General features: G+C 67.0%; 34 protein-coding genes and 2 tRNA genes (1 of these 36 running past the window's edge). 7 read left to right on the forward strand and 29 right to left on the reverse strand.

Annotation, left to right across the window (positions count from 1 at the left end; translation table 11 throughout):
- The 3 genes from pulA to FXO19_RS06045 form a co-directional block, all read left to right on the forward strand.
- Window positions 1–1,383, forward strand: the end of a protein-coding gene (pulA, locus tag FXO19_RS06035; protein WP_255516310.1) for a pullulanase-type alpha-1,6-glucosidase. Its footprint begins 1,389 nt before the window's first position; the window shows 1,383 of its 2,772 coding nt (coding positions 1,390–2,772); the start codon falls outside the window, past its left edge; it ends in the stop codon at window positions 1,381–1,383.
- 154 nt (window positions 1,384–1,537) lie between these two features.
- Entirely contained in the window at window positions 1,538–2,455 is a 918-nt protein-coding gene (locus tag FXO19_RS06040) for an alpha/beta hydrolase (RefSeq protein WP_187775648.1), read from the forward strand.
- A gap of 74 nt (window positions 2,456–2,529) precedes the next feature.
- Window positions 2,530–3,126 (forward strand): methyltransferase domain-containing protein, encoded by a 597-nt coding sequence (locus FXO19_RS06045; RefSeq protein ID WP_149194157.1) that lies wholly within the window; start codon window positions 2,530–2,532, stop codon window positions 3,124–3,126.
- Between the two features lie 385 nt (window positions 3,127–3,511).
- Here FXO19_RS06045 and FXO19_RS06050 read toward each other — a convergent pair whose 3' ends face one another.
- The 4 genes from FXO19_RS06050 to FXO19_RS06060 all read right to left on the reverse strand — a co-directional run bounded on the left by FXO19_RS06050 (window position 3,512) and on the right by FXO19_RS06060 (window position 8,188).
- Entirely contained in the window at window positions 3,512–4,147 is a 636-nt protein-coding gene (locus FXO19_RS06050; RefSeq protein ID WP_149194158.1) for a class I SAM-dependent methyltransferase, read from the reverse strand.
- Window positions 4,144–5,106 (reverse strand): oxygenase MpaB family protein, encoded by a 963-nt coding sequence (locus tag FXO19_RS06055; RefSeq protein ID WP_149194159.1) that lies wholly within the window; start codon window positions 5,104–5,106, stop codon window positions 4,144–4,146. Before FXO19_RS06055 ends, FXO19_RS06050 begins: the two co-directional genes overlap by 4 nt.
- A gap of 220 nt (window positions 5,107–5,326) precedes the next feature.
- Window positions 5,327–5,455 carry a hypothetical protein gene (locus tag FXO19_RS19530; RefSeq protein WP_255516311.1) on the reverse strand — a complete coding sequence of 43 codons (129 nt, stop codon included), beginning with the start codon at window positions 5,453–5,455 and terminating at the stop codon, window positions 5,327–5,329.
- Between the two features lie 123 nt (window positions 5,456–5,578).
- On the reverse strand, window positions 5,579–8,188 hold the full coding sequence (locus FXO19_RS06060) for an alpha-amylase family glycosyl hydrolase (protein WP_149194160.1): 2,610 nt from the start codon (window positions 8,186–8,188) through the stop codon (window positions 5,579–5,581).
- Between the two features lie 334 nt (window positions 8,189–8,522).
- On the opposite strand from FXO19_RS06060, the gene FXO19_RS06065 reads away from it, so the two are divergent.
- On the forward strand, window positions 8,523–11,234 hold the full coding sequence (locus tag FXO19_RS06065; protein WP_223115434.1) for a TonB-dependent receptor: 2,712 nt from the start codon (window positions 8,523–8,525) through the stop codon (window positions 11,232–11,234).
- A gap of 155 nt (window positions 11,235–11,389) precedes the next feature.
- Here FXO19_RS06065 and FXO19_RS06070 read toward each other — a convergent pair whose 3' ends face one another.
- The 11 genes from FXO19_RS06070 to uvrB form a co-directional block, all read right to left on the reverse strand.
- Complete coding sequence (locus FXO19_RS06070; protein ID WP_149194161.1) at window positions 11,390–12,394, reverse strand: transaldolase; 1,005 nt, start codon at window positions 12,392–12,394, stop codon at window positions 11,390–11,392.
- A gap of 276 nt (window positions 12,395–12,670) precedes the next feature.
- Window positions 12,671–13,876, reverse strand: a complete 1,206-nt coding sequence (locus tag FXO19_RS06075) for a CaiB/BaiF CoA transferase family protein (protein WP_149194162.1) — start codon at window positions 13,874–13,876, stop codon at window positions 12,671–12,673.
- Window positions 13,877–14,136: 260 nt separating this feature from the next.
- Window positions 14,137–16,029: a glycoside hydrolase family 127 protein gene (locus FXO19_RS06080; RefSeq protein ID WP_255516312.1), complete on the reverse strand. Its 1,893-nt coding sequence runs from the start codon at window positions 16,027–16,029 to the stop codon at window positions 14,137–14,139.
- Window positions 16,026–18,176, reverse strand: a complete 2,151-nt coding sequence (locus FXO19_RS06085) for an SUMF1/EgtB/PvdO family nonheme iron enzyme (RefSeq protein ID WP_149194163.1) — start codon at window positions 18,174–18,176, stop codon at window positions 16,026–16,028. The genes FXO19_RS06080 and FXO19_RS06085 overlap by 4 nt, the downstream gene beginning before the upstream one ends.
- A gap of 178 nt (window positions 18,177–18,354) precedes the next feature.
- Window positions 18,355–19,587: a serine hydrolase domain-containing protein gene (locus FXO19_RS06090; RefSeq protein WP_149194164.1), complete on the reverse strand. Its 1,233-nt coding sequence runs from the start codon at window positions 19,585–19,587 to the stop codon at window positions 18,355–18,357.
- Between the two features lie 346 nt (window positions 19,588–19,933).
- Window positions 19,934–22,096, reverse strand: a complete 2,163-nt coding sequence (locus tag FXO19_RS06095; RefSeq protein WP_149194165.1) for a TonB-dependent receptor — start codon at window positions 22,094–22,096, stop codon at window positions 19,934–19,936.
- A gap of 381 nt (window positions 22,097–22,477) precedes the next feature.
- Entirely contained in the window at window positions 22,478–23,350 is an 873-nt protein-coding gene (locus FXO19_RS06100) for a LysR family transcriptional regulator (protein WP_149194166.1), read from the reverse strand.
- A gap of 94 nt (window positions 23,351–23,444) precedes the next feature.
- Entirely contained in the window at window positions 23,445–25,832 is a 2,388-nt protein-coding gene (locus FXO19_RS06105; protein WP_255516313.1) for a sodium:solute symporter, read from the reverse strand.
- 106 nt (window positions 25,833–25,938) lie between these two features.
- Window positions 25,939–26,814: an HpcH/HpaI aldolase/citrate lyase family protein gene (locus tag FXO19_RS06110; RefSeq protein WP_149194168.1), complete on the reverse strand. Its 876-nt coding sequence runs from the start codon at window positions 26,812–26,814 to the stop codon at window positions 25,939–25,941.
- A 289-nt stretch (window positions 26,815–27,103) separates the two neighbouring features.
- Window positions 27,104–27,178, reverse strand: a tRNA-Val gene (locus FXO19_RS06115).
- A 225-nt stretch (window positions 27,179–27,403) separates the two neighbouring features.
- Window positions 27,404–29,437, reverse strand: coding sequence for an excinuclease ABC subunit UvrB (gene uvrB / locus FXO19_RS06120; RefSeq protein WP_149194169.1), 2,034 nt, complete (start codon window positions 29,435–29,437; stop codon window positions 27,404–27,406).
- A 281-nt stretch (window positions 29,438–29,718) separates the two neighbouring features.
- Between uvrB and FXO19_RS06125 the strand changes: the two genes are divergently transcribed.
- Window positions 29,719–30,240 (forward strand): GspH/FimT family pseudopilin, encoded by a 522-nt coding sequence (locus FXO19_RS06125; RefSeq protein WP_187775649.1) that lies wholly within the window; start codon window positions 29,719–29,721, stop codon window positions 30,238–30,240.
- A 135-nt stretch (window positions 30,241–30,375) separates the two neighbouring features.
- A tRNA-Asn gene (locus FXO19_RS06130) sits at window positions 30,376–30,452 on the forward strand.
- Window positions 30,453–30,508: 56 nt separating this feature from the next.
- Here the strand turns inward: FXO19_RS06130 and FXO19_RS06135 are convergent.
- From FXO19_RS06135 to grxD, 11 genes are all read right to left on the reverse strand, one after another.
- The gene (locus tag FXO19_RS06135; RefSeq protein ID WP_149194217.1) at window positions 30,509–30,964 is read right to left on the reverse strand and encodes a type IV pilin protein; all 456 of its coding nucleotides are present in this window, start codon (window positions 30,962–30,964) and stop codon (window positions 30,509–30,511) included.
- Between the two features lie 131 nt (window positions 30,965–31,095).
- Complete coding sequence (locus tag FXO19_RS06140; RefSeq protein WP_149194171.1) at window positions 31,096–35,034, reverse strand: pilus assembly protein; 3,939 nt, start codon at window positions 35,032–35,034, stop codon at window positions 31,096–31,098.
- Window positions 35,035–35,048: 14 nt separating this feature from the next.
- Window positions 35,049–35,585, reverse strand: a complete 537-nt coding sequence (locus FXO19_RS06145) for a pilus assembly PilX family protein (protein ID WP_149194172.1) — start codon at window positions 35,583–35,585, stop codon at window positions 35,049–35,051.
- 13 nt (window positions 35,586–35,598) lie between these two features.
- Window positions 35,599–36,726, reverse strand: a complete 1,128-nt coding sequence (locus FXO19_RS06150; RefSeq protein WP_149194173.1) for a PilW family protein — start codon at window positions 36,724–36,726, stop codon at window positions 35,599–35,601.
- Between the two features lie 26 nt (window positions 36,727–36,752).
- Complete coding sequence (gene pilV / locus FXO19_RS06155; protein ID WP_149194174.1) at window positions 36,753–37,247, reverse strand: type IV pilus modification protein PilV; 495 nt, start codon at window positions 37,245–37,247, stop codon at window positions 36,753–36,755.
- Complete coding sequence (locus FXO19_RS06160) at window positions 37,244–37,768, reverse strand: GspH/FimT family pseudopilin (RefSeq protein WP_149194175.1); 525 nt, start codon at window positions 37,766–37,768, stop codon at window positions 37,244–37,246. The genes pilV and FXO19_RS06160 overlap by 4 nt, the downstream gene beginning before the upstream one ends.
- A 249-nt stretch (window positions 37,769–38,017) precedes the next feature.
- Complete coding sequence (ppnN, locus tag FXO19_RS06165; RefSeq protein ID WP_149194176.1) at window positions 38,018–39,406, reverse strand: nucleotide 5'-monophosphate nucleosidase PpnN; 1,389 nt, start codon at window positions 39,404–39,406, stop codon at window positions 38,018–38,020.
- Window positions 39,407–39,512: 106 nt separating this feature from the next.
- A complete protein-coding gene (locus FXO19_RS06170; RefSeq protein ID WP_149194177.1) occupies window positions 39,513–42,779 on the reverse strand; it encodes a TonB-dependent receptor in 3,267 nt (1,088 codons plus the stop codon).
- A gap of 256 nt (window positions 42,780–43,035) precedes the next feature.
- Window positions 43,036–43,635, reverse strand: coding sequence for a MarC family protein (locus FXO19_RS06175; protein WP_149194178.1), 600 nt, complete (start codon window positions 43,633–43,635; stop codon window positions 43,036–43,038).
- Between the two features lie 33 nt (window positions 43,636–43,668).
- A complete protein-coding gene (locus FXO19_RS06180) occupies window positions 43,669–44,412 on the reverse strand; it encodes an SDR family NAD(P)-dependent oxidoreductase (protein ID WP_255516323.1) in 744 nt (247 codons plus the stop codon).
- Between the two features lie 5 nt (window positions 44,413–44,417).
- Complete coding sequence (gene grxD / locus FXO19_RS06185) at window positions 44,418–44,738, reverse strand: Grx4 family monothiol glutaredoxin (RefSeq protein ID WP_149194179.1); 321 nt, start codon at window positions 44,736–44,738, stop codon at window positions 44,418–44,420.
- 153 nt (window positions 44,739–44,891) lie between these two features.
- Between grxD and FXO19_RS06190 the strand changes: the two genes are divergently transcribed.
- Window positions 44,892–45,476 carry a Fe-Mn family superoxide dismutase gene (locus FXO19_RS06190; RefSeq protein ID WP_149194180.1) on the forward strand — a complete coding sequence of 195 codons (585 nt, stop codon included), beginning with the start codon at window positions 44,892–44,894 and terminating at the stop codon, window positions 45,474–45,476.
- Between the two features lie 195 nt (window positions 45,477–45,671).
- On the opposite strand, the gene FXO19_RS06195 is transcribed toward FXO19_RS06190, so the two are convergent.
- The 3 genes from FXO19_RS06195 to FXO19_RS06205 form a co-directional block, all read right to left on the reverse strand.
- Window positions 45,672–46,241 carry a toxin-activating lysine-acyltransferase gene (locus FXO19_RS06195; protein WP_149194181.1) on the reverse strand — a complete coding sequence of 190 codons (570 nt, stop codon included), beginning with the start codon at window positions 46,239–46,241 and terminating at the stop codon, window positions 45,672–45,674.
- Complete coding sequence (locus FXO19_RS06200) at window positions 46,238–47,041, reverse strand: hypothetical protein (protein WP_149194182.1); 804 nt, start codon at window positions 47,039–47,041, stop codon at window positions 46,238–46,240. The genes FXO19_RS06195 and FXO19_RS06200 overlap by 4 nt, the downstream gene beginning before the upstream one ends.
- A partial coding sequence (locus tag FXO19_RS06205) for a cadherin repeat domain-containing protein (protein ID WP_149194183.1) occupies window positions 47,017–48,517 on the reverse strand: 1,501 nt, incomplete at its 5' end. The genes FXO19_RS06205 and FXO19_RS06200, both read right to left, overlap by 25 nt.

Here is a 48,517-nt window from a genome sequence, read left to right on the forward strand (position 1 = left end):
GTGCTCGACCGCATCGTGCCCGGCTACTACCACCGCTACGATGCCGCCGGCCGGGTGGAGCGCTCGACCTGCTGTGACAACACCGCCACCGAACACCGGATGATGGCCAAGCTGATGATCGACTCGGCGGTGCTGTGGGCGCGGCACTACCGGATCGACTCGTTCCGCTTCGACCTGATGGGCCACCAGCCGCGCGCGGCGATGGAGCGGCTGCAGGCGGCCGTGGACGCCGCCGCCGGCCGCCGGATCCACCTGATCGGCGAGGGCTGGAACTTCGGCGAGGTCGCCGACGGCGCGCGCTTCGTGCAGGCCTCGCAGCAGTCGCTGGCCGGCAGCGGCATCGGCACCTTCAGCGACCGCACCCGCGACGCGGTGCGCGGCGGCGGACCCGCGGACCGCGGCCGGGCGTTGCTCACCGAGCAGGGCTGGATCAACGGCCTGGTGTACGACCGCAACCCGCACGCGCCGGAGCGGCCGCTCGAAGAGCTGAAACGCAGCGCCGACCTGGTCCGCGTCGGCCTGGCCGGCACGCTGCGCGACTACACGATGAGCGCGCACGACGGCACCCGGAAGACCTTGGCGGAAATCGACTACAAGGGCCAGCCCGCCGGCTACGCTGTGCAGCCGGACGAGGTGGTCAACTACGTCGAGAACCACGACAACCAGACCCTGTTCGACATCAACGTGTTCAAGCTGCCGCCGGACACCTCGCGCGAGGACCGCGCCCGGGTGCAGATGCTGGGCGCGGCGGTCACCGCCTTCAGCCAGGGCATCGCCTACTTCCACGCCGGCCTCGAGACGCTGCGCTCGAAGTCGCTGGACCGCAACAGCTACGATTCCGGCGACTGGTTCAACCGCCTCGACTGGACCTTGCGCGACAACCACTTCGGCAGCGGCCTGCCGCCGGCGCAGGACAACCGCGAGGACTGGCCGCTGATGCAGCCGCTGCTGTCGCACCCCGACATCGAGCCGGGCCCGGAGCAGATCCGCCTGGCGCGCGACATGTTCCTCGACCTGCTGCGCATCCGCGCCAGCACGCCGCTGTTCCGGCTGCGCAGCGCGGACGAGATCACGCGCCGACTGACCTTTCCGAACGGCGGTCCGGCGCAGAATCCGCGCGTGATCGCCGGCCGTCTCGACGGCGCGGGCCTCGCCGATGCCGGCTTCGCCGAGGTGCTGTACTTCATCAACGTCGATCCCGCGGCGCAGACGCTCGAACTGTCGGGGCTGCGCGGCAGGGACTGGACGTTGCATCCCGTGCATCGCGCGCCGGACGCCGCCGATCCACGCCCGGCCGCGCAGGCGCATTACGATCGCGCCAGCGGCCGGTTCACGCTGCCCGGCCGCACCGCGCTGGCCTATGTCATCGAACGTGCCCCGTAGAGGCGTGCCATGCGCGCGATGCCGGCGGCGTGTCCGGTCGCGGCCATCGGCGGTCCGGTCACGGGCCGGGTTGCGCGTCGGCGACCGGAATCCTGTGGCGGCGCGATGCCCGCGGCATCGCGCGCATGGCGCGCTCCTACAAAAGGCAACGCTCATGTTGCGCCTTGTCCTGGTCGCCGTTCTGCTCTCGGCCTGCACGCCACCGCCAAAAGCCGGCCCGCCACAGGCCGTCGCCGTCTCCACGCCGGATGTCAGCGGCCGCCTGCTGCGCCACACCGCATTCCCGTCGCGCCACGTCGCCGCGCGCAACGTCGACGTCTGGCTGCCACCCGGCTACGCGCGCGACCCGCAGCGGCGCTACCCGGTGCTGTACATGCACGACGACCAGAACCTGTTCGATCCGGCCACGGCCTATGGCGGCATCGACTGGGGCATCGACGAGACGATGACGCGGCTGATCGCCGACGGTGCGGTACGCGAGGCGATCGTGGTCGGCATCTGGAACACGCCGCAGCGCTTCGGCGAGTACATGCCGGAGAAGGCAGTGACCACCGACGCGGTGGCCACCGGCGTCGACGGCTTCGATCCGCTGCCGCGGACGCAGGTGGTCTCCGATGCCTACCTGCGCTTCCTGGTCGACGAGCTGAAGCCCACGATCGACGCCGCCTACCGCACGCTCCCCGCCCGCGACGACACGCTGGTCATGGGCTCGAGCATGGGCGGGCTGATCGCGCTGTACGCGATCGCCGAGTACCCGCAGGTGTTCGGCGCTGCCGCGGCCGTCTCCACGCACTGGCCAGCCGCCGACGGCGCGATGATCGACTGGCTGGCGCCGCGCCTGCCGGACCCGGCCACGCACCGGCTGTATTTCGACCACGGCACCGCCACGCTCGACGCCGGCTACGCGCCCTACCAACGGCGCATGGATGCGATCGTGCGCGCGGCCGGATACGTGAACGGCGAAAACTGGATCAGCCTCCGGTTCGAGGGCGCCGAGCACGCCGAAAGCGCCTGGCGCAAGCGGGTGCACCGGCCGCTGATCTTCCTGCTCGGGCCCGCCGGTAGGCCCTAGGCGGGTGATCCCGCGCCGGCGGCGCGACACCGCTATCATCGCGCTGGCCCGGATTGACCGCCGGATCGCCCGCGATGAAAGCCACCCTGCACGACGAACGCCTCGACCTGGTGACCGGCCTGCTGCTGCAGTCCGGCGCCGACAGCGTGCTCGACCTCGGCTGCGGCGCCGGCCGCCTGCTGGCCTGCCTGCTGCGGCATCCGCAGTTCGCGCGGGTGACGGGCATCGACGTCAGCGCCGATGCGCTGGCGGTGGCGAGGCACGAACTGCAACCGCGCGCCGGACAGTCGCGGTTGCAGCTGATGCACGCCAACTGCACGCGGCCGCTGGACGGGCTGCCCTTCCACGAGGCCGCGACGATGGTGGAAACCATCGAGCATTTCGATCCGGGCGTGCTCTCGGCCGCCGAGCGCACGCTGTTCACCTGCTACCGGCCGTACGTCGCGATCGCCACCACCCCCAATCGCGAATACAACCCGCTGCTGGGGCTGCCCGAGGGTCGCCTGCGCGATCCCGACCATCGCTTCGAGTGGGACCGCGCGCGCTTCCGCGCCTGGGCGGTCGGCGTGGCACGGCGCAACGGCTACGCGGTGCGCGTCGGCGGCATCGGCGAACCGGACGACGAGTTCGGCGCACCCGGGCAGTACGCCTATTTCAGCCGGGATCAGTGACCGCGCTTGGGCGCGCCTCGGCGTTCGGTGATCGGACGCGGGGAGCGAGGAACGGGTGAAGAGGGACCAGGAGCGAGTGGGTGCGCATGTCCTTGCGGGAGCTCCGTCTTCCTGTGCAAGCGATGATCTTCCACAACGCCGGCTTCCCGAACGCCGGCGCTGAACATCGATCCAGTCCAGGCTGTCTCGACATTCACTCCCTCCGCCGACCCCTGTAGGAGGGGCTTCAGCCCCGACCTGCCGAAGATCGCGGCGGGAAACAGGCAGCGCGACCGGCCCGAAGCTGAATGCTTGGGCATTTTTTCCGTGCTCCGCTCGTTTCCCGGGTCGGGGCTGAAGCCCCTCCTACAGGGACAGCGGGCGTGAAGGCGGATGTCGATACGGCCTAGGACTTGCGGAAGAGCGCGATGTGCGGCGCCGGGCATTCCAGTTGCCAGTGGTGGCGACGCGCAATCCACTGCAGCGTGCGCTGCTGGTAGAAACAGACGTGGGTCGGGTCTCGGGCATAGCCCCAGGCGGCGAAAGGCCGCTCCGGCAGTCGCCACTGCGTCATCAGGCCGAGCCAGCCACCCGGCCGCAACAGATCGTCGAGACGCGCGAACTCGGCCGCGGGATCGTGGAAATGTTCGGCGGTTTCGCTGCAGGCGATGAAGTCATAGCGACGCTGCAGCAGCCCGGCGTCCGCGGCATACAACGGGTCGTATGCCACCGTGGGAAAGCCACGTGAGGCCAGCATCGCCGGCAGCGCCGGGCCCGGGCCGGCGCCGTAGTCCAGCCCGTGCATGCCGGGCCGCAGCCGGGCTGCCAGCGGCTGTACGAGGCGATCGAGGAAGGTGCGATAGCCGGCGTCGTCCGGATCGTTGCGGTGCAGGTCGTAGAGCGCGCGCTCGGCTTCCGCCGACGGCCGGTCGCCGGGCAGCATGAAAGTCAGGCCGCAGTCGCCGCAGACGGCGTAGCGCCTTCCCTGCACCGGCGCTTCTGGCGCGCACGGTGCCGCGCCGCAGAGCGGACAGGCCGTCATCGGCGGGGGCTTGCCTGGACGACGGACGCTGCCGGCCGCGCCGGCCAGCGATGCAGGCGCGCGGGATCCACTCCCACGCGCCGGCAGGCACGCTGCGCCACGCCGTCATCGAGCGCCGCACGGAACAGCGGCCCGAGCCCGCGCAGGGTGCGTGCCGCCGCCGCGTCGCGCGCGCGGCGCAGCGCACCGCGCCCGAGCATCGCGTGCGCCCAGGCCGGCAACAGCGCGGCGCCGGCGCCCAGGAACAGTGCCCGCGACAGTCCCGCCGCCGGCACCGGCAGGCGGATCCGCGAGAGCACGTCGAGCACCTCGCGCGAACGTTGGTCGCAGGCCAGTTCGCCGTGCACCTGTGCGAAATAGGCGTGCACCGCGGCCTCGGACGCAGGCACCGCGCGCGCGCCCAACGCCTCGGCGACACGTCGTACCTCGGCGTAGTAGCGGTCGGCGGCGCCCGCGGGCAGCGTGTCCGGGCAATAGCGGCGGTAACCCTGCAGGAAGCCGTAGCTCTCGGTCACATGCACCCAAGTGAGCAGGTCGGGATCGTCGGCCGCGTAGCGGCGCCCGTCCGGCAATACGCCACGCACGCGCGCATGGATCGTGGCCACGCGCGCGATCAGGCGCTCGGCCTCGGTACGGCCGGCGTAGGTGGTGCCGGCGACGAAGGCAGTGGTGCGGCGCAGGCGCCCGACCAGGTCCTCGCGGAAGTTGGAATGATCCCAGACGCCGGCCAGCGCCCGCGGGTGCAGCGTCTGCAACATCAACGCGCACAAGCCGCCGGAGAGCATGCCGGGGAAATCGGCGTGGATGCGCCAGGTGACGCTGTCCGGGCCGAACAGGCCGGGATCGCCGGCGGGGTGGTCGTAGTCGATGCCGCTCTGCCCGCGCGGGAACGCGCTCAGCACCCAGTGGCGGATGCGGGCGGTGGCGGGCGCGGCCAGTGCGCGGAATCGGGCGTCCATGCCGTCATGCTAGTCGTATCGGCCGCAACCGGGCCTGACAGATGCGCCATGCACGTATCGACGCCACCGCAGGCTTGTCCTCCGTAGGAGCGCGCCATGCGCGCGATGCCGCGGGCATTTCGCCGCCCGCGGATTCCGGTGACCAGCGCGCCTGCCGGTCCGAATCGCGGCATCCACCGGATCCTGCCGGCACCCGCGGCATCGCGCGCGTGGCGCGCTCCTACGGAGGCAGGACAATCACCTCTGTGCCGTCCATGATCCGCGGATCGTCGGGGTCGCCGCCGCCGAAGCCGGCGAGCCGTGCCTCGGGCGCGAGCGGACGATAGTCACCCTCGTAGGAGCGCGCCATGCGCGCGATGCCGCGGGCATTTCATCGCCCGCGAATTCTGGTGACCGGCGCGCTTGCCGGTCCGGAATCGCGGCATCCACCGGATCCTGCCGGCACCCGCGGCATCGCGCGCATGGCGCGCTCCTACGGAGGCAGGATGATCACCTCGGTGTCGTCCATGATCCGCGGATCGTCGGGGTCGCCGCCGCCGAAGCCGGCGGGTCGTGCCTCGGGCGCCAGCGGACGATAGCCGCCGTCGTAGTCCCAGGTCGCGACGTAGAGCTTCGCCCCGGACAAGGAGGCCGGATCGCCGAGCGCGCCGGCCGGCAGGGTGAAGGTGACGGTGCGGTCTTCGCGGTCGACGGCGATGTCGGCGCCCGGTGTGACCGGCGTGCCCTCCTCCGCCGCATCGGCACCTTCCGCGGAGAACAGCACGTTCGACCAGCCGTGCGCGCGCAGCCGCCGATGCCAGCGCATGCCGTCGGGCAACCGTGCGTGCTGCTGCGGCATCGCCGCGGCACCGCCGTCGTGGCCGGGCAGCTGCAGGAACAGGGTGAAGGCGACATGGTCGAAGCCGTTGCCGGGATTCCAGGCATCACCGAGGCCACGCATCGTCAGTGCGACCCGCAGCGCGCCACCGGCGCCCCAGACGCGCACGCGCTCGATGTCCGCCGGCCGCAACTCGCGCCAGCCCGAACCGGATGGATACACGTAGCGGCCATCGGGGCCGGCGTCGTCGCCGCGCGCATCGGCCAGGTCGGCCAGCGCCTGCCAGTCGAGATCGGCGCGGAACGTCTGCGCGGTCGACACTGCACCGCTGGCGGGGTCGCGCACGACCAAGCGATGCGTCACCGCGGGATCGATCATGCCGCCGGTGGCCACGTTCGCGCGCCAGCCGCCGTCGGCGGCGACCGGCACCGTCACCGCGCGTGCGAGGTCGCCGTCGATCACCAGCTGCACCTGCTCCGCGCCCGGCGCCGTGCCCTGTACGGCGAAGTCGCCGCGCGCCGGCCTCGGCGGCAGCGGCCCCACGGCGGGCGCCATGGCCGGTTCCGGCGCGGCCACGGTTTCGGCGGTCACCCGCCACACCTGCCCGCTGCGCGGCGGCAACACCCGGGTGAGGTGGCCGTCGCGGCCGACCACCGCGTCGTCCGGGGTGCCGTCGAGCGCGAACAGTCCGCGCAGCACGGTGCCGGCGGGCAATCCGGTGTCCAGCGCATCGAGCAGCACCGGCGCATCGGCGGTGTTGAACACCACCAGCGCGCTTTCGCCGGCATGATCGGTGCGCCAGGCCACCGCACCGGCGCTTGCGGCGTTGTCGGCCAACACCGTCGGCGTACCGCGCGAGAACAACGGATGGTCGCGGCGCAAGGCGATCGCGCGCTGCAGATAGCGGTACAGCGGCGCCTCGCGATCGAACCGGTCGCGGCCGCCGCTGCCGTAGCCGTCGGCGAACATCGCCGCGCGCTGTCCGGTGAAACCCTGTTCGGTGCCGTAGTAGATCACCGGAATGCCGGGCAGGGTCAGCATCGCCAGCAGCGCCTGCCGCATCGCGGGCTCGCCGGCGCCGGCGAGAAAGCGGTCGACGTCGTGGTTGTCGATGAAGCTGGGCATCCGCCAGGGGTCGTCATGCAGCGCCATCATCGATTCGATGCGGTGGCGCAGCTCCGCCGTGGGCCGGCCGCGGGCGAAGACGTCGCCGAGGGTGCCGTAGAGCGGGAAATTGATCATCGACGGCAGCCCGCCGGGCACGCGCATGTAGGCGTCGAGCTTGCGCGCCTGGGTGTCGTCGAACGGCTTGTCGGCGCCGAAACCCTCTCCGAACGACAGGAAATCCTCGCGCCCGGTCGCGCGCGCTACGCGCACCACGCCGGGTGCTTCGGCGTCGTCGCCATGCAGGAAATCGGGGAAGAAATCCGCGGGCACGTGGAATGCGGTGTCGACGCGGAAGGCATCGACACCGACTTCGCGGATCCAATGCCCGTAGCTGTCGCGCAGCGCCGTGCGCACCCGCGGATTCTCAGTGTTCAGGTCGTCCAGCCCGGCCAGCGCGAATTCCAGCTCCTGGCGGCGATCGCCGAAGTCGGCGATGTCCGGCGTCCAGTGGTAGATCGCCTCGGCGTGCTGCGCCGGATCGCGCGGATCGTTGCGATCGAACGGCGGCTGCGTCGGCGCGGTGCGGCCGCGCGCATCGGCGATCAGCTCGAAGTGTCGGGCCGGGTCGCCCTCGTCCCAGCCTTCGCCGTAGGCGAAGAAGTTGGCGGTGTGGTTGACCACCACGTCCTGCACCAGGTACATCCCGGCGTCGTGCAGCGCGCGCGACAGCGCGCGGTACTCCTCCAGCGTGCCGAAGTGCGGATCGACCGCCTTGAAATCCTCGGCCCAGTACCCGTGATAGCCGCCGTAGCGGGTGGCTTCGTTCCACCACTGGTGCGCGACCGGCGGCGTGATCCAGACCGCGGTGGCACCCAGGTCGCGAATGTAGTCGAGCCGCCGCGCGATCCCGCGCAGGTCGCCGCCGCTGTAGCGGGCGCTGTCGGCAGGATCGTATTCACCGGCGCCCTGGTCGTTGTTGCCGGGATCGCCGTCGTCGAAGCGATCGATCATCACGAAGTAGATCACCTGGTCGCGCCAGTCGGGCGACGGCACGTGCAGCCCGGCGACCTCTTCGGCCGCGGCCGGGAAGGCCAGCACCAGCCCGAGCGCGGCCAGTGCGCAGCGGCGGGCGAATGTACGCCCATCGCGGCGCGTCACGGCGTCACTGCGTGCGGCTTGGGGACCGGGGTTTACGACGGAAGACGCTTGCATGGGTGCTCCTGGCGGGGCGGCGGACCCGGGCCGGCATCGGCTTGGCGGCGACACCGGTTACCGCGACGCGATCGCCGTACACGATGGAGGTTGCCGATCCTGCATCACCCTCCCCCGCGGAGGCGATGAATACGTATGCAGGGAAGCGTGCGCGATGAAACCCGGGTCTACCATGGCCGCGACACCGAAATACCCGCCTTTCCGCCGGACAGATCCGCAAGGACGCTACGGAAGGGACGGCATCACGAACCGCGATCCGCACCACCCTTAGGGAGGGGAGATGAAGCTCGAACGCAACCTGCTGAGCGTTGCACTGTCGTCGGCGATGCTGATGTTCGCCGTCAACGTGAACGCGCAAACCACCGGCGAAGACGACACCCCGGCCCAGACCGCCGCACAGGACCCCCGTGCCGGCGGCACGGAAGCCGTGGACCTCGACCGCGTCATGGTGACCGGCATCCGTCGCGGCATCGAGAATGCGATCGAGACCAAGCAGAGCTCGACCTCGATCGTCGAGTCGATCTCCGCCGAGGACATCGGCAAACTGCCCGACATCAGCATCGCCGAGTCGATCGCGCGCCTGCCGGGCCTGGCGGCGCAGCGCGTCGCCGGCCGCTCGTCAACGATCAGCATCCGCGGCCTGGCCGAGAACTTCGGCACCACGCTGCTCAACGGCCGTGAGCAGGTCAGCCTGGGCCACAACCGCGGCGTCGAGTTCGACCAGTACCCATCGGAGCTGATCAACGCCGTGGTCGTCTACAAGACGCCGGACGCCTCGCTGGTCGGCCAGGGCCTGTCGGGCACGGTCGACCTGCAGACGGTGCGGCCGCTGTCGTTCGGCGAGCGCGTGATCACCTTCAACGCCCGCGCCGAGGAGAACTCGCTGGGCGAACTGAATCCCGGCTACGACGACCGCGGCTACCGGATCAGCGGCTCCTACATCGACCAGTTCATGGACGGGCGACTCGGTGTCGCCGTGGGTTATGCGCGCATGGACTCGCCCGGCCAGGCCAATCGTTGGGAGTCCTGGGGCTATCCAACCGACACTGCCGGCAATTTCCTGCTTGGCGGCAGCAAGTCGCAGGCCTCCTCTGTCGAGAACGTCCGCGACGGCCTGATGGCGGTGGTGGAATTCAAGGCCAACGACCACTGGACTTCGATCCTCGACGCCTACTACTCCACCTTCGACAAGTCCGAGACCCTACGCTTCATGGAAACCGGCCTGGCCTGGGGCGCCGGCACCGCGCTGAGCAACGCGGTGGTCGAGGACGGCCAGGTGGTCAGCGGCACCTTCAGCGGCGTGCGCCCGGTGCTGCGCAACGACCGCAACACCCAGGAGGACGAGCTTCTGGCGGTGGGCTGGAACAACGCTTTCGAGTTCGGAGAGCGCTGGTCCGGCGTGGCCGACCTCAGCTACTCGAAGGCCGAGCGCAAGGAGATGCTGCTGGAGACCTACTCCGGGCTCGGCAGCGCCGGCAACACCCGCACCGACACCGTCGACTTCGTCATCGACCGCGCTTCCGGGCTGCCGACCTTCACCTATCGCGAGGACTACACCGACCCCTCGAACCTGGTGCTCACGGACCCGGGCGGGTGGGGCCAGGAAGGCTTCATCAAGTTTCCGGAGGTCGAGGACCGGCTGGCCTCGCTGCGCCTGGGCGCCGAACGCCGGTTCGACGACGGGATCTTCAGCAGCGTGGAGTTCGGCGCGAATCACGCCGACCGCGAGAAGACCCGTCGCAGCGGGATGGAGGCCTTCCTGCGCCTGCCCGGCGGCGAGGTACCGATCCCGACGGACGCGCTGACGGCGCCGGTCGACCTCGGCTTTACCGGCATCCCCGGCAGCATCGGCTACGACATCCACGCGGTGCTGCCGCTGTACGTGGTCGACGAGCACAGCCATCCCGACATCCGCAACAAGAACTGGACCGTGGAGGAGAAGATCTCCACCGCCTATGCGCAGTGGAACCTCAACACCGACGTCGGCGAGGTCGCCCTGCGCGGCAACATCGGCGTGCAGCTGGTGCACACGGACCAGAGCTCCACCGGCTTCGTGGTGCCGTTCGGCGACGCCGACGCGCCGATCCCGCTGAGCGGCGGCGCCACCTACAACGAGGTGCTGCCCAGCCTCAACCTCTCGTTCGGCTTCCCCTCCGACCAGATGCTGCGCTTCGCCATCGGCCGGCAGATGGCGCGCCCGCGCATGGACGACCTACGCGCCAACCGCAACATCAGCATCCGCATCGACCGCGATCCGAACGGCCAATGGACCGGCGACGGCGGCAATCCAGAACTCGAGCCCTGGCTCGCAACCGCCCTGGACGTCTCCTACGAGAAGTATTTCGGCGGCCGCGGCTACTTCTCGCTGGCGGCCTTCCACAAGGACCTGCACAGCTACATCTTCAAGCAGACCGTCAACGACTACGACTTCAGCGCGTTCGACCCGCGCGAGTTCGATCCGGTCTCCGATCTCGGCGAGTTCACCACGCCCGAGAACGGCCAGGGCGGCGAGCTGTACGGCTTCGAGGCCGCGGTGTCGGTCCCGCTCGACATGTTGTGGCAGCCGCTGGACGGCTTCGGCTTGATCGCCAGCTACTCCAAGACCAAGAGCTCGATCCTGCCGGACGGCCCGGACGGCCCGGACCGGCCGATCCCCGGCCTGTCCGAGCACGTCTCCAACGTCACCCTCTACTACGAGCGGCAGGGCTTCTCCACCCGAGTGAGCCGGCGCAGCCGTTCGCCGTTCATCGGCGACGTGGTCGGCTTCGGCGGCGATCTGGGAACCCGTTACATCGGCGACGAGGACATCGTCGACTTCCAGGTCGGCTATGCGTTCGCCGACGGCACCCGCCTGGCAGGCCTGTCGGTGCTGGTGCAGGTGAACAACGTCACCAACGAGGAGTACCGCGAGTTCTACTTTGACAATGGGCTGCCACAGACCTACAACGAGTATGGCCGCCAAGTGCTGCTGGGCCTGAACTACAAGTTCTGACTGGGGCCTACCGCTCGAACGCTATTCGACACGGATCGGCGCGGATAGCGCATCGAAGCGGAACGAAAAGGAGCAGCTGGGTATCTCTGTGGGAGCTATGGCAGCCGCGACTGACCGTTCGCCGAGTCGCGACTTCCGTCGCTCCCGCACGAGCGCTAGCCGGTCGCCAGCTTGCCCGCGATGCGCTCGCGCAGCGCGTGCAGGTCCGCGGCGAAGGTCGCCACGCCCTCGTCCAGCTTCTCGCGCGCCATCCGGTCCTGCGCCAGCGCGGCATCGAAGGCGGTGCGGTCGATCGCGGCTGTGGCTTTCGCCTCGACGGGGCCGGGCGAAAGCTGCCGCGGCACCTCGCCACCGGCGGCGTCCAGTTCCTCCAGCAGCGCCGGCGAGATCGTCAGCCGGTCGCAGCCGGCCAGCGCCTCGATCTGCGCGGTGGAGCGGAACGATGCGCCCATCACCACCGTCTCCAGGCCGCGTCGCTTGAATTCGCGGTAGACGTCGCGCACGAAGATCACGCCCGGGTCCTCGTCGATCGTGAACGCGCGCCCCGCGTGCGCCACGTGCCAGTCGAGGATGCGGCCGACGAACGGCGAGATCAGGAACGCGCCGGCCTCGGCGCAGGCCAGCGCCTGGACGCGGTTGAAGACCAGGGTGAGATTGCAGTCGATGCCTTCGCGCTGCAGCACCCGCGCGGCCTCGATGCCGGCCCAGGTGGCGGCGACCTTGATCAGCACGCGCTCCGGCTCGAGGCCGGCCTCGCGGTACAGGGCGATGAACCTGCGCGCCTTGGCCACGGTGGCCTCGGTATCCTGCGCGAGGTCGGCATCGACCTCGGTGGAGACACGGCCCGGCACCAGCCCGGCCAGGGCGGCGCCGACACCGACCGCCAAACGGTCCGCCGCTTCCTCGACGCGCGAGCCGATGTCGCCGGCCTGCGACGCTGCGCGCCGCAGCTCGCTCTCGATCAACTCGGCGTACACCGGCAGGTCAAGCGCCTTGAGCACCAGGCTGGGATTGGTGGTGCAGTCGACCGGACGCAAGCGCCGCACGACCTCGAAGTCGCCGGTATCGGCGACGATCACGCTGTGCCGGCGCAGCTGCGCCAGCCGCGATTGGTCCGTTGCCGGTGCCTGCGTGTCCCGCGCCGAGGGTGTCGTCGTCATCGTTCACTCCTGTACATGCCGGCGCACAGTTTAGAGCCTGCCGATGACAGGCCCTAACGCCGGTCGAACATCCACCCCTCCGCCTACCCCTGTAGGAGGGGCTTCAGCCCCGACCGCGCCAAGCAGGCGCATCGGTGGCGACCATGGTGAACGCGCCGCCGCGCGTTACGAAGGCAAACAATGGCAGAGAGCATCTGGCTGTTGGCCCCACGGGGGCGGGGCTGAAGCCCCTCCTACAAGGGCAAGGGGCCGTGGGGAGGCGAATGTCGCTACGCCCTAGCGCGACGCCTTGCCGCGGGCGGATGGCGCGGGTTCGCCCGCATCCGCCGCCGGAAGCTCGTCCGAGTGCTCGCCCAGCATCGGCGCCGCGAACGGCGCCGGCCCCGGCGTGCGGCCGAACTTGATCGGCCGGGTGACGCCACGGTAGCTGCCGAGCTTGGAATGCGCGATCGGCGCCACGATCTCCTCGGCCAGCACCTGCGGATGGTCGAACATCTCCTCGACCCGGCGCGCCGCCGCACACGGTACGGCATCGCCGAAGACCTCCTCCCATTCCAACGCAGTGCGCGCGGCCAGCGCCGCGTGCAGCTTCGGCACGATCTCGCCCGACAGCTGCGCGCGCTTGCGCACGGTGTCGTAGCGCGGATCGGCCGCCAGCGCATGCAGTCCGGTGCGCTCGCACAAGGCCTGCCAGAAGCGCGGCGTGTTGGCCGAGATGTAGAGATGCCCCTCGCGCGCAGGATGGATGCCGGTCACGCCGCCCGAGCGCATGTCGCGCCAGATGTCGAGCGCCTCGCCCTCGGCCCAGATCATCCGTGCCGACTGCATCGTCAGCGCGCTGCGCAGCAGCGAGACGCCGACGAACTGCCCCGCCCCGCTGCGCTCGCGCTCGTACAGCGCCGAGGCGACGCCGGCGGCGAGCAGCGCGGCGGCGTAGTAGTCCACCACCGAGCCGTACACCAGCTCCGGCGGTCCCGACGGCGGTCCCTGCAGCGTGCAGATGCCGGTCATGGTCTGCAGCACCTGGTCGTAGCCGGCCTTGTCCTTCATCGGCCCGGTCTCGCCGTAGCCGGTGACGGCGCAGTAGATCAGCCGCGGGTTGATCACGTTCAGGCGCTCGTGGTCGATGCCCAGCCGTTCCGGAACGCCGGGCCGGAAGTTGTGCACCAGCACGTCGGCATCGCGCACCAGCCGCAACAGCACCGCCAGCTGTTCCGGCCGCTTCAGGTCCAGCACCACGCCGCGCTTGCTGCGGTTCACGCCCAGGAACGCGCGGCTCTCGTCCCGCAGCGTGGACGGATAATTGCGCAGGTTGTCGCCGTCGGGCGGTTCGACCTTGATCACGTCCGCCCCCTGGTCGGCCAGCAGCGTGCAGCCGTAGGGACCGGCGATGTACGCGCTCAGGTCCAGCACCCGCACGCCGCTCAGCGGACCTGCGGGCCCGGTGCGTCGGGAGGAAGCGAATGGGGAACCAGTGGTCATCGAGAAAGCCGGTGTCGTGTCGTAGATGGCGTTTCGGCTCCTGAACCCAGGTTTGAATCGCTGCCGTCATCCCCGTGAAGGCGGGGATCCGTGGACGTCAAGCCGTCAAAAATCAAGTCCATGGGTTCCCGCCTGCGCGGGAATGACGAGCAAAAGCCGAGTTGTTCAGACCTCTTCAAGGTTGACCCCTCGCCGCCGCGGAAAACAGCGGTGCCGGATATGTTCTGCGAGCACAATTTCTTGGCAAAGTCGAAAAACGGCTACGCCGTTCGCAATTCCGGCGACAGCGACATCCAGGTCAGGCGCCAGCTGCCGTCACGCCGGTCGCCGACGGCGTAGTACGGCGAGAACAACAGCGGCGCCCTGCCCTCCGGCGACAGCCGGATCGCCGGTGCGGCGTCCGGCGCGGACGCCGGCAGCGTCTCCATCCATGCCTCCTCGGGCGTCGCGGGCAGCCGCAGCGTTTCCTCGATCTTGAAGCCGTCGATCAGGCCGGTCGCGTAGACCAGCGGTCCGCGGGTGAGCGCGCACCAGTCGAGACGCAGCACTTCCTGGCGCACCGGCGTGCCGTCTGGCGCACGCGACTCCTGCACGTTGCGGTGGGTCCTGCGGTGCAGCTGCGGCCGTAGCGGGAATGCCAGCGCGATCTCGTCGCCCTCGGCCCAGCGCCGGGTCAGCGCCAGGAATTCGCCGGCGACGGGCACGGACTGCGTTTGCGCCTCTCCGTTCACCGCCACCGAGATCTGTTGCGCCCAGGCCGGGATCCGCAGGCGGACGACGAACTCCGCCGGCTGCCGCGGCGAGACCCGGATCCGGATCCTGCCGTCGAAGGGATAGTCCGTGACCTGCTCGAAGCCCACTTCGCCGGCCCCCGCCACCGGCAACGTCGCCTGCGACGGCCCGTAAAGGTTCACCGAGATCCCGTCGTCCCACAGGCTCCAGGCCAGCGCCGGCAGTTCTTCCAGCGCCATTGCGCCGCTGGACTTGCAGCAGCGCCAGTAGGTCGTGTGCACGCGCCTGCCGTTCGCGAACACGTAGTAGCACCAGTCCTCGCCATCCGGCGCCTGTGCGCCGAGCAGGTCGTTGTAGGCGCTGCGCTCGATCTCCTCGACGAAACGCGCCTGGCCGGTGATCGCGAACAGCTCGCGGTTGAGCTGGATCCACGACAGCGTCGAGCAGGTCTCGACGTAACCGTATGGGCTGAACACGCCCGCCGGATTGAACACCTCGCGCGAGCGGTGCGCCACGCCGCCCCAGGGCCCGCCGCCCAGGGTGAGGTGATGGTTGCGGATGTTGTCCCACATCATTTCCACCGCGCGCAGGTAGCGCGGCTCGCCGGTGGCGCGGTGCAGCTTGGCCAGGCCGACCAGGTTCCACAGCAGTTGGTAGGCCTTGCCCGTCCCGATCTCGGAGGCATCGGCGCCGGCCAGCGCCCGCGTCAGCAACGCCAGGCGCAGATGCGCATCCGCCTGCTCCAGCACCCGCAACGCCAGCTGCAGGTATTTTTCCTCGCTGGTGGCCAGGTGCAGTTCCACCGCCGCGTCGAGCAGCACCGTGGCCGACATGCCGTGGTGGTTGCCGAGGGTGGTGATGTCGATGCCGCCATCGGTGAGCGCATGCAGGCACAGGTCGCCGATGCGCGCCGCGGCGGCAAGGTAGCGCGGTGCCGGGAAGTGCCGGTGCGTTTCCAGCAATCCCAGCACCAGATAGGTGTGGGTCCAGATGTCCCAGGTGCGCAGCGTGGGAGCGCCGTCCCAGGTCTCGGGTTTCGGTGGCTGCGGCCGGGTGAAGCGGCGCTCGGCGGCGTAGTTGCCGAGATAGCCGTCCGCGTCCTGCAGCGCCACCAGATGATCGGCGACCCGTTCCACGTGCGCGCGCAGGGCGGCATCGCCGCTGCGCGCCGCCGCCTTTGCCGCCGCGTACAACCACTTGCCGGCATGCTCGCCGTACCAGTCGCCCTCGTGGTTGCAGGCGGCATGCGCCGGATCGAAGAGCGCGATCGCGGGACTGGTCTCGTCGACGATGAAGCGCGACAGGCGGCCGTGTCGATTCGCGGCCAGCGCATCGCCGAGCAGGCCGCCGAGCACGACCTGCGCCGGCGCCGGAGCGGCCAGCATCGGCACCACGGGCCGGCGCGCAGCGGCGGCGCTCATGCCGCGTCCACCACGCAACGGAAACCGACGCAGCGGGAACGGTCCTTGCACGGCGCCATCAGCAGGTACTTGCCGTGCTGGTCCAGCCGGTACGCCTGCGGGAAGTACCAGTGCGAGGTTTGCGGCCGGTAGCGGCTGCCGCCGCGCAGGATCGCGGCGCGGGTGTGCGCGTCACGGTACTCGTCGGTCCACTGCCAGACGTTGCCGACCAGGTCCAGCACCCCGAACGGACTGGCGCCGCCCGGATGCGCGCCGACATCGGCGGGCGGCGGCGCCTCGCGCCCGAAGCCCGGCGCCGGCACCGCGTGCGGATCCCACTGGTCGCCCCAGGGATAGCGGCGGCCGTCGCCGCCCTGCGCGGCGTACTGCCATTCCCATTCGTGCGGCAGGCGCTTGCCGGCCCAGTGCGCGTACGCACGCGCGTCCTCGATCGACACCCAGGTGACCGGCTTGTCGTCCCAACCCGGCGGCGGCGCGCCGTCGTGCCAGTGGCGCAGGAAGTTGTGTCCGTCGCGCGGACGCCAGCCGCTGGCCTCGAGGAAGGCGCGGAACTCCCGGTTGCTCACCGGATGGCGATCGATGTGGAAGCGGGGCAACTGCATGCGCCGGCGATGGCCGCGGCGCGGGCTGTCTTCCCACGGATACTGCACGTCGACGCCATCCCAGTGATTGCCCTCGATCTCGATGCCGCCGACGACGAAGTCGAAATCCCCGGCCGGGATCGCGACCATGCCCTCGGGCGCCTCGACCACGGGCGCCGTCGGCGCGATCTCCAGCAACCGTTGCGGCAGCGAATGCCACTGCGCCGACAGCGACCGCAGCGACGGCCGCGCACGGGCGGCGGCGAGGAAGCCGTCGAGTCCCTCGATCTCGCTGCCGGCGTCCAGCGCCAGCACCGCCCCGAAACCCCGCGCCTCGAACGCGAACGCCAGCACCGCGTCCTCTCCTGCGAGCCGCGGCGCGAGTTCCTCGCCGTGCCACACGTCGTAGTAGCGGCGACCGTCCCGGTGCGGCACCACGAGTTGCTCGCCGTCGACGCCGGACTCGTGGCGGTTGATCAGCGTCCACAGCGTCATCCCGTCGCCCGGAAAGCGGCTGGCGAAGATGCCCGGCTGCAGGGTCGGCGCGTACGGGCGCCAGTCCAGGCTGACCATCAACGGTGCGAATTGGCGCTCGATGGCGGCGATGCGACGCAGGGTCTCGGCATCGCGCGGGGTGAACTGGTTCCAGATGCCCCATACGTTCTCCCAGGCGTTGTAGCCGACGCCGTTGAAGAGGATGTACTGCAGGTCGTTGTTGCGGTCGCGGCCCCAGCGGTTCTCGTAGTTGATCATGTGCCGCGGCTCGAGCCACTTGAACTTGGCCACCGACGGTACCGGGCCGTCCGGCACCTTCTTGCCCCAGCTCTGCACGTTCCAGATCAGCGCTTCTTCCGCGCTGATGGTGGATTCGGGCTGCAGCACCAACGGGTGGCCGATGGCGTCGCCGGCATCGAAGAACGCACGCGACACGCCGTTGTAGGTGTCGCCGTTGACGCCGTCGGCGCCGACCGCCTTGGCCAGCGCGGCGATCGCGTCCCAGTCGCTCTGCTCCGGCGGACGGGTGCCATGGTCCCAGGGCATGGTCGGCAGGAACACGCGCACGCCGCGGCGATGGAAATCGTCGACCGCGCCGCGCAGGCCTTCCAGCCCGCCGGGAAGGTCATGGGCGAGATCGGTCTTGTTGCGGTCGTCGATGCCGATGTTGGGATAGACGAACCAGATCAGCACGCTGTCGATGCCGCCGAAGCGCGCCTCCAGGTCGTCGAGGTAGCGGTCGACGGTGTAGCGCCCCGCTTCTGGATCGTAGAAGTAGCGGTCCTCCACCATCATCTGCGCGTGCACGAAATTGCGCTGCGCCCACTGCAGTTCCGGCCTGCGGTAGTTGGCATCGTCGTAGCCGATGCGGACCAGGTGCTCGCGGCGCCAGTCGACCAGCTCCGTGATCCAGTCGTCGGCACTGGCGGCCGCGTCGATCATCCACTGGCCGATGTCGGTGAACGGCCAGCCCGGTGCCTTGCCCGGCGTCGGCAGGTAGCGGCCGGTGGTGACGTGGGAGAACTTGTACTCGGTCTGCGGCGGCGTGCGATCGCCGTCGTCGGGGGCCATGTGCCGGGGCACGGATCGGTCTGCAGCGGAAGTCATCGTATCTCGCGGAAAGGAGCGGGAAGAATTGCGGTGGTCGCGCAGGCGGCCAGGCCATCGTACGTGCGCCCCGTCGCGCCCGCGACCGACGCCGGTGGTGCGTCGCCGGTCCGGCGAACGGCGATCCGGGGCGGCAATCGGCTCACTCCAGGCTCTGGTAGACCAGGGTCTGAAAGCGGCCGCCGATGCGCGGCAGATCGCCATCGATCTCGCGCGGCAGGTGCTGCAGCATGAGGATGGCGATCAGGCGCTCGCGCGGATCGAGGGTGAAGCTGGTCGAGGCCGCGCCCGCCCAGCCGAACTGCCCGACCGAGCCCGGGCGCCCGCGCCGGGCGACGTCGAGCACCACGTAGCCGCCGAGCCCGAAGCCCTCGGCGTCACTGAACTGCGTGACCGGCGGATCGAGCATCGTCAGGTGATTCTGCAGCATCAGCTCGACCGTCTTGCGGCCGAGCACGCGCACGCCCTCCAGTTCGCCGCCGTAGAGCAGCATCTGGCAGAAGCGCGCGTAGTCGCCGGCTGTCGAGTACAGGCCGCCTGCCCCGCTCGGGTAAGCGTTCAAGGGTGCGCCGGGACGCTCGGCGCTGGGGCCCTTGTCACGCGTGAGCACGCCGTCGTCACCCATGACGGTGAGGTCGGCGACGCGGCCGCGCTGCGATTCCGGCACCCGGAAGCCGGTGTCGGGCATCCGCAGCGGCGCCAACAGCCGCTGCTGCAGGAACGCATCGAAGGCCTGCCCCGACACGACTTCCACCAGCCGCGCCAGCACCTCGGTCGACGCGCCGTCGTAGCCGAAACGCGTGCCGGGATCGGCGGCGAGCGGCACCCGCGCCAGACGGGCGACGAACCCGCGCAGATCGGAGGCGCCGTGCGGATCGGCGCGTTCGAGCAATTTCACCGCCTCGCCATCGCCTTCCAGTCCGGCCGGGAAACCGGCGGTATGGGTCAGCAGGCCGCGGATCGTGACCGCCGCACGCGCTGGACGCAATCGCGGCGCATCGGCGCTGCCCCCGGCGAACACCATGCGCTCGTCCAGCTCCGGCAGATAGCGCGCAACCGGGTCGTCGAGCGCGATCCGGCCCTCCTCCACCAGCATCAGCACCGCGACCGAGGTGACGGTCTTGGTCATCGAATAGATGCGGAAGATCGCATCGCGCGGCATGGGTTCGCTACGGGCCAAGTCACGGTGGCCGTAGGCCCGCCAGTCGACGATGCGGCCGTCGCGGACGACCAGGGTCACCCCGCCCAGGTAGCCGCCCGCACCGGTGACCTCGTCCATGAAGCCGTGCAGGCGCGCCAGGCGCGACGGCGAGACGCCCACGTCCGTCGGTGCGGCCAACGGCAGCGGCGACGCGGCGGCCGCAGCGAAGGTCATCGCGCATGCCAGCAAGGCAACGATGCCGTTCCATTGGATAAAGGGCGATCGGGAGCTAGGGCTCCCCCACTTCTTCTGGCCCTTGCTTTTTCCCCCTTTGAAGAAGGGGGATTCAGGGGGGCGAGGGCCGCCGCTTGCAAGCCATCGGCTTGCGGCTGATCGAGCGCCCTCGCGTAAGCGAGGGCCGGGAATCGCGCCGCGATTTGCTTTAGCTGTTACGCCGTCGGGCGCCCAGCAAATCCCCCGCAGCCCCCCTTTTTCAAAGGGGGGAAAGGCAGGAGCGATTTGAAAGCGGGGCGGACTGCGGAAGATATCTGGAACCTCGGGTCGAACCGGGCCGGCGGCGTCAGAACGTGATCGTATGCGTGACCGAGAACATCCGGCCGCGCCCGGCGAAGTAGTTCTTCCAGAAATCGATCTGCGACCAGCTGAGGATGTAGTACTTGTCGGTCAGGTTCTCGATGCCCAGCGAAAGGCGGCCGTAACGCTCGAAGTCGTAGTTCACGGTCAGGTCGAACAGGGTGTAGCCCTCGGTGTGCTCCTCGGCCCAGGCCTGGTCGTCCGGCAGGCCCTCGTTGAGGTCGCGATCGAACAGCATGGTCGCGCCCAGGGTCACGTCGCCGCGCGGCGAGAAGTTCCAGGTGGCCGCCGCCGACAGCTTGTCCGGGCTGATGTCGTTGATACCCATCTCGCGGTCCAGCGGACCCGCGCCGCCGAAGGTGGTCTTGCCGCGGATGCGCGAGTACAGGGCGGTCAGGCGCCAGTCGTCCGAAGGCCGGAACTCGCTCGAGGCCTCGAAGCCCTTGATCTCGACCGGCGCGCGGCTGAGGATGAAATCCTCGGTCGCCGGATCGATGATCAGCGACGAGCCGAAGTCGGAATTGCTCTCGTAGTAGGACGCGCCCAGGCTCGCGCGCGCGCCGCGCCAGTTGAAGCCGATCTCGCGGTTGTCGACGACGATCGCCTGCAGGTCGACGAACCCTTCCACCGTCTGCCCCGGCTCGCTGATGTTGCGCAGCGGAATGCCGACGTTGGGCAGGCTGAATCCCTCGCTGTAGGAGGCGTATACCGACCAGGCGTCGGCGATGCGCCAGATCGCGCCGATGTTGGGCAGGTTCTCCTGGTAGTCGAGCGTGCCGCCCTGGACGAAGGCGCGGTTGCGGTACCAGGTGGTGGCGTAGTCGTCGACCTCCAACTCGCCGTCCTCGCGGCGCATGCCGCCGCTCACGGTGACCGGGCCGATGTCCCAGGAGAGCTGGGCGTAGGGCGCGGTGCTCTTGTAGACCATCGGCGGCACCCAGACGCGATTGGTGATGGCCAGGAGCTGCTGCGCCTCGTCCTCGACCACGTCCACGCCCGCCCGCAGTTCGAGGCCGTCGATGTCGAACAGCGACGAACGCGTCCATGACACCCGCGCACCCTTCTTCTCGGTCGCGATCTCGGACTGGTCGATCAGCTCGCCGATCGGGGCGATGTCCGGGTCCTGGCGGTCGATGCCGTCCTCGGCGGGATAGCGCATCGCCTGGCTGGCGCGGTAGACGTCGGCCGTCAGGCTGCCGCCGAAGAGGTCGGCGTTGCTGTAGGACAGCGCGTACTGGCGGAAGTCGTTGAACTCGGTCATCGAGCCCAGCGGCGGGATCCGGATCGAGGAATCGGTGATGCCCTGCTCGCGATCGCCCTCGACCCAGGAATAGTTGCCCTTGCCGGTGATCTCGAAGCGGCTGGCGGAGAGTTGCAGGCGCTGCATGCCGGCCTCGCCGAAGTTCATGCCCCACTTCAGGAACAGGTTGTCGGCCTCGCTGTCGTTGGTCGAGCCGCTGGCGTTCATGCCCACGCGGCGCCCGTTCGCGTCCCAGGCCATGCCGCGGTCGAGGAACGAAGCCGCGGCCAGCAGGTCGTAGCCCTCGTTCTTGTGGGTCACGGTGAGCCCGGCCTTCCAGGCGTCGCTGTCCTCGCGGAACTGGGTGGAATAGCGCGAAGTGAGCGTGGCCTGCGTTCCCTCCTCGGTCGGGGTCTTGGAGAGATAGTTGATGATGCCGCCGGCGGCGCCGATGCCCTCGGCCGCGGAGGGCCCGTTGATCACCTCGATGCGGCCGATGATGCCCATGTCGGTGAAGGTGCCCGAACGATTGCCCTCGCGCAGCGGCGAGCCCTGCGGGATGCCGTCGAACAGGCGCAGCGCGGTGCGGCCGCGCAGGGTCTCGCCGAGATTGCTCATCGCCTGCGAGGATTCCGAATACCCCGGCACTGAACGCGCCAGCACCGCGGTGGCGTCCTCACTCAACGTCAGCGAGCGCTGCACTTCCTCCTGCGACACGATCGTGACCGCGCCCGGGATCTTGTCGACGGCCCTGGGACTGCGCGAGCCGGTGACGACCATGCGGTCGAGATCGGTCGTGGCGGTCGTGGCCTGAGCCGCTGGATCCTCCGCCGCTTCCTCCTGCGCATGGATGACGGGTGCGGTGGCAAGCAATGCGCAGGCGATCGCGACGGAGAGTGGTGTCTTCATTGGGTATGGTCTCTGCTGGTTCGGGTGGCCCCGGTATGCCGCGATGGCAGCCCGTGCTCGTGCGACAAGGCGGCCGGCATTCCGCCGCCGCTCGCTCGCGACGCCCTCCCGGCGCCGACCCGATCGGGTCGCAGGCAGCGTAGGCGTAGCGTCGATGGCGTCACAGCGGCGCGGCCTATGTTCAGAGATCAGGTTTTCTTGCCTATCAAGCAGCAAAAGATTTGCTGCGGTGCAGCAACAGCGAGAGCAACGGGGCAGCTTCGTAGGAGCGCGCCATGCGCGCGATGCCCGCGCCGCATGACAAATGCAGCAGCGGCTTCGGACATGCTGCTGCTGCCGAAGTCGCGTGAACCGGGTCAACGGCGCCGGCATCGCGCGCTCCTACGAATCGACGGTTTGGCGCGCCTCTTCGAGCAACACATTGACCAGGCGAATGCGCACGCTCGAGCGCGACCACACCGCGCCGATGCGCCGCGGCTCCACCAGCTCCGGCAACGGCATCCGCACCAGGTCCAGTCCCTCCGGCCACGGCCGCGCCCAGTCCGGGACCAGCGACACGCCCAGGCCGCGGTCGACCATCACCGCGATCGCGTTGAGCGCATTGACCTCGAACCGCTCCAGCGGCGTGATCCCGGCCTGTCGCAGGTACTCGTCGGCCTGGCGGCCGCCCCACTGGTTGCGGTCGTAGCGGATCAGCGGCTCGTTCGCCAGCAAGTCGTGCGGATCGCGACCGGCGAAGCGCCGCGGCGCCAGCACCACCAGCGGCTCCTCGCGCAGCAGCTGCCAGTCGCAGGTCTTGGGCAGCGCGTACGGCGCCTGCAGCACGATCGCCGCGTCCAGGTCGCCGGCCTCCACCGCGCGGTACAGGTCGGCCGAGTACCCGGGGCGGATGAAGACGTTGATCTGCGGAAAGGCCTCCACCATCCGCGCCAGGACATCCGGCAGGATGCCCGCCAGCCCGGTCGGACAGGCGCCGATCCGCAGCTCGCCCGCCAGCGTGCTGTCGTTGGCCACGCTGCGCAGGTCGGACACGCCGCGCAACAGGTCGCGGGCGCGCGTGAGGATCCGCGCGCCCGGCTCGGTCACGCTGACGGTGCGCCCGGCGCGGGCGATCAGCGGCGCGCCGATCTCGCGCTCCAACGTGCGGATCTGCTGCGCCACCGCCGCCGGGGTGATGTTGAGCAGGCGCGCGGCGGCGGCCATCGAACCATGGTCGGCGACGGCCACGAAGGTCTTGAGGAATTGCGTGTCCACGTCACCGCTCCGGAGTCGAGGGCCTACGCTACCGGACCGGCGGCGTGCGCGGGAGCGCCGGAAGTCCTGCATCGACGGCTGCAAGGCGTTGCGCTCACGGCGTTTCGTCGGGCTGGGTGTCGTGGATGGTCAGGCCGGCCAGCGACTGCGCCGGCGGCGGGAACAGGAAACTCGCCAGGTAGCCCACCACGATACAGACCAGGATCGAGATCGCGAGATAGAAATAGGAGTGCACCAGGTCGATCGACCAGGCCGCCAGGGTCAGCAGGATGGCGCTGGCGATGCCGATCGCCACGCCGGGCGCATTGGCGCGGCGGGTGAACATGCCCAGCGTGTAGGCGCCGGCGAAGCCGCCGCCGAGCAGGCCGAACAGCTCGATCGAGACGTCGAACAGCGAATGGATGTCCAGCCGCGACAGCAGCAACGCCAGGCCGATGCCCACCAGCCCCACCAGCACGCCGACGATCTCCGCGAAGCGCACGCTCGCCTTCTGCGTCGGGTGCTTCGCCAACCGCTCGTAGAAGTCCACCGACGCCAGGGTCGAGACGCTGTTGATGATGCTCGACAGCGTCGACATGGCCGCGGCGAAGATGCCGGCGACGATCAGCCCGGTCACGCCCATCGGCAGTTCGGCGGCGATGAACAGCGGAAACGTCGCGTCGATCGGCAGCAGCGGATCCATGCGCTCGGGATGCGACTTGTAGTAGACGTACAGCGCGGTGCCGATGCCGTAGAACAGGCAGCCGCCGGGGATCATCATCGCCGCAAACATCCACACCGAGCGTCCGGCCTCGCGGCCGGACTTGGTCGACAGCACGCGCTGCATCAGCACCTGGTCCTTGGGGAAGGTCAGCACCACGTCGAACAGCACCAGGAACAGGAAACCCCACACCGTCGCCTGGGTCAGGTCGAAGCTGAAATCCAGCAGCTTCATCTTGTCCTCGGCCATCGCCGTGGCCATGAACTCCGGCACGCCGCCGTTGATGTTCAGCAGGATGAAGCCAATCGCGAACAGCGCGCCGCCGAACATCACGAACACCTGCACGAAGTCCGTCCAGACCACCGCCTTCATGCCGCCAAGCGTGGTGTAGAGGATGGTGAAGCCGCCCATGATCAGCACGCTCCAGACCACGTCGATGCCGGTGATGGTGGCGATTGCCAGCGACGGCAGGAACAGGATCACGCTCATGCGGCTGCCGATCTGCACCAGGATGCACAGGGCGCTGGCGATCATGCGGATCGCCGGATGGAAGCGCGTTTCCAGGTAAGTGAACACCGACATCAGGTCCAGCCGCCGCAGCAGCGGCACGATCCACACCGCCACGAACATCAGCCCGAACACCGCGAGCAGGTTGTTGGTCAGGTATTGCCAGTTGCTCTCGAACGCCTTGGCCGGAATGGCGATGAAGCTGATCGAGCTGACATTGGTGGCGTACAGGCTCACGCCCGCCACCCAGAACGGGATCGAGCGACCGCCGACGAAGAAGTCCGCGGTGGAGGCATGGCGGTCGCGCGCGTAGAAGAACACGCCGATGCCGACCATCGCCGCCAAGTAGAACGCCATGACGATCCAGTCGAGCCAGCGCAGCAGCAGCCGGCCGGACTCGATCTCCGACGCCGCCAGTCGCGTGGTGCCAGCGGCGGCCTCGCTCCACAGCAGGCCGTTGTTCCAGGCCGTCGCCGCGCGCACGTCCCCGACCCCGCCCCCCGGCGGGGCCGTCCAGGCGCCGGTGATGGCGTGATAGCTCATGATCGCGGACGCGTCGCCAGCGTCGACGACGAACAGCAGGTGCGCCTGGCCGAGCGCTCGCCCGGCGCCTGCCAGAATCCGGCCCGGCGCGTCGCCGAGCGTTTCCCAGCCGGCGTCCGGCGACCAGCGCAGCATCCGGTCGGGGCCGCCGTCATGCGCATGCGCGGCGGCGAGGTAGCTCGCCGTCGCGGTGGCGACCAGCGCCCGCGGCGTGCCGCCGCCGGGCCATCCATCGCGGACGCGCCAATCGCCTGCGCCGGCCGCGAGCGTCAACAGCCGCGGCGCGCCCGCCTCGTCCACACCCGCCAGCTGCAGCGCGCCGCCGCGTGCGGCGCCTCTCGCCTGCGACAGCGTCATCGGCAGTCCGGGCAAGGCGTGCGATGCCAGCGTGCCGCCTTCGAGCGTCAGACGCAGCGCCCGATCGACCTGCCGAGGCGCGGCGCGCGGCGCGAGCAGCAGGAACGCCATGCCGTCCTGCGCACCGACGCCGCCGGCGACGACGGTGCCGTCGGGCGGACGCCACGACGTGCGTCGCCACTGCCCGTCCTGCAGCAGCCGGGCTTCGCCGTCGGCCAGCGCGACCGGCGTTCCCGTCACGGCGACCAGTACCTCCGGCGCCGGCGCATCCGCCGGCCACGCGGCCACGGTGCTGGTCCGCAGCGTGGACAGGCTCTCCGCCGCCGCCGCGACATTCGCCAGCGCCAGCAGCGCGATCGCGACCAGCAGCCGCACCGCATGCCGCGCCCGACGGCCTGCGCCGTGGGGCGTGTCCGGAATCGTCGGACTGAGGGCGCCGCGACGGCGCGCGCGATGACCGGCAGGCGACGGCGGCAAGGCCTCAGCGCGCGGCATCGTGCCCGCCGGCTCCGGCGGCCTCGGCGAGAATCGCCTGCGCGCGCCTGAGGAACGGCAGGTCGATCATCTTGCCGTCGACGACGAAGGCGCCGCGGCCTTCGTCCGCCGCCTGCGCCGCCGCGGCCACGATCCGGCGCGCCTGCGCCAGGTCCGGCTCCGCGGCGCGGAAGATCTCGTTCGCCCAGGCCACCTGCCGCGGGTGCACGCAGCTCTTGCCACGGTAGCCCAGCCGCCGCGCGAGTTCGGCCTCGGCACGGAACCCGGCCTCGTCATCGAGCAGCGGATAGGCGCTGTCGCAGACGAACCGGCCGCTCTCGGCGGCCGCCACCCGCAGCGCGAACAGCGCGGCGTGCACGTTGTCGGCGCTGCGCCGCTCGATCCCGTGCGGCTCGAACAGGTCGCCGAGCCCCAGTTGCAGCCCCGCCACGCGCGGATGCGCGTCCGCGATCGCGGACGCCTGCCGCAGCGCCCGCGCGCTTTCGATGTTGACCAGCAATCCGATCGGCGACTGCACGCCGTTGCGGCGCTCGGCCTCCTCCAACGCCGCTGCCGCCTGCCGTACCTCGTCGGCGCTTTCCGCCTTGGGCAGGTTCAGCAACGCCACGCCCGGACGCGCGAACGCGTCGAGATCGGCGGAGAAATGCGGCGACGCCAGCGCGTTGACGCGCACGATCACCAGCTTCCGCGAGCGCGCCACCGCCCCGGAACCGAGGAAATCGGCGATCTGCGCGCGCGCCTGCGCCTTGGCCGCCTCCGGCACCGAATCCTCGACGTCGAACGACACCGCATCCGCGTCCCCGGCGAACGCCTTGGCGAACAACTCCGCCCGCGAGCCCGGCACGAACAGCTTGCTACGCATGGTGCGGCCCCTTCATGGCGCGCAGTGTGCGGGAACGGAACGCGATAAAAAATCGCTTCGCCCATTTTCAAACGTCACTTTTTCTTCCGTGCCGTTTGCGCGCAGCGCGCGCGCCGGAAGACCGTCCCGACGCCGCGATCGGTCCGCGGATGCTGCGCCACAGCCGTGGGCGTTCGCCGCAGCGGCAGGCGAAAGTCATCGGAGCCGGCCCGGGCGGCACCGGGTAGCCGAAACGCGAACGGCGCCGCCTGAAGGCCGCGCCGTTGCCGGGAATCCCACCGATCGCCGGTGGTGGGCGGTACAGGGTTCGAACCTGTGACCCCTACCATGTCAAGGTAGTGCTCTACCGCTGAGCTAACCGCCCGGATGCCTGCGCAGAGGGCCGCGCAGGGCCGCGAATTCTACCCCGGCGCCCCGCCCGCCACAACCGGCGCCCATTCCTGACGTAGGAGCGCGCCACGCGCGCGATGCCGGCGCCGTATGACGTGCGGGGTGGCTTCGGACAGGTTGTGGCCACCGACGCCATGCGGGCCGGCCGACGGCGCCGGCATCGCGCGCATGGCGCGCTCCTACGAGGGCCCGGACCAATTCAGCTGACCAGGGTCGCTTCCTTCAGCTGGCGGATGCGGTCGCGGACCTGCGCCGCCTCCTCGAACTCGAGGTCGCGGGCGTGCTGGTACATCTGCTGCTCCAGCGCCTTGAGCTTGGCCGCCAGCTGCGCGGGGCCGAGTTTCGCGTAGTCCTCGGCCTCCTCCGCCACCCTGCGGCCCTTGCCGCGGCCGCGCTTCTCCAGCGCCGGCTCGGGGCGGGCGCCCTCCATGATGTCCATCACCGCCCGGGCGATCGATTTCGGGGTGATGCCGTGCTCGAGGTTGTACTCGACCTGCTTCTGGCGGCGGCGGTCGGTCTCATCGAGCGCGGCCTGCATCGAGCGCGTCACCCGGTCGGCGTACAGGATCGCCTTGCCGCGCAGGTTGCGCGCGGCGCGGCCGATGGTCTGGATCAGCGAGCCGGCCGAGCGCAGGAAGCCTTCCTTGTCGGCGTCCAGGATCGCCACCAGCGACACCTCCGGCATGTCCAGGCCTTCGCGCAGCAGGTTGATGCCGACCAGCACGTCGAAATTGCCAAGGCGCAGGTCGCGGATGATCTCCACTCGCTCCACCGTGTCGATGTCCGAATGCAGGTAGCGCACCCGCACGCCATGCTCGCCCAGGTACTCGGTCAGGTTCTCGGCCATGCGCTTGGTCAGGGTGGTGATCAGCACCCGGTCGCCCATGGCGACGCGCTCGGTGATCTCGCCGAGCACGTCGTCGACCTGGGTGGCGACCGGGCGGATCTCGACCTCGGGATCGATCAGGCCGGTCGGCCGCACCACCAGCTCCACCACTTCGCCCTCGGACTCGCGCTGCTCGTACGGGCCGGGCGTGGCCGAGACGAAGATCGTACGCGGCGAACGCTCCTCCCACTCCTCGAACTTCAACGGCCGGTTGTCCAGCGCCGACGGCAGCCGGAAACCGAACTCCACCAGCGTCTCCTTGCGCGAGCGGTCGCCCTTGTACATGGCGCCGATCTGCGGGACGGTGACGTGCGACTCGTCGATCACCAGCAGCGCGTCGGGCGGCAGGTAGTCGAACAGGGTCGGCGGCGGCTCGCCCGGCAGCCGCCGGGTCATGTGCCGGGAATAGTTCTCGATGCCGTTGCAGAACCCGACCTCGGCCATCATCTCCAGGTCGAACTGGGTGCGCTGCGCCAGCCGCTGCGCCTCGACCAGCTTGTTCTGCGCGTACAGCTGCTCCAGGCGCTCCTTCAGCTCGACCTTGATCGTCTCCACCGCGTTGAGCACGCTCTCGCGGGTGCTGGCGTAGTGGGTCTTCGGGTAGACCGTGTAGCGCGGCACCTTGCGCTGCACCTCTCCGGTCAGCGGGTCGAACAGGCTGAGGTTCTCGACCTCGCCGTCGAACAGCTCGATGCGCAGCGCCTCGGCATCGGACTCGGCCGGGTGCACGTCGATCACCTCGCCGCGCACCCGGTAGGTGCCGCGGCGCAGCTCGGTGTCGTTGCGGGTGTACTGCAACTCGGTCAGCTGGCGGATCAGCGCGCGCTGCTCGATGCGCTCGCCGCGGGCCAGGATCAGCCGCAGCTTCAGGTAGTCCTCGGGATCGCCCAGGCCGTAGATCGCCGACACCGTGGCCACGATGATTGCGTCGGGCCGCGACAGCAGCGCCTTGGTCGCCGCCAGCCGCATCTGCTCGATGTGGTCGTTGATCGAGCTGTCCTTCTCGATGTACGTGTCCGACGACGGCACGTAGGCCTCAGGCTGGTAGTAGTCGTAGTAGCTGACGAAGTACTCGACCGCGTTGTTCGGGAAGAACGACTTGAACTCCCCGTACAGCTGCGCCGCCAGGGTCTTGTTCGGCGCCATCACCAGGGTTGGCTTCTGCACCGCCTGGATCACGTTGGCGATGGTGTAGGTCTTGCCCGAGCCGGTCACCCCGAGCAGGGTCTGCCGGGCCAGCCCGGACTCGAAGCCTTCGATCAGGCGCGCGATCGCCTGCGGCTGCTCACCGGCGGGCGAGTACGGCGAGACGAGGCGGAAACCGGCGGATTGGTCGGTGTCGTTCATGTGGGGGAAGATGGTCGGGGGCGGACAAACGATCAGTCTAGACCCTCGCGGAGATGGGGGCATGACCGCGGCCGGACAACTCGTCGACCAGAGGACCGGTGGCAGGATGCGCTTCCCACGCGCGGTGGCGCGTCGGCTTGATGGCTCGCGGTGTATCGCCGCAATGTCCGGCACCTACGACCAGTTCGGGATTTTTCCTACGCCGACGCCCGGAATCGCCGATACCGCCCAAGCCCCGCCATCCAGCACTCTGCGGCCTCCACCCCGGCAGGAAGCCAACCATGACCCGCAAGGACGCAGGATTCACCCTGATCGAGGCGATGACTGTGCTGGCCGTCATCGCCGTCACCCTCACATTGGGACTCCCCGCCTTCGGCGAGGTGCTGCAGCGGCACCGCATCAGCACCACGATGCACCTGATCAGCGCTGACCTGGCAATGGCGCGCGGCAGCGCCGTCATGCGCAGCGAAGAGATCGTAATCTGCCCCCGGACAGCCGACCGGCACTGTCAAGATGGGCATGACTGGGCGTCCGGATGGCTGGTCTTCCGTGACCCGGATGGCAACCGTCAGCCCGACGCATCCAGCGACATTCTTCGCTCCAGCGACGCCCCCCTCGGCAAAGACCTCGATCTGCACGCCACCCGCAAGTTCCTCCGCTACCAGCGCGATGGGCGTAGCGCCGGCACGCCGCTCAGCGTGAAGATTTGCCGCCGGGACACGCTCGCCGGCAAGGTCGTGGTGAGCAACCTGGGGCGAATCCGCAGCGAGCGCCCGAATCGGCCGACACCTTGCTTTGGCTGACGCCTCGAGTCGGCCGGTTCTCCTGCCCCTAGCGATCTCTCAGAATGGCCCGCGGGAACATGAACCGACCGCCAGCCATCCGTGGGCGGCCGTGACCTTGACCCCAGCCCGCAGGCCATTAAAATGACTGTCCCCGCCCGAATAGCTCAGCTGGTTAGAGCACTTGACTGTTAATCAGGGGGTCGTTGGTTCGAGTCCAACTTCGGGCGCCAAACAAGCAAAAAAGCCGCGGATCGCTCCGCGGCTTTTTTGTGCGTCTGCGTCTGCGTCAACCACCGGTCCCGAATTGGCATTCGCCATTGTTTTCGCTGCCGCCGCCATGCGTCTTGATGCCGGCCTGATCGATCGATAGCGCGCCACACTTGTCATCTGCCTGGCGCGTTCCTTCAACAGGAGTGGCAGTGATCGTGTACTCGTCCTGGTCCACGCCTGCAAGCTCAAGGCCGTAGAACGCGACCCCACCTTCCCTCGGAGAAAAATCGACGGGAAGGTCGAATCCCACATAGGTGTTGTTGACCGTGTGAAAACGCTCGGCAAGCTGTGCGTATTCGATCAAATCCGCCTTGGCCTGGGCGCGCCGGGTTTTCTGCACGTGCTGCTGGTACGCCGGATAGCTGATCGCCGCCAGTACCGCGATGATCGCCACGACGATCATCAACTCGATCAACGTGAAACCGACCGGCCGTCCTCTCGTCAAGCCGGAAGGCACACCTTTACTGTTCATAGCGATCGAACTCACGTTCGTCCCCTCGTCGGATTTTTGCCGCCAGGGATGGCGTCCACACGCCCGCAGCAGGTACAAGGCCGGCGCACCAGCGACCTGGCTCGAGAAGTTACCTGCTTGCAATCGTGCAATCACTGGATTTGTCTCCATGACTGACGCCCACAAGCACGAGGCAAGACCAGGGGTGGCGCGCCTGCAACTTGCACCACCATCGAACATTGGGCTGCAAGCGCATCTTTCAGGTCATCCTCGGTCGCTGAATCATCGAGCGGGGAAACCCGCGCGGTTGAGAGCACAGCGACATCCTTGACCGGCGCAGTGCTATCCGTCTTGAGCCCGAGTGCGCCCGTAGCCCCGGAGGGTGAATCGCCGGTTACGGATCCGATCCGCACGTCCTGCAATGCCGCGGCACCGCTCAAGGCATTCAATCCGTAGAGCCAGTTACTGCCATTGGTCGTACACTCTCCGGCACTTGCATTCGGATCGTAAGTTGGCATGAAGACAACACCCTGCTCGATACGTGGATATCCTACGAATCGCTCTCCCGCCGGCAGATCCAGATACCATCCCGATCTGAGGCCGATCATCCGGTTGGAGCTTGTAGTACGCACCTCATACATCTCGCCTTCCAGTCTCTGCTCGACCGTCGCCGTAATTGTCTGCTGAAGCAGATCGCCCCGTGTCAATGGAGCAGCCGGCTCTCCAGTACCGACATCGAGTACCGCATACAGCGACTGCATGGTCGCGTCGTCCTGGTCGCCATCGAACGAGAAGCTACCCGTTCCAAAGTAGATCATGACACCTCCGCGCGGTCCTGCTGCAGCAGTAAGCCCGCCCACGATTGGCTGGCGGGTGCCGCTTTCCGGGCCAGTTACGTAGCGAAACGTCGTGAACAAGGGTACGGCCTGATCGCTCGGCGATTCACTCCGCAGATCGAATTTCCAGATCGCCCCTTTCTGGTCAGCAGCGTAGACCGTATCCGCGAAGCCGTCACGGACCTGCAAGTTGAGGTTGCCGCTATCGAGCGGGTTTGGCCCCCATCGATCCAGGACAAGCACATTTCCCAAACCGTTCCTGCCGTCGGGCGCTCCGCTCTCGACCGCTTCAACCATCGTAACTTCTGGATTTCCGCTGTCCGTGATGTCGACGACGAATAGCACCGCCCGACCGTTCACGCTGTTGTAGCCGTTCCCGAAGATCGCCTTCCACCGCACCGGACCGCTTCCATGGCCTGTCCGAACAGGAACGATCACCGGCTTGCCGAGCACATATCCGATGTTGTTGGCAATGCTGGCATCCTGCACCTGATCGTTGACTTCCCACAGGACGTCGTTTTGATCAAAGCCTCCCGGGTTCGACACATTGAGCGCAAATACGCCGCGACCGCCAGCGCCCGCCGTCCCGACCAGAACGGTTTCCCAATTGCCGTCGTAATAAGCATCCGATACCGAGATCGGACCATCCACGTAATAGCGATGTTGAAAAACCTGCGCATCCCTGTCTTCAACGCGATACGGGAACAGCAAATTACCCATATGGCCGACGGCCGTCGCGGGAATATAGGCAAACTCTTGCCTACCTGTATCCCCATTAAAGGCATGAAGCATGCCGTCGTTGGCCCCGACGTAAACCATCGGATCTCGCCCAGTCTTATAGTCGGCGCCTGTGCGCGCCAGGTAATCGTTGTAAGCCGCGCCACCATAAGGTGCCGGCAAACTACGGTAGCCATAATCATCCTTTGGCGCGCTCACCACGGGAGACGAATTGATGATATCGCCGAGTACAGTCTCGCGATCGCGGAGCTTCTTCGTTCCTCCAAACCGCGCCTCAAGACTATCGTCGCCCAGCAGGTACGACACTGCCTCTTCTTCGGTCACACCCAGTGCGTCCACCAGATCGGGAGTACACCGTGCCAAGGCGTTATTGCATAGCGCCTCGAAGGGCCGGCCGGCCAGATTAGACGCGTTGAATCTGCGCACGTTCGGCACGACACCACTGGCAGGCATTTCGGCGAACCAAGTCTGATTGGCGCGGGCAGTCGGTCCGGGCATCCGATTGCTCGCTTCCCAGAGGCTCGTAAACGTAACGTCTCGCGTGGTCGGGTCTATGGATGCGCGCGACGCGTGTAACTTTCCGTACCAGTCGGTTCCATCGTTATCAACGCCGTAGCTCGGCTCCACCACCAATGAATTCGCATTGATACGGGCACCAGTCAAGGCAATGCTGCCAGAGGCCCCTTCCGGAGAGATGACCGCATTCAGAACCTGTTCGATGGCCTTGGCAATATCATCCGGCTTGCGCGCGTTGTAGAACGCACCACGTGCATTGATCGTCCCATGCCAGATATCGTCGATCGCGGAAGGATGCCGGTCAAAGAAAGCGGTCGGCCATGCTGGAATGTTCGTGTAAGGATCCCTGGTGGCAGGTTCGTTCACGTCATACTGCAAACCGCGGCCGTTCAGGGTAATCCCATAGAAATTCATGTGGGGATCGGTCTGGCAGTCCAGCCTGGGATCCGGATTCGGATCACTGCATTGCTTCGACACCGGCACTTTTCCGCGGGGAAGATCCGTCGGCCCAAGACGCTGAGTGTAATAATGCGCGGCGATATCGGCCATCGTTCCAGACATCCTGTCTCCGAAGACCGTATGTACGAAGGGCACAGCGCCGGTGCCATCGACATTGGCCGTAACCGAAGTCGTCGAGTTGTTGCTGAAGCCATCGGTAAACAACATGCCGTAGTTCTTCTGGCAGGCCAGTCGAATCGGCTGGGCACCACCCGCCTCCCGCCCCCGCTTGAACTGCTCGCCCATGTGCGCCACCGCTTCCTTGTTCGGGGTGCCGCCGCTCCCACGCAATGCGAAGATACTGTCGAACAGGAGCTTGCGGTCGCCAGTGGCGCTCCTATCCGTCATGTCCCTCATCACGACATTAACGCGATTGTTGATGGTGAAATAGCCGACTCGTATGGCATCACGGGACTTTCCGAATGCCAGGCTGATACCTCCCCGGGTCGCCGCATGGCGCTTTCGGTAATAACTGAACCAGTTGGCGAAATTCTTGATGGCCGCGTCGTAGGCACCTGCGACGAAATTTGCAGAACGAATCTCGAACCGGGCAAGCGCCCGACCGTCTGGTGTTTGCGCACCGTCGACCTGCGGCGTCGCACTGTATCCGATGCTGGCTGCGACGGCTGCAGCCCTGGATTCCAGAACGTAGAATGTGGCTGGATAGTAGCGAATGGCGACGCGGCAACGAGAACGTCCATCATTGCCCGTTATTCTTCTGTTGGCCTGGGCAGTCGACCATCCCCCTGACAGTGGGTCTTCCCAGGATCTTTCGATTGCGCCACCGTTATCGCAACCACGGGACCGATAGACGGCTCCAGCGGGCACAACCATGCCCTGGTGGAACACGAACACGCCATTATCGACGTCGTATCTGAAATCATTGGTTAGGTCGAGACGGGTGGTGCCACGCTTCGGATCGGCTGGCGCAGAGGTCGCAATGACCTGCCCCGTCGTATCATCGATTCCAGCCACTCCTTGCAGGGGGCTGCCATCGGACTCGATCCACGGATCGTAGATCGTCAACGGGTCGAAATAAGCCAGATTGACATCCGGTGAGCGCGCCCAACCGTACACAGGGGTCGGGGGGATGGCGAAGTGATCGTTGACGTTGTCTACGTTTGCCTTGCCGTCGGCGCCGCCGCCAAAAGGAAACAGATAGACGTACTTCTTCCATCTGTCGTTGTTAGACCCGCCTGCCCGATTGAAGTTGAGCGTCCCGGCACTTGCCGCATCGTTCTGGTTGAGGCCGATGAACGTATCGCGTCCCGCATCCCACCAAGCCGCGCCATCATTGGTTGGCAACAGAGTTTCGAAATCCATCGAACCGGAATCGTCGACCGCCATGATCAGTGCCGGCGGCGTGCTGTTGACCACGTTCAGTGGTGCCTGCGCGAGGGTACCGACCGCCTGCGCCGCAAACACCGAATACAGGAAATAGCCTACGACACCTGCGGTTGCCAGCGCGGCGAACGAGATCAGCTTGAAGCGGCGGGAAGCCATGGTCGCGTTCCTTCTTAAGGCCTGAAAATAGTGTCGATTGCGGCCGCGGAAGTCGGGCCGGGACGAGTGATCCCCACCGTCGGGTTGAGATCCTCGGCATCGGTCGCGTAGGCGGTGATCTGATAGATCGGGTTCGGGTCCTCATTGATCGGCCGCCCCATGTCCAGCGTTGTGTTGCCGCTGATGCACGGGCCGATCAACCGGGAATTGACACTGCTGATCATGGCCATGTTCTGATCCTCGACCCAACTAACCGGGTCGAAGTCGTCGTCGCAGACCTGGTTGGGCGTGACTGTGGGGCAGCCGCTCGTGCTTGTTTGGTTGACGAGATCCTCGATTCCGCACTCGGTCATGCGCGCCACGCCCTCCGCGCTCTGAAAAGCCACATTGACTGCACGGTAATTGGCCGACATCCGCTCCTGCATCCCCGCCACCTGCATGCCGACGATGCCGATCAGGGCCAACAGGATCAGCATGATCAAGGCGATGTACAGCACGGCACCGGATTGCGAGCGCCGGCCTCCGGGGGAAGAACGTTTGGAACGAGGCATGACGTGATTCCTGTCAGTTGCCGTAGAGGCGGTTGCGCAAGGCGATGGTGGCTTCGTAGCTGGCCCGATACAGTCTGTCGTTTTCCGCAGGCGGCGTGAAATCCACGCCGAGAACATTCCTTGCTTCTGCTTGTTCGGCCGCGGCCAGATTGGGGCTGCTGGCCAACAAGCCCACTTGAACCATGCCTACGCGACGCCAACCCACTGCCTCGTTGGCGGCGCTGATATCACCTGCGGTCTGACGTACGCTGATATATCCGCTGGGTGGCGCTGTCGCCAGATCGGCAACTCTATCCAGCCCGTACAGCAACTGCATGTTCTCGATGCCCTCGACCAACTCTTCCGCCTCGTACGCACCTCCAAGATAACGAGCGCGAAACAGTGCAGGGTTCCCGGACGCTTTGCTAATCGCGACGTAGTACACGAGCGATTCCGCGCGATAGAGCATGCTCTGCCCCGAAGGTTGCGGCGTGTAGCGCCCGATCAGGTCCGTGGTATCGGCCGATGTCGGCGCAATATTGACGGTAACCACGCCCTCGCCACCAGCGGAACTGCCTGCGAACACATCTACATAGGTACAGTCGGCAACACCGAAAAAGGTGGGCTCGGCGACGCCATCGGTCGTCAATGCACCCCAGCTACCGTCGGCAAGCGTTAATATTTCCTCGCTACCGGTATCGACGATGTTGGTTACCGGTGCACCGCGTGTTCCCAGATAGCGCAACACGAGGATATCGCTACCTGGCAGCGGCTCCAGTGCCTGGATGGTGGCCGGCAGACCCGCCGGCAAATCCCCGCCTTCTCCAATCTGGACGGTGTCTTCTGGGCCCGTGTTCGGCGCTTCGTATCCAACCACCGAAACACCGAAGTTCAACGGATTCCCAAGATCGCCTACGGCGCCCAAATGGATCTCCAGAGATCCCTCTTTCTGCAGATGGGACTGATCGTTGACACATCCGTAGTGGCCCGCCATGCGGATATCGCGCTGCAGGAAATCCATCGCGAAACGCGCGTTCTCCTGCACCCGGGCCATACCTTCGGACATCTGGTAGGCAGTGCGCGAGGCTGCAAAGACCTGCACCAGCGCCAGTATCAAGAGGCTACCGATCAGCAACGCGATCATGATCTCGAGCAGGGACATGCCCAGCACGCGGCGTGCACTCCCTTTCACAGGCGTGTCTCCAGTTCAAACGAAGTGTTCGGATCGTCGCCCACTCGATCGCCCCAGGACAGGACAACCGTGACTAGCCCGTCGGCATAGGCCACATTGGCGGAAGCGCCTTCTCCCAGAAGCTGGACGACCTTACACTCCCAGCTTGCGATCACGCCATTCGCGCCAGTAATTTCCACTGCGGTGCCGACGGGCCGGGGACAACCAGCTGCTGGAACGGTGATTTCCCCGGCAGTGAAGCTCGCCGCAACGAAGTCGGCCGAGGACAGGCGATTAACGCGCATCTGGTCTACCAACTCATTCGCCAGGTTGGTGGCCTGCGTGCGGTAATTCGCGCTCTGCGTGTAGCGCAGATTGAGGGTCTGCATCAAGGCGAACCCGAGAAGGCCGAGTGCCATGACCAGAAGCGCAACCAGCACTTCGATCATGCTGAATCCTGCCACCGAAGCCCGACGTGGTCCCGTACGACCTGACGAGTATGTATGGTTCATGATGGGCAATCCATGGGGGTGATCGCGGCCTGCCCCGTCGATGAAAGGCGCAACTGGCGTGACAATTGCTGGCCGGCCGGACATGGCACCGAGGAAATCGTGAATTCGAGCCCTGCACCGACCTTCCTGCCCTGATGATCGAAGAAGATCGAATCGTCCTCGTCCTCATCGGCATCGGTCGTGATATTCAGCGTATCGCGGGCTTCCACGAAACGGACGACCCTGTCGTTGACGCCTCCTGGCAATCTGTTCCCGTCCGCGTCGATCCAGACCATCCAGCCATCGCCCCATGAACCGTCGCAATCGGTGCCGGCCGTGCTCGCGCAGAATCCGGCGCCTCCTGGATTGCGGATCGCCTCCGACCTCGCCAGGGAAAGGGAAGCCAGCAGCTCGTTGCTAGCCGTCGCCACACGATTGGATCGTATTGAGACCTGGAAATTGGGAAAGCCGATGGCAAGGACCACGCCCAAGATCACGATCGTGACCATCAACTCCACCAGCGTGAATCCCCGACAGCGCATCGAATCCTCTCCCCTGCCCGCGTGGACGGGCGCGCAGGTAGCCTATACGACCGCTGCCCGCATGCAATCGCAGGAGGGACAGGCGGTCGTCTGGCCCGACGAACGCGGTCGTGGCGGCGGGATCCGGCTGCACCCACGCCACCTTGGCCTTCTTCACCGGGGCGACGTGAGGTGCGGTCCGCAAACCGGGCGCGGCACATCAGGCCCAAGCCACGCGGGCCTCGCGCGCATGGCACGCTCCTACGAAGTTCAGGCCAGCACCTCGTAGCACGGCCGGTACTGCCCGGAGATCTTCATTCGTCGCTGCTCGACGAAGGCGCGCAGCAGGGCGTCAAGAGCCTGCATCATGTCGGTGTCGCCGTGGATCTGGAACGGGCCGAACTCCTCGACCCGGCGCATGCCGTCCTCCTTGACGTTGCCGGCGACGATGCCGGAGAACGCACGGCGCAGGTCGGCGGCCAGCTGGTGCGGCTTGCGGCCGTGGTGCAGGTCCAGCGCGGCCATCGCCTCGTGGGTGGGCACGAACGGCTGCTGGAATTCCAGCGGGATCTGCAGCGACCAGTTGAAGTAGAACGAATCCTGCTGTGCGAGGCGATGCTCGCGCACGCGCTTGATGCCCTCGGCCATGCGCCGGGCGACCTTCTGCGGGTCGGAGACGATGATCTCGTAGCGCGAGGTCGCCGCCTCGCCCAGGGTCAGGCGCAGGAAGCGGTCGATCTGTTCGAAGTACGGCGCCGAGGCGGTGGGGCCGGTCAGGATCAGCGGGAATGGCAGGTCGGCGTTCTCCTCGCGCAGCATCAGGCCGAGCAGGTACAGGATCTCCTCGGCGGTGCCGACGCCGCCGGGGAACACGATGATGCCGTGGCCGAGGCGGACGAACGCTTCCAGCCGCTTCTCGATGTCCGGCATGATCACCAGGTGGTTGACGATCGGGTTCGGCGATTCGGCGGCGATGATGCCGGGCTCGGTGATGCCGATGTAGCGCGACTGGTAGCGGCGCTGCTTGGCGTGGGCGACATTGGCGCCCTTCATCGGCCCCTTCATCGCGCCCGGGCCGCAGCCGGTGCAGATGTCGAAGCCGCGCAGGCCGAGCTCGTAGCCGACCAGCTTGGTGTAGTCGTATTCGTCGCGGTTGATCGAATGCCCACCCCAACACACCACCAGGTTGGGATCGGCCGGCTGCAGGATGCGCGCGTTGCGCAGCAGGCCGAACACGGCGTCGGTGATGCCGGCGGTCGTCTCCAGGTCGACGGCGTCCGCTTCGCCGAGCTCGATCGCGGTGTAGGCCAGGTCGCGCACCACGGCGAACAGCAGCTCGGCGATACCGCGGATGATCTCGCCGTCGACGAAGGCCATCGCCGGCGCGTTGACCAGCTCGATGCGCACGCCGCGGTCCTGCTGCAGCACCTGGATGTCGAAGTCCGGATACAGCTCCTGCGCGGCGCGCGGGTCGTCCGAGGCGCTGCCGCTGGTCAGCACCGCCAGCGCGCAGCGGCGCAGCAGGTCGTGCATGCCGCCATGGGAGGCGTCCTTCAGCCGCGCCACCTCCTCGCGCGACAGCACGTCCAGCCCGCCGCGCGGGTAGATCCGCGCGCTCACCACCGGCATCGCCCTCGATGCCTTGATCTCGCCTGCCATAGCCGCCGTTCTTCTTGGTTGGGGCGGCACTGTAGCGCAGCCCCGGCCGGAAAAGGAAACGGCCGGGCAAGCCCGGCCGTTCCTGGATGCGTCCGAACCCGAAGGATCAGAACTTGTAGCGGAAACCCACCTGCAGGGCCCAGCGCGACTGGCCGACGTTGTCGTACAGATTCTCGGTCCAGACATCGTCCGGATCGAAGTTGTAGACGTACTTGCCGGTCTCCGGGTTGACGCCGTCGAGTGTTGCCACGCGGCGGCCGAACGGGAAGCCGATCTCCTCGATCCTGCCCCAGTCCTTGTCGATCATGTTGCCGATGTTCATCACGTCGAGCCAGATCTCGCTCTTGTGTCCGCTGAAGAAGCCCGGAAGCTCCTGCTTGATGCGCACGTCGAAGGTATTGACCCAGGACGAGCGGCTGGAGTTGCGTTCGGTCGAGCCACCCGCAGAACGGGCCACGTCCGGATTCTGCGCCAGCCAATCGAAGAACGCCTGCTCCATCTCGGCGCCGCCGCGGAACTCCACGTCGCCAGGTGCGCCCGGGACATAGAGCAGATCGTTGATGTAGCCGTCGCCATTGGCGTCGTTGCTGAAGACCCAGCTGTACGGGCGGCCGCTACGGCCTTCGTAGAACATCGAGACTTCGGTGTTGTAGTTGCCGAAGAACGCCTTACGGAAGGTCAGCGAGCCGATGAAACGATCGCGGATCTCGTAGTTCGAGCGGGCCGCCTCGTCCTCGTTCGGATCGAAGATCATTCGGCCGTTCCAGTTGGAGATTGCGCGCGACGAGGTCAGCGGGCTCACTTCGGTGGCGCGGGTGTAGGTGTAACCTGCCATCCACGACCAGTTTTCGACCAGCGGCTTGCTCAGGCTCAACGTAAACTGGGTCGAGCTGCCCTTGTCGGTATTCTTGAGCAGGATCACGCCGTCGTTGTGCCAACCGGTGACATTCTCGTAGCCCGGCAGCGTGTCCGCGATCTCCGCCACGCCGGTGTTGCCATTGGCGCGCACGCCGTTGCGGATCGCCGCGTCGCGCCAATACAGCGGACGGCCATCCTGGCCGAAGCCGGTCGGTGCGCCGAGGTCAAGGCGCTCGAACGCCAAGCCATCCTTCACGCGCGTGTAGAGGGCTTCCGCCGATGCCACGATGCCGTACCACGGCAGTTCGTGATCGAACGCCAAGTTGGTCTTCCACACCGACGGCTGCTTCATGCCGTCGTCCATCAGGTTGACCATCATCTGGTAACCGGCGGCCGGCGGCGGCGTGGTCGGATTGTCGGGATCCGGGTTGAACGGCAGATTGTTCCAGATCTCCTCGCGCTGCTCCGGGGTCATGCCTGTGGCGATCTGAGAGTTGTAGCCGATCAGCCCAAAGCCGGAATTCTGGTAGGAATTGCCCACCCAGACGTTGGCCGCGGCACCCTGGAACAGGCCCACGCCACCGCGCAACTGCGCCTGCAGGTCGCTGTCGAAGGTGTAGTTGAAACCGAAGCGTGGCTGCCATAGCTCACTATCGAGCGTGTTGCGATTGTCGCGGCCATAGATCTGCTGAACCAACTGGTTGTGGACCGGAACATCGTCCAGGTCCGGGATGTCGACACGAATACCGAACATCAGGCTGAGGTTGTAGTTGACTGCCCAAGTATCCTGCACGAACACGCCGACGTTGCGATGCTTGTAGTTCATCGCGATGCTGTTGAAGTCCAGGCCCGGCACCGGCGCATTGAGCCGGTACTGCCAGTATTCGCCGTTGCGGAAGTGGTCGAGGCTGGCGAAGCTGTAGGCGCCCCAGATGTTTTGCGCAAACAGGTTGTAGATGTCATTGGCCTCGTAGTCCAGGCCGAACTTGACGGTGTGGTCGCCTGCGAACAGGGTGCCGGCAGCTAGACCGGTGATGGTCTTGGTCTCGATTTGGTTGCCATGACGGAACTCGTCGGCGCCGAAGTTGAGCGTCGGCGTACTCGGCTCGTCCGCATCCGCGGCGCTGTCGCCGAATCCGATGCTCAACGCCGGCAGGCGCGCAAACACGGTGCTGAGCGAGTCGTACTCACGCTGACCGAGCTTGAATTCGGTAGAGAAGTTGTCGGTCCAGTCGCTGAACAGCTGGGCGACCACGCTCTCGTAGTTCTTGTCAATCGTGTACCAACGCGAGTTCAGGCCCAGCGAATTGTCGCCCGAACCGGCCAGCACCGGATCCGACTGCTCGAGCTTGGAGTAACGCACCGAAGCGCGATGGTCGTCGGTGATGTTCCAATCGAGCTTGATCGCATATTCCTCGATTTCCTGCTCGACGCCCGACGGGGTCTGCATGGTGCCGATATCGATGCCATAGACGTCGCGGGCGATCTGCTGCGCCTCGGCGATTTCGTCCTGGGTTATACCGACGATGTTGGAGGCGCTGGAACCGATCGGCCCGAACGCCGGCGCCGGCGAAGTCAGCGTGCCCTTCTCATAGTTGACGAAGAAGAACAGCTTGTCCTTGATGATCGGACCGCCGAAGGTGGCGCCGTAGATCTCCTCGTCGGTAAAGCCGGAGAAGTCGCTGCCGTCCTCGTTTCCGCGTACCCAGTTGTTCTCACGGTACACGCCGTAGACCGAACCCGAGAAATTGTTGGTACCGGATTTCGTCACTGCGTCCACGATCGCGCCGGTGGCGCCGGTGATGGTGGTGTCGTAGTTGGCCAGATCGACGCGCACTTCCTCGATCGCGTCCATCGACACCGGCTGGCGCCGGACCGGAAAGTTGTTGGATTCCAGGCCGAACGTGTCGCTGGTATTCACACCATCGATGCGAATCGCGTTGAAGCGCGTATTCTGGCCGCCGGCCGAGATTTCTCCGCGCGCCTTGTCGGTCTGCGCAATGCGCGGATCCAGGCGCATGTAGTCTTGGACGTTGCGCTGGATCGATGGCAGCGCCTCGAGTTGCTCGCGCGCCACATTCGTACCGGTGCCCATCTTGGCGGCACTGAAGATCTCTGAGCCAGCGACGCCGATCGCGGTCACGGTTTCCAGCGTGGTCACGTCGCCCTGCAGGCGGACGTCGATCTGATTGGCTTGGTTAAGACCTAGGAAGACATTGTCCTGGCTACTGGTGCCCTCGCCTGACTTGTTGATGGTGACCGAGTACGGGCCGCCGACACGCAGGCCGCGCGCGTTGTACCTGCCGCTGGCATCGGTGGTGACCCGGCTGACCGTACCCGACTCGACGTGGACGATGGTCACTTCGGCACCAGTGACCGGTTGACCGTCGGCACCGACAACGCGCCCACCGACACCGGCTGACGTGGAGCTTTGCGCAAAGGCAGGCGCTGCGGCGAGCGCGACGATCAGACCGAGCGACAGCTTGGAGAGTCGGACGCGGTGCTTGTGAGTCATTGTCGATAACCTCGGATACGTGGATGGCGGCCACACGTGCGTGCGTGCGGCCAGTTTCTGGCGATGCGGAAAATGCGAGTCCCGGCCGCGAGGCGCGAATGCAGGCGCAGCGGTTAACTTTAGATTAACACGGTACCGGCTGCGGATGACAGTGATATGACAGGTCCGGAACGATGCAAGCCACTGACCCGCATGGCTTTTATCCGACACCTGAGCAAAGCGCGCTAAGTGCTTGTCACGTGGTCGCCGTCGCCGCTCAGGCCGGCGTGCCGATCCGGAGGTAGCCGACGATGCCGTCGAGCAGCATCTGCACCGAGATCGCGACCAGCAGCATGCCCATCAGCCGCTCGATGGCGGTCAGGGCGCGCATGCCGAGCAGCTTGTAGAGATAGGTGGACGAGAACAGGATCGCCGCGGTCGCGGCCCAGGCGATCAGCAGCGCCAGGCTCCACTCGCCCAGGCGTTCGGGCTCGTTGCTGCCCATCAGCATCACCGCCGCCATCCCCGAGGGGCCGGCGACCAGCGGGATGGCCATGGGCACGATGAACGGCTCGCCGTCCGGCAGCTCGCCCATCAGCCCCTGCGGCGGCGGGAAGATCATGCGCAGGCCGATGATGAACAGCACGATGCCACCGGCGATGGCCACCGACTCCTGGCGCAGGTGCATCAGTTCCAGCGCGTACTTGCCGGCCCACAGGAACAGCATCAGCACCGCCAGCGCGATCAGCAGCTCGCGCGCCAGCACGATCCGCTGGCGCCTGGGCGGCAGGCGCCGCAGCATGCCCAGGAACACCGGCACGTTGCCCAATGGGTCCAGGATCAGGAACAGCAGCAGTGCGGCGGAGGCGATCGTCATGCCGTCATCGGAAAGCGGTCATCGGCGCGTGGCTCACGGCACCGGGCACCAGATCCGTCCGCGCTGCGCCGCTCCGTCGGCCGACAGCAGATGGACGCATGCCCCGGCGTAGTCGTCCGGGTCACGCGCCTGCCCCCGGTCGCCCTCGGCGCTGATCTGCGCCCGCAACGCGGTGCGCATCGGCCCCGGCTGCAGGCCGCTGATCCGCACCGGCGTCGCGGCGAGTTCGGCGTGTAGCATCGGCACCAATGCCTGCTGCCCGGACTGGGCGATGCCGTAGCCGCCCCAGTAGGCCTGGCGGGTCGCCACGGGATCGTCGATCACGAACACCACCGCGCTGTCGGCGGCGCGCCGCAGCAGCGGCAGGCAGGCCTGGGTGAGCCACCAGCGTGCGGTGAGATCGACGTGCAGCGCGCGCGCGAACGCGGCCGGATCGGTGTGTTCGAGCGGGGTCAGGCCGCGGAACCAGGCGGCGCAGTGCAGCAGGCCGTCGAGGCGCCCGAACTCGGCCTCGATGCGCGCGGCCAGTTCGGCATAGTCGTCGGCGCTGGCGCCTTCCAGGTCGAGCGGATACAGCGTCGCCTCGCCGCCGCCCTGCACGATCGCATCGTGCACCCGGTTAAGCTTGGGCACGCGGCGCCCGAGCAGCACCAGGCGGGCGCCGGCGCGGGCGCAGGCCAGCGCGGCGGCGCGGCCGAGTCCGCCGTGCGCCCCCACCACCAGCACCACGCGCCCGTGCAGCGCCGCGGCCGTCGCCGGCCGCGCGTCGGGCGGCACCTTGCTCACGCCTTCTGCGCCTCCGAGATCATCCGCGCCAGCTCGCCGGACTCGTACAGCTCCAGGGTGATGTCGCAGCCGCCGATCAACTCGCCGTGGACGAACAGCTGCGGGAAGGTCGGCCAGTTGGAGTAGCGCGGCAGGTTGGCGCGGATCTCCGGTTCCTCCAGCACGTTGATGGTGCGCAGGTCGGTGACGCCGGCGTCCTTCAGCGCCTTCACCGTGCGGCTCGAAAAGCCGCACATCGGGAATTGCGGGGTGCCCTTCATGAAAAGGACAATCGGATGGCCCTCGACCTCGGCCTGGATCCGCTGCATGACAGCCATGGGGCGTTCTCCTGCGATGAACCGCGCGCCGGCGCGCGAAGGAATTGCGAAGGCCGGCGGCGGAACGTGGGGTTAGAATCGCCCACATTGTAAGCTTTCATGCGATCACGGGCCTTAGCGTGGCCGCGCATCTACCCCCGACACCCGGTGCCGATGGCCATTGAACTGCCCGCCCTTCCCTACGACCGCACGGCGCTGGAACCGCATATTTCCGGCGACACCGTCGACCAGCACCACGGCCGTCACCAGCGCGGCCACGTAGAGCAACTCAACACCATGCTCGCGGGCACCGCCTTCGCCGGGCTCGCGCTGGAGGAAATCGTACGCAAGGCCCAAGGCGCGATGGCCGAACACGCCGCGCAAGTCTGGAGCACCGCGTTCTACTGGAACTGCCTGAAGCCGGCGGCAGCCGGCGGCGGCGGCGAGCCGGAAGGCGCACTGGCCGATGCGCTGGCAGGCGCGTTCGGGGATATCGCCGGCTTCCGCGCGCAATTCACCGCCACCGCGCTGCGCGGCTTCGGCGCCGGCTGGATCTGGCTGCTGCGCCGCGACGACGGCCGCCTGGCGATCGCGGCCACGCCGCACACGGTGACGCCGCTGACCGGCACCGATACGCCGCTGCTCGCCTGCTGCCTGTGGGAGCACGCGTATTTTCTCGACTACCGCGACAACCGCGAGAAGTACCTCGACGCGTTCTGGCAGCTGGTGAACTGGGAGTTCGCCGCTTCACGGCTGTAGGCGCACGTCGGGCACGCGATGCTCGCGAATCCCAGCCTCCACGCGCCCCGCCCGCGCCTCCCGTAGGAGCGCGCCATGCGCGCGATGCCGGCGCCGCTCGACGCGCCGATAGGGTTGAAATGCGGTGATCGTGGGCTGCGGCCGCACTGTATCGCCAGCGGCGCGGGCGCGGGCCCTCGACCTGTTCGTGGGTAGTCAACCACTTGAAGCGGCTTCAGTCGGCAAGCCGTTCATCTTGACCTTGTCTCGCCTGCCAGACACTGGATCGGTACGATGCAGATGGAACGCCTTGCCCCGGAAGGGGCCGCCCATCAGGTCCAGCATCATCGTTTCGGCAAGCTTGTTGTCGGGGGTGGCGAACGGCGCAACGAACTCGACCAGCCACAAGCGGTCGCCCGAACGCCAGTCCTCCGCGCCGAGATGTTCGCCGTTTTCGAGTTTCGCCTCGGCCGCCTCCGAAAGATGAGCCCAAATGGCCACCCCGAGCGGGAGTTGTTCGATGCCCTCCCTCGTGAAACCAGTCAATTTGAACTCGGGCGGATCGACTCCCGCCAGCTTCGGCAACGGACCGAAGCGGAAGATCCGGAACTGCTCCTTGAGGATCGCAGGCATGAAGGACCACTCCAGGTCCTTCAGCTTCATTTCGCGGTGCAGCGGCGACTGGCTCAGCAGCCAGACCACTTGTCCCAGTGCTTCGGCAACGGTCTTCGGAGCGCCCGGATGAGTCGACGTGCTCGCGGATGGATTGGCCACGCTATCGTTCATGCCGTCATCCTAAGGTCAGGCAACGTGGTCAACAACTCCATGGCCTTGGGATCCTGGCCCGTGCCCATGCCGAACTCCGCGTAGGACTGGGCTGAGAACGCGGACATGGCTTCCACCATCTGGAAACGCTTCTTCTCGTTCAACGCGAGGCCATCGTGCAGAGCGGAACGGGAATGCCTGCGCGCAGTCCGATGGCCATCTTGCGTCTCGAACTGTTGCTCCGGGTATCTAATCGCCTGCGATCCGATGCCTTGTTCAGCCATCGCCTGCCCGGGCTTGGCATTGGCCGGGGCCCGTGTCGGCGGTATGTGAGTCCCGTCCGCCGAGGAAGCCCGCCAACCATCATGTTGCATCGCGGCCGCCATCGCCTGTGCAGCAGTCAGATCACGATCGGCGCGGCGATCGACCTTGCCGGGCGCGGCATCGCCAGCGCCGGATTCACCGGCGCCCTCCCGGCCCGGCCAGCGACCCGGGAGCCTGCCCTGCGGATCGCCCTCTTGTGGGATGTAAGGCAGCATTCCTTCCCTGTTCCAGTCCCCGTCGACTCGCCACCTTTCGAACCGATTACCGGCATCGTACTCCCCCAGGACGAAGCCAGTTTTCTGCGACGACCTCGACGAGAATGCCGTCTCGGCGGCAGCACTAGCGGCGGAGACATAGGACAGGAACACGTCACCCACCATCCCAACCGATCCATCGATTCGTTGGAAGCTGGAGGTCGCATAGATCGCATTGTCGGACGAAGTCTCGGGATCCACTCCCGTCCGCTGGCCGTTCAAATCGATCGAGACGATACCCAAGTCCGCCAATGCCCATAGCTCCTCGGCCTGGCTGATCCCGTCCTGGTTCTGGTCGCGCCATACACCGAACTCGCTGTAGCGTGCGTCTCCGGCGTCGAACAGGCCATTTCCGTTGCTGTCGTAGGCCGCAAGTCCTTGGAGGTCAGAATAGGCGCCGGGCAGGTCACTGGTAAAAGAGATTTCCGAGCCGTCGTCGATCGTGCCATTACTGTGCGATCAAGTACCAGCAGGCCATCGTTTCTGCCGACCCATCCTGTAAGATCTTTCGTACCGTCTCCGTCCATATCCAGCGCTATATCACTCTCGCGCAAAGAAATAAGATCGACACCGTCGCCATCTAGGTCAAGCACTACGGGGCCGAGCCGAGAAGAAGACTGAGAAACGATAATTTTGATCGGGTTGCTGGTGAGCCCCGACACATCTTTCGACACGACGGTGATCTCGTAGTACGTATCTTTCGTTAGCTCGCTATAGAAGCCAGCACCGTTACCGCGCGGGTCTTCTCTATTTCCTTCGGTCCAACTGACCGAACCTCCTCTCGGAAGCACTCTACTGAGCCCACTCTCAGCAATCTGGAGGAAACCAGTAGTTGCGTCATCGTATCGTTTTTCGTAGTCGATCTGTTCTGTCTCCCAAGTATACGTATCGGTTTCGAATCCATAGATATGCTCCACTCGGACCGCACTGGTAACAATAAACGATATCGCGGTGCCTTCCGGATCTGCTCCGGACACGTAATCGTGATTCGATGGATAACCCGGATAGCCATCTCGGAACTGGATCGTCGGACGTTCATTAACATTCGAAACATTTACTGTAATCCATGCACTGCTCGCCAACGTGCCAGCGCCGCCGGCCCGGTCCTTGATCGTCACCTGCACCGTATGGCTCGTGGCTGCCTCGAAATTCAGGCTTCCTTGCAGATAGAGCTGACCAGTGGTGGCGTTGATCGAGAAGCGACTGGTATCGCCACTGGTTAACGAGAAGCGATGGTTGCGGTTGTAGCTCTGCGAGTCGGGGTCGGAGTACGTCATGGTGCCGATCAGGGTTTGGCCGGCGCCGGGAGCGCTTTCGGCGACCGTGAAGCTCTTGGCGCTGATCGATGGCGCTTCGTTCTTGTCTTCGATGCGCACGGTCACCGCCCGATTGCCGGAGACCAAGCTGCCGTCTGTCGAGCGTACGGAAGCGGTGTAGGTTGCCTCCTTCTGGCCGTCGCCGTCGACATCGGTCAAGGTCACGCCGCCTGCGGCCACCAGCGCCTCGAAATCCGAATTAAACCCACTCTTGAACTTGAGCTGGTTGCCGGAGAGCGTGAACCAGGCCTTGGGATCGCTGGCGATCTGATAGCTGGGCGCCGTGCCGTCCGGATCGGTGGCGGAGAAGGTGGCCGCGACCACGCCGGACAGTGCTGTACCTTCCATCTTCGTCGTCACTGGCTGGGTGGCAATGGTGGGCGTGCCCGGCGCCTCGTTGACG

The sequence above is a fragment of the Luteimonas suaedae genome (assembly GCF_008312895.1).
Lineage (GTDB): Bacteria > Pseudomonadota > Gammaproteobacteria > Xanthomonadales > Xanthomonadaceae > Luteimonas > Luteimonas suaedae.

Bases quoted from the DNA above. Each gene is read 5' to 3' on its own strand.
- FXO19_RS06040 (WP_187775648.1), top strand. From the start codon at position 1,538: ATGTTGCGCCTTGTCCTGGTCGCCGTTCTGCTCTCGGCCTGCACGCCA.
- FXO19_RS06045 (WP_149194157.1), top strand. From the start codon at position 2,530: ATGAAAGCCACCCTGCACGACGAACGCCTCGACCTGGTGACCGGCCTG.
- FXO19_RS06050 (WP_149194158.1), bottom strand. From the start codon at position 4,147: ATGACGGCCTGTCCGCTCTGCGGCGCGGCACCGTGCGCGCCAGAAGCG.
- FXO19_RS06055 (WP_149194159.1), bottom strand. From the start codon at position 5,106: ATGGACGCCCGATTCCGCGCACTGGCCGCGCCCGCCACCGCCCGCATC.
- FXO19_RS19530 (WP_255516311.1), bottom strand. From the start codon at position 5,455: ATGGCGCGCTCCTACGAGGGTGACTATCGTCCGCTCGCGCCCGAGGCA.
- FXO19_RS06065 (WP_223115434.1), top strand. From the start codon at position 8,523: ATGAAGCTCGAACGCAACCTGCTGAGCGTTGCACTGTCGTCGGCGATG.
- FXO19_RS06070 (WP_149194161.1), bottom strand. From the start codon at position 12,394: ATGACGACGACACCCTCGGCGCGGGACACGCAGGCACCGGCAACGGAC.
- FXO19_RS06075 (WP_149194162.1), bottom strand. From the start codon at position 13,876: ATGACCACTGGTTCCCCATTCGCTTCCTCCCGACGCACCGGGCCCGCA.
- FXO19_RS06080 (WP_255516312.1), bottom strand. From the start codon at position 16,029: ATGAGCGCCGCCGCTGCGCGCCGGCCCGTGGTGCCGATGCTGGCCGCT.
- FXO19_RS06085 (WP_149194163.1), bottom strand. From the start codon at position 18,176: ATGGCCCCCGACGACGGCGATCGCACGCCGCCGCAGACCGAGTACAAG.
- FXO19_RS06090 (WP_149194164.1), bottom strand. From the start codon at position 19,587: ATGACCTTCGCTGCGGCCGCCGCGTCGCCGCTGCCGTTGGCCGCACCG.
- FXO19_RS06095 (WP_149194165.1), bottom strand. From the start codon at position 22,096: ATGAAGACACCACTCTCCGTCGCGATCGCCTGCGCATTGCTTGCCACC.
- FXO19_RS06110 (WP_149194168.1), bottom strand. From the start codon at position 26,814: ATGCGTAGCAAGCTGTTCGTGCCGGGCTCGCGGGCGGAGTTGTTCGCC.
- uvrB (WP_149194169.1), bottom strand. From the start codon at position 29,437: ATGAACGACACCGACCAATCCGCCGGTTTCCGCCTCGTCTCGCCGTAC.
- FXO19_RS06125 (WP_187775649.1), top strand. From the start codon at position 29,719: ATGACCCGCAAGGACGCAGGATTCACCCTGATCGAGGCGATGACTGTG.
- FXO19_RS06135 (WP_149194217.1), bottom strand. From the start codon at position 30,964: ATGAACAGTAAAGGTGTGCCTTCCGGCTTGACGAGAGGACGGCCGGTC.
- FXO19_RS06140 (WP_149194171.1), bottom strand. From the start codon at position 35,034: ATGGCTTCCCGCCGCTTCAAGCTGATCTCGTTCGCCGCGCTGGCAACC.
- FXO19_RS06145 (WP_149194172.1), bottom strand. From the start codon at position 35,585: ATGCCTCGTTCCAAACGTTCTTCCCCCGGAGGCCGGCGCTCGCAATCC.
- FXO19_RS06150 (WP_149194173.1), bottom strand. From the start codon at position 36,726: ATGTCCCTGCTCGAGATCATGATCGCGTTGCTGATCGGTAGCCTCTTG.
- pilV (WP_149194174.1), bottom strand. From the start codon at position 37,247: ATGAACCATACATACTCGTCAGGTCGTACGGGACCACGTCGGGCTTCG.
- FXO19_RS06160 (WP_149194175.1), bottom strand. From the start codon at position 37,768: ATGCGCTGTCGGGGATTCACGCTGGTGGAGTTGATGGTCACGATCGTG.
- ppnN (WP_149194176.1), bottom strand. From the start codon at position 39,406: ATGGCAGGCGAGATCAAGGCATCGAGGGCGATGCCGGTGGTGAGCGCG.
- FXO19_RS06170 (WP_149194177.1), bottom strand. From the start codon at position 42,779: ATGACTCACAAGCACCGCGTCCGACTCTCCAAGCTGTCGCTCGGTCTG.
- FXO19_RS06175 (WP_149194178.1), bottom strand. From the start codon at position 43,635: ATGACGATCGCCTCCGCCGCACTGCTGCTGTTCCTGATCCTGGACCCA.
- grxD (WP_149194179.1), bottom strand. From the start codon at position 44,738: ATGGCTGTCATGCAGCGGATCCAGGCCGAGGTCGAGGGCCATCCGATT.
- FXO19_RS06190 (WP_149194180.1), top strand. From the start codon at position 44,892: ATGGCCATTGAACTGCCCGCCCTTCCCTACGACCGCACGGCGCTGGAA.
- FXO19_RS06195 (WP_149194181.1), bottom strand. From the start codon at position 46,241: ATGAACGATAGCGTGGCCAATCCATCCGCGAGCACGTCGACTCATCCG.